This is a genomic window from Micromonospora sp. WMMD1155, assembly GCF_029581275.1.
GTDB lineage: Bacteria > Actinomycetota > Actinomycetes > Mycobacteriales > Micromonosporaceae > Micromonospora.
Genome location: NZ_CP120742.1, coordinates 1,363,810 through 1,421,480, shown reverse-complemented (window position 1 = coordinate 1,421,480; position 57,671 = coordinate 1,363,810). Strand labels below are relative to the sequence as shown.

Genomic DNA, 57,671 nt, shown 5'->3' with positions numbered 1-57,671 from the left:
CCGGTCATCGACCTGCGGCCCGTCGACGCCCGGCCGTTCGTCATGCCGACCACCTGCCCGGCGTGCGGCACTCCGCTCGCGCCGGCGAAGGAGGGCGACATCGACATCCGCTGCCCCAACACCCGCAGCTGCCCGGCCCAGCTGCGGGAGCGGGTGTTCCACCTCGCCGGTCGCGGCGCGTTCGACATCGAGGTTCTCGGCTACAAGGGCGCGGCGGCCCTGCTGGACGCCGAGGTCATCGCGGACGAGGGCGACCTCTTCCAGCTCGACGCCGAGCAGTTGTCCCGGTCCCCGTTCTTCGTCAACAAGGACGGCACGCTGGGCAGCAACGCGGTCAAGTTGTTGGATAATCTCGCCGTCGCCCGGGAGCGTGACCTGTGGCGGGTGTTGGTGGCGCTCTCCATCCGCCACGTCGGCCCCACCGCCGCCCAGGCGCTCGCCCGGCACTTCCGCTCGATGGAGGCCATCGACGCGGCCAGCGAGGAGGAGCTGTCCTCCGTCGACGGGGTCGGCCCGACCATCGCCGCCAGCATCCGCGAGTGGTTCGCGGTGGACTGGCACCGGGAGGTCGTCCGCAAGTGGGCCGAGTCGGGCGTACGGATGGCCGAGGAGGCGGTCGACGAGGGCCCGCGCCCGCTGGAAGGGCTGACCGTGGTGGTGACCGGCACCCTCGCCGGCTTCTCCCGCGACCAGGCGGCCGAAGCCGTGCAGAGCCGGGGCGGAAAGCTCAGCGGGTCGGTCTCCAAGAAGACGAGCTTCGTCGTCGTCGGAGACAACCCCGGCTCCAAGGCCGACAAGGCGGCCAGCCTCAAGGTGCCGGTGCTGGACGAGGACGGGTTCCGGCTGCTGCTGGACGCGGGTCCGGACGCCGCCCGCGAGGTCGCCCAGCTCGGCGGGTGACCCGACCGCGGTTGCGGCGACGGCCGGCGGCGTATACCAACTTAATTACGACTACGACCGATTCGTGACTGTCATACCGGGAAACCGGGGGCTGAGGGCGTTTCATTGGGTCACGGCGTACCGCACCGGCACGCCGACGGTCGTCGGGAGGTGTGGTGGAGGTCGCCGATCCACGCAACTCGCTCCCGCCGGGACGCGCGACGCCGTTCGCCACCTTCGTCGTCGGCATCCTGGTGGTGGCCGCGCTGACCGCCGCCGTCCCCCTGGCGAAGCTCCCCGCCGACGTGCCCGGCCTGCCGGTGGCGTTCTGGACGATGGCGGTGCTCGCGGTGGTCTGCGACGCCCGACCGTTCGTCCCACCGGGGCGTCGGCAGACCTCCGCGGTCTTCCCGTCCACCTGCTTCACGTTCGCGATCCTGCTCGGCTGGGGCCTCGCGCCCGCGGTGGCGGTGCAGGCGGTCGGGGTGATCGTCTCGGGCTGGCGGATGCGGCACGCGGCCTGGCGGACGGCGTTCAACGTCGGCCAGTACGCGTGCGCTCTCGCCGCCGCGTACGGGGTGATCCAGCTCGGCTCGGGCATCATCTTCTCCGGCGGGCGTCTGCACTGGACCGACGTGGCCGCTGTCGGCGGTGCCACGCTGGCGTGGTTCGTCGTCAACTACGGGCTGGTCAGCTGGGCGGTGCGACTGCGTTTCGGCGACCGGTGGTGGCCGACCCTCCGCCGGGGCCTCGGCTTCGAGCTGCTGTCCACCGGCTCGCTGTTGCTGCTCGCCCCGGTGCTGGTCGCCGCCGCGCGGGTCAGCGCGGCGTTGATCCCGCTGGTGCTGGTGCCGCTCTTCGCGGTCTACCGGATGGCCCGACTGACCGTGGAGCAGCAGCACCTCGCCGCCGCCGACCCGCTGACCGGGCTGCCCAACCGCAAGGCGTTGCTGGCCGAGGTGGCCGAGCAGGTGCACCTGCACGCCGAGCGGACGGCCCGTGGCGAACCCGACGGGCGACTGGCCCTGCTCCTGATCGACCTGGACCGTTTCAAGAACGTCAACGACGCTCTCGGTCACGCCGTGGGCGACCGGCTCCTGGTCGAGGTCAGTGCCCGGCTCACCGACGTGCAGCCCCGGCCACAGATGATCGCCCGGCTCGGCGGCGACGAGTTCGCCATCGTGATGACCGGCCTGACCGACGTCGCTCAGGCGCGCGAGTTGGCCGACCGGGTGGTCCAGGCGTTGGCCGAACCGGTGCCACTGGACGGGCTGCCGTTGGACGTCGGCGGTTCGATCGGGATCGCGCTCTTCCCCGAACACGGCGAGGACTTCGCCACCCTGATGCGCCACGCCGACGTGGCGATGTACGACGCCAAGCACCGCAACGACACGGTGGCCGTGTACGCCCCCGAGTCCGACCACAACTCGGCCGAGCGACTCGGCCTCCTCGCCGACCTACGCCGGGTCCTGGAATCCGGCCCGTCCACGGACGGGCTGTTCGACGCCGACCAGGCAGCGGACCCGGCCGACCAGACCATCGGGTCGTCGGAGGCCGATGCCGCCCGCACCAGTGGGTCGTTCGACCCCGGTCGAGCGGGGTCGGTTCACGACGAGGGCGCGGCCGGGCAGGCTGACGGGGACGGCCGGGAGGTCGTGCCGAGCGGCGTCGAGCGGGTCGACGTACCCCTGGCGGGGAAGGCCGAGGTGCGCGGCGGTGACGGGGCGGCGTTGCCCATCGGGTCCCCGGCCGAGCCCGCACCACACGCGGAGCCGGCGTCGGCGGTCGCCACGGCGTCGCCGGCCGGTCTCCGCTGGTGGGGGCGCCGTCGTCGCAACGACTCCGAACTGGCGCACGCCGACGAGCTGATCAAACGGATCGCCACCGGGGCCGACCCGATCCGGGGCCGCGGTTCCCGTGCCTCGGTCGCCGGCACCCGCTCGGGTCCGGCCCGGGAACGACGCGCCGCGGTGGCGAACGGCCGCCGGTCGTCGAACGGCGGCGCGCTGCCCGCGAGGGGCAACGGTGGCCCCTGGCCGAGGCGGGAGGCCGGGTCCGGCACATCGGGGCACCAGGTGGGAGCGACCGGGTGGGCGCACCCGGACGGTGACGCGGCGGACGACGCCGGGGAGATCACCATGTACTACCAGCCGCAGATCGCCATCGCGACCGGCGAGGTGGTCGGGGTCGAGGCCCTGCTGCGGTGGCGGCACCCCCGGCGGGGCATGGTCGACCCGGAGGAACTCATCCGGGTCGCGGAGCAGAGCGCGGTGATGCGGCTCCTCACCCGTCGGGTGGTCGACGACGTGGTGGAACAACTCGCCAAGTGGTCGGCGGCCGGCATCGATGTGCGCGCGGCGCTGAACGTGAGCGTGCGCGACCTGCACACCGGCGAGATCGCCGACCAGATCGCCGACCGGTTGGCCCGTCACCAGGTGCCGGCCGAGCGGCTCCAGGTGGAGATCACCGAAGGCGCCCTGATGGCCGACCCGCGCCGGGTGCTGGCCACCATCTCCCATCTGCACCGCATCGGCGTGGCCATCTCGTTGGACGACTTCGGCACCGGCTACTCCTCGCTGCAACACCTGCGCCGGTTGCCGCTGTCCGAGGTGAAGGTGGACCGGTCGTTCGTGCTCGGCATGGCCGACGACGCCGACGACGCGGCGATCGTCCGGTCGATGATCGAGCTGGCCGGCGCACTGGGGCTGCGGGTGGTCGCCGAGGGCGTCGAGGACGAGCGGACCTGGCGGATGTTGCACGCCGCGGGCTGCGACGCCGCGCAGGGCTGGTTCTACGCCCGGCCCATGCCCGCCGAGGAACTGGTCACGTGGTTGGCCCGGTACCGGCCGGTTCGCCCGAGCGGGCCCCCGCAGTCGAACACCGGTCGCCACCCCACCCGCTGACCCGGGTGCCGGGAGGGGGAGTCGGGAACGCGGCACCGGAGCGGAACAATAGACTCGCTCCGGTCACCGCGCGTCACGCTCCACCCGCCGCGCGGCAGGCACACCGCCCGACCAGCAGGACATCAGAAGGGGGCACGGATGGCCGCCATCTCCCGCGAGGAGGTCGCGCACCTGGCGCGCCTGTCGCGGCTCGCCGTCACCGAGGAGGAGCTGGACACGTTCGCCGGCCAGCTCGACGTGATCCTCCAGGCGGTCGCCCAGGTCGGCGAGGTCGCCGCCGCGGACATCCCGCCGACCTCGCACTCGGTGCCGCTGACCAACGTCTTCCGCGAGGACGTCGTCACGCCGTGCCTGACCCCGCAGGAGGCGCTCTCGGGCGCACCCGATGCCGAGGACCAGCGGTTCCGCGTACCGCGGATCCTGAGCGAGGACGTGGCCTCATGAGCGAGCGGCAGCGAGCGAATCGTCGGTGCAGCGCCGTGGTGCCTCATGGCGTCGCGGAGCGGAGCGGAGTGACGGCATGAGCGATTTGATCAAGATGACCGCGACGGAGATCGCGTCCCTGGTCGCCGGGGGCGAGACCTCCGCCGTCGAGGTGACCCAGGCCCACCTGGACCGGATCGCCGCCGTCGACGACCGGGTGCACGCGTTCCTGCACGTCGACACCGACGGCGCGCTCGCCGCGGCTCGCGCGGTGGACGAGCGCCGGGCCGCCGGTGAGGAGTTGGGCCCGCTCGCGGGAGTGCCGGTGGCCGTGAAGGACGTGCTCGCTACCCGAGGCATCCCGACCACGGTGGGTTCGAAGATCCTGGAGGGTTGGCGCCCGCCGTACGACGCGACGATCGTGCAGCGCCTGCGCGACGCCGGCACGGTGATGCTCGGCAAGACCAACATGGACGAGTTCGCCATGGGCTCCTCCACCGAATATTCGGCGTACGGCCCGACGCACAACCCGTGGGACCTGACCCGGATCCCGGGCGGCTCGGGTGGTGGCAGTTCCGCCGCCCTGGCCGCGTACGAGGCGCCGCTGGCGATCGGCTCGGACACCGGCGGCTCGATCCGCCAGCCCGGCGCGGTCACCGGCACGGTCGGTGCGAAACCCACCTACGGCGGCACCTCCCGCTACGGACTGGTCGCGTTCTCCTCGTCGCTGGACACTCCCGGACCGTGCGCCCGCAACGTGCTCGACGCGGCTCTGCTGCACCAGGTCATCGGCGGCCACGACCCGCGCGACTCCACCTCGATCCCGCAGCCGATCCCGGACGTGGTGGCGGCGGCGAAGCTCGGCGCGACCGGCGACCTGACCGGCGTACGCCTCGGCATCGTCAGCGAGTTCGTCGGCGAGGGCGCCGAGCCGGGCGTGATGACCGCGTTCCGCGAGTCCGTGGACGCGCTCGCGAAGATGGGCGCGGAGATCGTCGAGGTGTCCTGCCCGACGTTCGCGTACGCGCTGCCGGCGTACTACCTGATCGCCCCGAGCGAGTGCTCCTCCAACCTGGCCCGGTTCGACGGCGTCCGGTTCGGCCTGCGGGTCGGCGACGACGGCAACCGGTCGCTGGAGGAGGTCATGTCGCTGACCCGCGAGGCCGGCTTCGGTCCGGAGGTCAAGCGCCGCATCATGATCGGCACGTACGCGTTGTCGTCGGGTTACTACGACGCGTACTACGGCCAGGCGCAGAAGGTCCGGACGCTCATCACGCGGGACTTCAACGCCGCGTTCGAGCAGGTCGACGCGCTGATCTCGCCGACCACCCCGTCGGTGGCCTTCCCGATCGGTGCGCGGACCGCCGACCCGTACCAGATGTACCTGGCCGACCTGTACACGATCCCGACCAACCTCTACGGCGGGCCGGGCATCTCGGTGCCGTGCGGGCTCTCCGAGGGGTTGCCCGTCGGTCTGCAGGTGATGGCCCCGACGATGGCCGACGACCGGATGTACCGGGTCGCCGCCGCGTTGGAGTCCGCCATCGGCACGTTCACCCCTCCGACGCTGTAGAACGGATGTCACCGTATCGGCGCCGAGGGACATGTCCCTCGGCGCCGATCGCGCGTCTGGACGGGTCGGGCGTCGTTCAGGGCTGGCTCGGCGGCCCGGCGAGGTAGCGGCGGGCCTCCCGCAGACCACGCCAGCGCATCCACCCCTGGGTCGCCCAGAGGGCGCCGAGCGCCACCGCGATCACCCGGGTCGAGAGGTGGGATGCGCCGACGACCAGCAGTGCCTCGAGCAGCACGCCGGCGCCGAGAATCCAGAGCACCCAGCGCCCACCCCTGCGGCGTTCTGCCTCCCGGCGGGCGAGGGCGTCGACGCGCGGGTCGTCGGTGTGCCCGGCGCGCAGGGCCTGGCGAACCGCCGGATCGGGGGTCCCGGCGGCCGGAGGGCCGGGTAGCCGGTGCCCGGCCAGCAGCGCCACCGCCGCGCCGACCGCCGCGAAGAAGATTGAGAGCGTGAAGATCGTGAGTACGCCGCGCGGCGAGGTCTCTCGCCCGTCCAGGACGAACACCACCACCGTCAGCGTCGGGAGCCCCACCACCAGCCCCGCGGCGACCAGTGCCGCGCTCCGCCATGAGCGGCGGCCGACCGACTGCCGCAGTGAGGTCGGCCCACGTCCACGGGTGGGTGGGGTTGAGGCCGAAGCGGGGTGCTGAGCCGGCGGGCCGGATGTCGGACCGATGACCCGATCGGTCTGAACCGGCGGCTCAGCCGCCGACGGGGTCACGATCCCGTCCGGTCTCGCCGGCGTGACGCCGTCCACCGTCCCATCCCCCACGCGGTGGCCAGCCCGATCAGGCCCGGAATGATGAGCAGGACCACCAGTAGCCGGAGGTCCTCCGGCTGCCGCTCGCCACCGGCGGCAGACCAGCCGATGAGGGTGAGCACGGCCGCCATCACCCACGCGACCAGCACGACCAGCACGACCTGCTTCGTGTTGTACCGTCGTCCCGGCCTGTCCGGTCCAAAGGATCGATCATTCCCCGTATTCGTCATGGTCGACAGGTACCCGAGTGACGCTGCGAACACACCTGGCTCGCGGGGGTTGCCGGTGGGTCGGGAAACCCGGCCGAGGATTGATCGGGCAACCCCATTAGGCTGGACAGGTTCTGTCCGGATCGCGCCTGGAGCGTCTCATGACCACGACACTGCCCGCGTACGACGAGGTCGTCGCGCGCTACGAACCGGTGATCGGCCTGGAGACCCACGTCGAGCTGGGCACGAAGACCAAGATGTGGTGCGGCTGCCCGACCGATTTCGGTGGCGAGCCGAACACCCGGGTCTGCCCGGTGTGTCTGGGCCTGCCCGGGTCGTTGCCGGTGGCCAACAAGGCGGCGATCGAGGCGATCATCCGGATCGGTCTGGCGTTGAACTGCTCGATCGCCGAGTGGTGCCGGTTCGCCCGGAAGAACTACTTCTACCCGGACATGCCGAAGAACTTCCAGATCAGCCAGTACGACGAGCCGATCTGCGTCGACGGTTACCTGGACGTCGAGGTGGGCGGCGAGACGGTGCGGATCGAGATCGAGCGGGTGCACCTGGAGGAGGACACCGGCAAGACGCTGCACGTCGGTGGTGCCACCGGCCGCATCCACGGCGCGACCGAGTCGCTGGTCGACTACAACCGGGCCGGCATTCCGCTGGTCGAGATCGTCACCAAGCCGATCACCGGCACCGGCGCGCTCGCCCCCGAGGTGGCGCGGGCGTACGTCGCCGAGCTGCGGGACGTGATCCGCACCCTCGGCGTCTCGGACGTGCGGATGGAGGAGGGTTCGTTGCGCTGCGACGTGAACACCTCGCTCAACCTGCCGGGCGCGGAGTGGGGCACCCGCACCGAGACGAAGAACGTCAACTCGCTGCGCTCGGTGGAGCGGGCGGTCCGCTCGGAGATGCTGCGGCAGGCGTCGGTGCTCGACGCGGGTGGCCGGATCACCCAGGAGACCCGGCACTTCCACGAGGACACCGGCGACACCACCCCGGGTCGCTCGAAGGAGACGGCCACCGACTACCGGTACTTCCCGGAGCCGGATCTGGTGCCGATCGCTCCGGACCCGGCGTGGGTCGCCGAGCTGAAGGCGGCCCTGCCTGAGCTGCCCCGGGTTCACCGGCGTCGGCTTCAGGAGCAGTGGGGCCTCTCCGACCTGGACATGCAGTCGGTGTTGAACGCGGGCGCGGTCGAGCTGATCGAGGCCACGGTCGCGGCCGGCACCACCCCGGCGGCGGCCCGCAAGTGGTGGCTGGGTGAGCTGTCCCGCCGGGCCAACGAGAGCAGCGTGGAGCTGGCCGAGGTCGGTGCCACCCCCGCCCAGGTCGCCGAGCTGCAGGGGCTGGTCGACGCCGGCAAGCTCAACGACAAAATGGCCCGTACGGTGCTGGAGGGCGTGGTCGACGGTGAGGGCTCGCCCACCGAGATCATGACCAACCGGGGCCTGGAGGTCGTCTCGGACACCGGTGCGTTGACCGCCGCCGTGGACGAGGCGATCGCCGCGAACCCCGGCATCGCCGACAAGATCCGCAGTGGCAAGGTCGCCGCGGCCGGCGCGCTGGTCGGGGCCGTCATGAAGACCACCCGGGGCCAGGCCGACGCCGCCGCCGTCCGCACGCTGATCCTGGAGCGCCTCGGCGTCCAGGGCTGATAGACCGATCAGGAGCAGGCCGCCGCCGTGACCCGGCGGCGGCCTTCCGTCACCCCCCCGTCGACCACGCGGCCACCCCGCACCCCTCGTCGAGGGCGTCAACGCGGACGCCCGAATGGAGCCACCGTGACCCAGCACGACCTCGATGTCCTCGACGAGATCCAGCGGCGGGTGCTCTGGCTCGCCACCCGGATCGTGGACGCCGCCAACCACGACCGGGCCACCGGTGACGGTGTGAAGGTCGGCGGCCACCAGGCGTCCAGCGCCTCCCTGGTGACGGCGATGACCGCGCTCTGGTTCGCGCACCTCGACGCCGAGGACCGGGTCGCCGTGAAGCCGCACGCGTCCCCGGTGTTCCACGCCATCCAGTACCTGCTCGGCAACCTGGACCGGTCCTACCTGCCCCGGCTGCGGGCCTGGGGCGGCCTCCAGTCGTACCCGTCGCGCACCAAGGACCCGGACGAGGTGGACTTCTCGACCGGCTCGGTGGGGCTCGGGGCGGCGGCGCCGCTCTTCGCCGCCGCCACCCGGCGGTACGTCGACGCGCACTTCGGTGCCCGCCCGCACTCCCGGTTCGTGGCGCTCATCGGGGACGCCGAGCTGGACGAGGGCAACATCTGGGAGGCGGTCGCCGACCCGGCCACCACCGGGCTGGGCAACGTCATGTGGCTCGTCGACTTCAACCGTCAGTCGCTGGACCGGGTGGTCCCGGGCATCCGGATCAACCAGTGGCGCGGTCAGTTCGAGGCGGCCGGCTGGCACGTCGTGGAGGTCAAGTACGGCCGTAAGCTCGCCGAGGCGTACGCCCGGCCGGGTGGCGAGGCGCTGCGCGACTGGATCGACGCGATGCCCAACGAGCAGTACCAGTCGCTGTTCGGGTTGGCCGGTCCCGCCCTGCGCAAGCAGTTCCTGGACGGGGCGCCGGCCGGGGTCGCCGAGCTGATCGCCGACGTTTCCGACGAGGACCTCGGCCCGCTCGTCACCGACCTGGGCGGGCACGACCTGCAGGCGATGCTCGACGCGTACGCCCAGTGCGACGCGGTCACCGACCGGCCCAGCGTCGTCTTCGCGTACACCGTGAAGGGTTGGGGTCTGCCCATCGCCGGCAACCCCCGCAACCACTCCGCGTTGCTCAGCACCGAGCAGGTGGACACGCTGCGGGCCGCGCAGGGACTCACCGCCGACACCGAGTGGGACCGCCTCGACCCGGCGTCACCGGCCGGGATCCGGGCCGGCGCCCGCCGGGAGGCGCTGTCCCGCGCGCCGCGCGAGCGCGCGTTGGGGGTCATCGTCCCGGAGAGCACGGGAGTACGCGCCAACAAGCCGATCTCCACGCAGGAGGTCTTCGGTCGGGTGCTGGTGGACCTGGCCCGGGACCGGGAGGTGGGTCGTTACCTGGTCACCACCGCCCCGGACGTGGCCACCTCCACCAACCTCGCCGGGTTCATCAACAAGACCGGGGTGTTCGCCCCCACCGAGCAGCGTTCCTGGACCGAGGACCGGATGCTGCGTTGGACGGAGAGCCCCGCCGGGCAGCACATCGAGCTGGGTATCTCGGAGATGAACCTGTTCCTGCTGCTGGGTCAGCTCGGCCTGTCGTGGGACCTGTCCGGGCAGCCGCTGCTGCCGGTGGGAACGGTCTACGACCCGTTCGTGTTGCGTGGCCTCGACGCGTTCCTGTACGGCACGTACTCCGGCTCCCGGTTCGTGGTGGCGGGCACCCCGTCCGGCATCACGCTGGCCCCCGAGGGCGGCGCCCACCAGTCCACGATCACCGCGTCGGTCGGCCTGGAGTTGCCCGGGGTGACCTTCCTCGAACCGGCGTACGCGGGCAGCCTCGACTGGTTGCTCTGCGACGCGCTGGGCCAGATCGCCGGCGGTTCCAGCCCGGCCGCGACGGCGGCACCGACCGAGGACGGGGCGTACTACTTCCGGCTGAGCACCCGCCCGCTGGACCAGGCGCCGTTCGAGGCGGCCCGGGCCCGGCTCGGTGACGCGGTCCTGCGTCGGCAGGTGGTCGCCGGGGCGTACCGGTTGGTCGACGCGCACCAGGCGTACCCGCACCTGGTCGACGCGCCGGTGGTGCAACTGGCCGCCTCCGGCGCAGTGCTGCCCGAGGTGCTGGCCGCCGCGGCGGAGTTGGCCGAGGAGGGCGTCGCCGCGCACGTGGTGGACGTGACGTCGCTGGACCGGCTATACCGGGCGTGGCAGCGCACCCTCCGACAGGGTGTGCGGACGGCCACGGTGCCGAGTGTGCCGGGCGCGCTGCGGTCCGCGTTCGCCGACCGGGTGCCGGTGGTGACCGTGCACGATGCGGCGTCGCACGCGATGGCCTGGCTCGGGTCGGCCGTGGGTGCGCCGGCGGTGCCGCTGGGGGTGGACGAGTTCGGCCAGTCCGGCACCGTCGCGGAGCTGTACGAGGTGCACGACCTGCTGCCCGGCAGCATCGTCAACGCGGCGCTGGCCGCCATCGCCCTGCGCTGACCGGCACGCCCTCAGCTCGTCGGTGTCGGTGTCGGTGTCGGGGTGCCCGAGGGGGGCGCTCCGGCGGTCGGGTTCTCCACCAGGCGTCGTTCGAGGTTGACCTGGGCCTGGCCGGTGCCGCCGACGGTGATGGTGTCGTACGCCTGCAGCATCTTCTGCTGGTCGAAGTAGAGCACGCTCATCGACAGTGGGGTGGGCTTCTCGCCCTCCAGGCCCCGCAGCCCGGCACCGCCGGTCGAGCCCTCCACCATCAGCGTGGTGGGCTGCTGCCCCGGCGCCTGCGGCAGCTTGGAGACCTGCCGGGAGTGGGTGTGCCCGGCCAGCACCAGCGGGCAGGTGCCGGCCAGCGGCCCGGCCGATGCCGGGTCGTGCACGAGCGCGATGTCGACCGGTCGCGGTGAGGCGCGGACGGTCGCGGCGAGATCGACGCCGGCCCCCGCCACCTGGTCGGCCACCTGCGGGGTCAGCCCGCTGCCGGCCGGGGAGGTGTTCTTGTCCGGGGTGAAACGCGGGTCGCCGATGCCGGCGATGGTCAGACCGGCGACTGTCGTGGTGGAGTTGTCCAACACGATCGCGTTCGACTGTCGGGCCACCGCGGCGGCGGTCTTGTCCGAGTCGTGATTGCCCCGGATGAAGACGTACGGCTTCTTGAGCAGGCTGATCGAACCGACGAAGGACGCCTCCGGCTCGCTGCCCCAGTCGGTGATGTCGCCGGTGTCGATCACCACGTCGATGCCGAACTGCTCGACGACGGTGCGGATCAGCTGCCAGCCGGTCGGGTTGAGGTGCATGTCGGAGACGTGCAGGACCCGGGTGGTGCCCGGGGCCGGCTCGTACACCGGGAGTGCCGAGACGGTGGTGTAGAGCTGGCTGACGTTGCCGACCAGGCGTTGCAACTGCTCGGCGTACTTGGTGTAGTCGTTGGCGATCCGGCGGGCGTCACCGACGATGGCCGGCGCGTTGACCAGCAGCCCTTCGTAGCGTGGTTCCTCGATCGCCTGGGGGCGCAGGGTGGCCGCCGCCGTGCCGAGGCTGCCGGCGGTGAACAGCAGCGCCAAACCACCCGCCCAGGCCGTCCGCCGCGAGTTCCGGAAGATCAACCCGGCCAGGATCAGGGTGACCAGCACCGACGCGCCGAGGGTCCGCAGACCGAGTCGCATGACGCCGGAGCGGACGTCCTCCACCGCGCTCTGGCTCGCCCGGCTGATGCTGGCCGGGTCGTCGAGCAGTGCCTCGGTGCGGCCCTGGTCGAGTGCGCCGAGCCGGACGGTGAGGTGGGTCGGCCCGTCGTGGCTGTCGAGCAGCAGCGCACCGAGCGGTGGGATGTCGACGGTGGTGCCGCCGTCCCGGGCGGGGGAGATACTGAGGTTGGCCCGGAACGGGCCGATGTCGGTGTCCACCCGACCGCCGGCCAGCACCCCGAGCGCCGCCCCGACCAGTGCGATGGCGAGGACCGCGCCGATCAGCCCGATGCGGCGCAGCGGCCCGGCCAGCGCGACCCACCTGCCGTTCGGGCGCGGCGGGCCGCCGCCGGTCGCCGGGTCGTCCCGGTCGTCGGCGTCGTCGTGCTCGTCGCGTTGCCCGTCCATGCTGAGATTCTGACCTGCCCGTCGGAAGATCTTGGCGAACCTGAACGGATGGTGACGGACGTCAGCCGCGCCCGCCGTCGCCGCCCGCGAAGACCACCCGCAGGAGCCGGTCGTCGTCGCCGGCCGGGTCACCCCGCCCGTCGTGGTTCGACGTGCCCACCCAGAGCGACCCGTCCGGTGCGGCGGCCACCGCGCGCAGTCGGCCGTACCGGTTGGTGAGCAGATCGCTGGGCTGGCCGAGCAGCGTACCCGTGTCGGTCAACTCCATCACCCAGAGGCGCTTGCCGCGCAGGCAGCCGGTGACCAGCAGCCGGTCCGCGGCGGCCAGACCGGAGCAGGACGCGTCCGAGGTCGCCCACTGCGTGATCGGGTCGGTGAACCGCTTGTCGCCGGCTCGCCCCTCGACCTCCGGCCAACCGTAGTTGCCGCCCTTGGTGATCTGGTTGATCTCGTCCCACGTGTTCTGGCCGAACTCGACCGCGTACATCCGCTTGGCGGCGTCCCAGGTGAAGCCCTGCACGTTGCGGTGGCCCAGCGACCAGACCGGCGAGCCGGGGTAGGGGTTGCCGGCGGACGGCTTGCCGTCCGGTGTGATCCGCAGGATCTTGCCGCCGAGGCTCTTCACGTCCTGCGAGAGGGGGCGCTCGCCCGCGTCGCCCGTGCTGACGTAGAGCTGCCCGTCGGGGCCGAAACCCAACCCGCCGCCGTTGTGCACGTTGGCCTTGGGGATGCCGGTCAGGATCGGGGTGGGCTGACCGCCGAGTTCCAGCCGGGCGACCCGGTTGTCCTGCGCGGAGGTGTAATAGACGAAGACCGACCGGTCCTGCGCGTAGTGGGGGGAGACGGCGATGCCGAGAAGACCGCCCTCCCCGGCCGCCGCCACGTCGGGGATCGTCTGCGCCGGGCGGACCCGCAGCCCGTCCGGCCCGGACTCCGGGCCGACCTGGAGGATCCGGCCGTTGTCTCGTTCGGTGACCAGCGCGCCGCCGTCGGGCAGGAAGGCGATGCCCCACGGCACCCGCAGACCCTTCGCCAACACGGTCGTCACCGCCTGCTGGCCGGCGCCGCCAGGGCTCGCCGACGCGGACGGCGTCGGCAGGTTGGGCGGCTCGCCGGCCGCGTCGGGCTCCGGCTCGCCGAAACTGCAACCCGAGGCGAGCAGCAGCGCCGCGCAGGACGCCGCGAGGACCGCCCGGAGGCGACGGACGCGAGGGTACGGGGGACGGGCTCTCACCCGGCCCAGGGTAGCCCGCCGGACGGCCCGCCCGGACCCGTCACGAGCCGACGCGCGCCGGTGACCCGTCCAGGTGGTCCCCGGTGGACCGCTCAGCGGGCCCGTACGGCCAGCAGCGCGGCGTCGTCCTCACGGCCGTGAATCGAGGCGAGCAGCAGGTCGCACACCTCGTCGAGGGGCAGCGTGTCGGTGCCGGCCAGCCGGCTCACCAACTCGGCCAAACCCTCGTCGATGGACCGGTCCCGCCGTTCGATCAGCCCGTCGGTGTAGAGCAGCAGCGTGTCGCCGACCGCCAACCTGGTGGAGTTGCTGGTGCGCGGCGACGGCCGGGCCAGACCGAGCAACGGCTCCGGCGCCGCCTCCAGGACCTCGACCGACCCGCCGGAGCGGAGCACCAGGGCCGGCGGGTGCCCCGCGTTGGACCAGGTCACCTCGTGGACGTCGGCGACCCGCGGACAGATCCGAACCAGTGTCGCCGTGGCCGCGATCGGCAACCGCAGGCCGCGGATCGCGGCGTCCAGGTCACTCATCAGCGTCCCGACACCGTCGGGCCGGCCGAAGGCGTTGCCCCGCACCAGGTTGCGCAGCTGCCCCATCGCCGCCGCCGCCTCGATGTCGTGCCCCGCCACGTCACCGATGGTGACGATCACGTCGCCGTCGGGCTGGACGAAGGCGTCGTACCAGTCACCGCCCACCTCCACCCGGTCGGCGGCCGGCTGGTAGCGGGCCGCCAGCGCCAACTCCGTCACGTCCGGCAGGTGGGGCAGCATGCTGTGTTGCAGGACCTCGGCCACGTGCCGCTGTTCGCCGTACATCGAGCTGTTGCCGACCGCCTGGCCGGCCCGGCGGCCGATCTCGACGGCGGTGAGCAGGTCACGGTCGTCGAACTGTTGACGCTGCGCGCTGTTGACGAGGGTGATCGCCCCGAGCACGGTGCCGCCCGCCCCCCGCATCGGCACGCTCAGGTACGAGGCGATGCCCAGACGACCGGCGATGGCCACCATCTCCGGGTCGGTCGTCCCCCTCGCCACGTCGTCCACGGATGCCACGCCGCCGAGTCGGGGCTGGCCGGTGCGCAGGACCGACCGGACGATCGACTGCGGGCTCAGACCGGTGCGCAGCAGCTCACCGAAGCGTTCCATGTCGGCGGCGCGGGCCGGGTCGTGGTGCACCGAGACCACCTCGCGGGGCCGGCCGGTCGGCCCGATCAGGGTGAGCAGGCACCAGTCGGCGAGCGGCGGCACCATGGTGGAGCCGAGCCGACGCAGCGCGGTGCCCACGTCGAGGGTGTCGGCCAGCGTCTCGCTCACCCCGGCGACCAGCTCCAACCGTTCGTGCGCCTGCACGGCCCGCCGCCGCGCCTCCTGCGCGCCGTCGAGCGCGATCCGCAGCCGCAGCTCCGACGAGCACGCGGCGGCCAGGTCGGCCAGTGTCCGCAGCTGGGCTGTCGTCCACGCGCGGGGTTTGTTGTCGATCGCGCACAGTGAGCCGAGCACCCGGCCGGAGAGATCGGTCAGTGGCATCCCGGCGTACGCGACCACACCGAGGTCATCGATGGCCAGATTGTCCCGGACGCGGGGGTAGAGCCGGGCGTCCGGCAGCACCATCGGCACCTCGATGTCCACGACGTGCTGGCAGAACGAGTGGCTCAGCGGGGTCTGCCGGCGCTGCGACCAGGGTTCCGGCAACCCCACCGCACCCGGGAAGAACTGCCGGTCGGCGGAGACCAGGGAGACCAACGCCACCGGTACGTCCAGCAGGTCGCTGACCAACCGGGCGAACCTGTCGAACGCCTCGTCCGGGGTCGCGTCCAGCCCGGTTTCGGTGAGTGCGCGCAGCCGCGCCGCGTCGCCGAGCGCCGGAGGAGGCGCGCTCGGACGTCGGGCGTTGGCGGGGGAGCCGTCGGTCATCGCGCACCTGTCTGCCGGGGCGGAGGACGACCGGCCCTCCGACAGTTCGTTATACCTCGTCCGGGCCTGAATCGAACATGGGTGTGCCGAGCCTCGCCCCGCCCCGGCGGCGCGCGCCGGCCGCGGAGACGCCGGATCCCCGCCGCGCCCGCACGGACTGCCGCGCCGGGGACTATCGTCGGCGGACGTGAAGGTATGGATCCCGCACCAGGCCGGTCTGAGCCTCATGGGCGAGCTGCCCCCGGACGTGACGGTGGAGGTGTTCGAGCACGCCGACCGCATGCCGTCCGACGCCGCCGACGTCCGCGTCTGGGTGCCACCGTTCCTGGGTGGCTCCGACGGGACGGCGTTGCTGCGGGAGCTGCCCGACGTGGCGGTGGTGCAGTTGCTCTCCGCCGGAGCGGACGCATGGGCCGGTCGGACACCGCCGGGTGTCACGCTCTGCGACGCCCGAGGCGTGCACGACCCGTCGACCGCCGAGTGGGTCGTCACGGCGATCCTCGCCCAACTGCGGGCGTTCCCCGCGTTCGTCCGGGCGCAGGCCGAGCGGCGCTGGGCGTACGAGGGGAACACCCCCACCGACGAGCTGACCGGCAAGCGGGTGCTCATCGTCGGGGCCGGTTCGATCGGCACCGCCGTGCGGGACCGGCTCGCCCCGTTCGAGGTGAGCTTCACGCTCGTCGCGCGGACCGCCCGCCCGGAGCAGGGGGTGCACGGCGTCGAGGAGCTGCCCCGGCTGCTGCCCGAGGCCGACGTGGTGGTGGTGATCGTGCCGCTCACCGACCAGACCCGTGGCCTGATCGACAAGGACTTCCTCGCCGCGATGCCGGACGGGGCGTTGCTGGTCAACGCCGCGCGGGGGCCGGTGGCCCAGACCGAGGCGCTGGTCGCCGAGCTGGCCACCGGTCGGATCGCGGCCGCGCTGGACGTCACCGACCCGGAGCCACTACCCGCCGACTCGCCGCTCTGGGCGATGCCGAACGTGTTGCTCACCCCGCATGTGGCCGGGTCGGTGCGCGGGCTGCTGCCGCGGGCCTACCGACTCGTCGGTGACCAGGTGCGCCGTTTCGCCGCCGGGCAACCACTGATCAACACGGTGGTCGACGGTTACTGACCGGGCGTCTCGGCCGGGGTGTGGGGCAGGCTCTGGCCGGTGACCGCCACCAGCCGGGGCAGGTCCGTGCCGCGTACCGCCGGCAGGGTGACCTGCTGGCCGTCGTCGAGCCGGGCGACCGCCCGGCCACGCTCGTCGGTGACCAGCTCGATGACCTGGTCCCAGGCGATCCGGCGCTGCCCGGCCAACGCCCGTACGCGCAGCCCGGTGGCGTCGGCGTCGGTGCCGGCCCGCCAGGCCCAGGCTCCGACGGCGAGCGGCACGAGCAGCACCGGCAGAAGGTAGGACCGGGCGCTGGCCAGCGGCAGGGCGCCGATGAAGGCGATGATCGCGGCGGCCAGGATCGCTTGGTTGTGCCGGAAGCGGACCGTGTCGGACTTACTCACCCTCCGATGATCCCACCCCCGGCCGGTCCGGCTCGCGGCGGGCGGTGCCGGCCGGGCGCGGTACGCCGTACAGTGACACGGGTCATTGTCTCGTTCCGGTGACCGGCACGTAACCGATCCGATCGCCGCTCGTTGCCACTTGTTGAGCAGCGGACCAGCAACGTCCGATGCCCCGCACCGTCGTACCGCCCCCGTGCCCCCTCACGAAGGCGACCGCCGTGCTCCTCGCGTACCCGTTCCGCGTTCTCGTCCCCCGTCGGGCGGCGCCGGAGGCCGTCACGTCCACGGCGGTGACGCTGCTCCTTCTCGCCGGTGCCGTCGACCTGGTTCCGACCCCGGTGGTGATCGCGCTGGCCGTCGGTGCCGGCGCCACGGTCGCCGGGGTGCGGCTCACCCGACTGGCCGGCCGGCCCGCCACCGCACCGTCGTCGCGTGCGGCGAGCGTGCTGCTCGACGCGGCGGTGGTGACCGCCGGCCTCACCGCCGTCGTGCTGCCCCTGGCCGCCCTCGGGTCGAGCTTCGCCGTGCTGGTGGGGTCGCTGGTCGTGGCGGCCCTCGCGGTGAGCGGTCTTCGTCGCCTCCCCGGTCGGACGCGTCCGTCGCCCGGGGCCCGGCTGCGCCGGCTGGTCGAGTCGAGCGGCCCGGCCGTCGGTCTGGCCCTCACCGCCTGGCTGCTGCTTCCCCGCGACGGCCTGCCCGATCCGGCTCGTCTGGTCGTCGCGGTGGCGCTCGGCGGGCTGGGCATGGCCGCCCTGAACGCGTTCGCGGGGCCACGGCGACACTCCGGCGCGTCCGTCTGTCGGGGTGCTGTCCTGCTCACCCTGGGCGGGTTGGTGCTGCTGGCCGCGTTGCCGTCCGCGTCGGAGGGCCGGGCGGCCCTGCTGGCCGTACCCCCGATGGTGTTCGGGATGCTGCTCGTCGCGGTCGGTGCGGACGTCGCGGCGGACACGGTTGCCGCGGAGGCGGTCCCCGCGGCCTGGCCCCGGGCGGTGCTCCCGGCGGCGATGCTGCTGCTGGCGGCGGGTCTGCACCTGACTGCCGACCGCGCTCTGGACCGGACGAGCGTGGTGTTGGCCCTGGCGGCGGTGCCGCCCCTGATGGTGCGCGAGTTGCTGCGCTCGGGTGAGGCGGCCACCAGCGAGCGGCGGGCCGCGCACCGCCGCCGGTCCGGTGGCGCCGTCCGGCACCGCGCGGCGTCACCGCGCTGGCTGGGCGGGTCGGAGCCGCCCGAGCGCGTCGGCGACCCGGACATCACGACCACCACGAGCGGTGTCGGCGCGGCCTGGCGGCCCGGTGCGGCCTGGCCGGCGGTCGACCGGCGGCCCGGTCCGGCGGGAGGCGGTGGTCCGGGGGACCGGGCGGCCCTGCTGGACGCCCTGGCCGCGATCGGTGACGTGCCGGTGCCGACCGGCGCGCTGCTGCTGGTGGACCTGCACGGCACCGATGCGGTCGGCCCGACCGTTCGGGAGGACGTGCTGGCCGAGGCGGTGCGCCGCGCCCGCGCGGTGATCGCCCCCGACGACCTGGTCACCGGCTGCACGGGTACCGGCTTCGCCGTGGTCACCGCCGCCGGTCCGGTGCTCGCGTACGCGCTGGGCACCCGGCTGCTGACCGCGCTCAGCCCGCCCTATCCGCTGGCCGGCGCGGTGCTGCGCGTGCAGACGAGCATCGGGCTGGCCGAGGTGAGCGGGGCCGGGCCGGCGGACGTGCTCCGTCAGGCCGAGCTGGCTCGCCGCCGGGCGGTGCAGTTGGGCCGGGACCGGGTCGAGTGGTACGACGCGTTCCTGGAGGAACAGCTGGTCCGCCGTCTCGACCTGGAACGTGAGCTGCCCGGTGCGGTGGCGCGCGGCGAGTTGGACCTCGTCTACCAGCCGGTGCTCGACCTCGCCGACGGGCAGCCGGTGGGTGCGGAGGCTCTGCTGCGGTGGCGGAGCCCGGTGCTCGGCACGGTGCTCCCGGCCGAGCTGCTGCCGGTCGCCGAGGACCTGGACCTGGTCGGGGAGCTGGAGTGGTGGGTCCTGGACCGGGCCTGCCGGCAGTTGTCCAACTGGACGGTGGGCGTACGGGAGCTGTGGATGGCGGTCAACGTGACGACCCGGGAGCTGGCCACCCCCGACTTCGTGCAGCGGGCGGCGGCCGTGCTGGCCGCGTACGGGGTGCCGCCGGAACGGCTGGTGGTGGAGGTGAGCGAGCCACGGGTCGCCGCCGACCTGTCGACCGTGGTGGCCCGGCTGGCCGGGTTGCGGTCGTTGGGCGTCCGCACCGCGCTGGACGACTTCCGGGCCGAACACGCCTCGCTGGCGCAGCTCCGTCGGCTGCCGATCGACCTGTTGAAGGTGGGCCCGGAGTTGGTGGGCGCGCGGCCGGACGAGCAGCCGCCGCTGATCGACGTGGTGGTCAACGTCGGCGAGCGCCTGGGTGTGGAGATCGTGGCGGAGGAGTTGGAGTCGCCGACCCAGGTGGAGGGGGCGCGTCGGGGCGGCTGCCGGTACGGGCAGGGGTTCGCGCTGGCCCGACCGGCGACGGCCGAGCGGGTCGAGGCATACTTCGAGGAATTCCCCTCCGCATCCCGCTGAACCGGTTCATCTCTCCCGGGGTGGTGCGGTGCTGCCGCGTGGTGTCAGGTGCGGTGTCTCGTCCTGCACCCGACCGGCCGGCTGGCCGCCGACGACGGCGAGGAGCTGGCGGGCGGCGTGCGCCCCGTACGCCGCGATGTCCCGACCCACCGCCGTCAACGGCGGGTGCACCAGACGGCACAGCGGCGAGTCGTCCCAGGCCACGATGGACAGATCCGCGGGCACGGTCAACCCCATCTCCTGGGCCACGGAGAGCCCGGCGACGGCCATCACGTCGTTGTCGTAGACGACCGCGGTGGGCCGCCGGGCGGAGCTGAGCAGCCGGCGGGTGGCCCGGCCGCCCTCCTCGCCGGTGTAGTCGGACGAGACGGTGACGGCGTCGACCAGGCCGAGCCGCTCGCAGACCGCCGTGAACGCCTCGGTGCGGATCTCGGTGTGCCGCAGGTCCGGCAGGCCACCGACCCGGGCGATCCGCCGGTGCCCGAGCGCGACCAGGTACTCCACCGCCTCGGTCAGCGCGGCGGCGTCGTCGGACCAGAGACTGGCCAGCGCGCCGGTGCCGCCGGGCCCGCCGATCACCACCGCCGGCAGGTGGAGCTGCTCCAACGCGGGTATGCGGCGGTCGTGGCTGCGCAGGTCGCAGACCAGCACCCCGTCCACCCGGCGCTCACCCCACCACCGCCGGTAGACGGCGATCTCGGCGTCGTGGTCGGGCACCACCTGGAGGGTCAGCGCGTACGAGCGGGCGGAGAGTTCCGCCTCGACGCCGCTGATCAGCGCCATGAAGAACGGCTCGACCCCGAGTGTCCGGGCCGGCCGGCACAGGGCCAGACCGACAGCGCCGGCGGTGGCGGCGGAGAGGGCGCGGGCGGCGCTGCTCGGGCTGAACCCGATCTCCGTGGCAATGGTCAGGATGCGCTGCCGGGTGGCCTCGGAGACGCCGGGCTGGCCGTTGAGCGCGTACGACACGGCGCCCTTGGACACCCCGGCGCGTCGGGCGACGTCGGCGATTGTCGGCCGCTTCACCGGTGTGCTCCTTCGCTTTCCGGCCGTTGACAGCCCTGATTCCGGACCGTACGGTGGCTCAGCTTATCCGGTTCAGTCAACGTCTTTCGATGCAGAAGGTGCGGTGGAATCGTGAGCCGACAGGCACTCTACGACGGTTGGACGCTCCGGGCCGCTCCCGGAGCGCAGGTGCCGACCGCTGTCGCCGGTCGGTCCGTGCCGGCGACAGTGCCGGGTTGCGTGCACACCGACCTGCTCGACGCCGGGCTGATCCCCGACCCCTACCTCGACGACAACGAGATCGCGCTGGCCTGGATCGGGCGCGCCGACTGGACGTACCGGACGACCTTCCACGCGCCGCGCGGCGACCACGACCGGGTCGACCTGGTCTGCGCCGGCCTGGACACCGTCGCCACCATCACCGTCAACGGCGTCGAGGTCGGCCGCACCGAGAACATGCACCGCGGCTACCGGTTCGACGTGCGGTCGCTGCTGCGCGACGGCGACAACGACCTGGTGGTCACGTTCGACTCCGCGTACCGCTACGCCGAGGCGCAGCAGGAGCGACTCGGCGACCGGCCGAACGCCTACCCGGAGCCGTTCCACTTCATCCGCAAGATGGCCTGCAACTTCGGCTGGGACTGGGGGCCGACACTGGTCACCGCCGGCATCTGGCAGGAGATCAGCCTGCACGCCTGGTCCACAGCCCGGCTGGCCGGCGTCCGCCCGCTGGTCACCATGGACGGTCGCGACGGCCGGGTCGAGCTGCACGTCGAGGTCGAGCGGGCGTCGGACGTCCCGCTGACCGTCCGCGCCGACGCCGCCGGCGTCAGCGCCGACGTGGTGATCCCGGCCGGTCACCGCACGGCCGTGCTCAGCCTCACCGTCCGCGAGCCCGCGCTCTGGTGGCCCCGAGGGTACGGCGACCAGACGCGCCACCCGATCGAGGTGACGGTGCACGGGCCGGACGGCGACACAGTGGACACCTGGTCGCACCGCATCGGCTTCCGCTCGATCCGACTGGACACCACGCCCGACGCGCACGGCACCCCGTTCGCGGTGTCGGTCAACGACGTCCCGGTCTTCGTGCGAGGGGTCAACTGGATCCCCGACGACGTCTTCCCCACCCGGGTCACCCGCGACCGGTTGGCCGAGCGGTTCGACCAGGCGGTTGGGGCCAACGTCAACCTGCTGCGGGTCTGGGGTGGCGGCCGGTACGAGTCGGCGGACTTCTACGACCTCGCCGACGAGCGCGGACTGCTCGTCCAACAGGACTTCCTCTTCGCCTGCGCCGCCTACCCGGAGGAGGAACCCTTCGGCAGTGAGGTGGCCGCCGAGGCCGCCGAGCAGGTGACCCGCCTGTCGCCGCACCCGTCGCTGGTGCTCTGGACCGGCAACAACGAAAACATCTGGGGCTGGCACGACTGGGACTGGCAACGACCCCTCGACGGACGCACCTGGGGGCGCGGCTACTACCTCGACGTGCTGCCCCGGATCGTCGGCGACCTGGACCCCACCCGCCCGTACTGGCCGGGCAGCCCCTGGTCGGGCACCGAGGCCATCCACCCCAACGACCCGGCGCACGGCACCACCCACATCTGGGACGTGTGGAACACCGACGACTACCCGAAATACCGGGAGTACGTGCCGCGCTTCGTCGCCGAGTTCGGCTACCAGGCGCCACCGGCGTACGCCACACTGCGCCGGGCGCTGAGCGACGAACCCCTCGCCCACGACTCACCGAGCATGGCACACCACCAGAAGGCCGCCGACGGTGACGCCAAGCTCCGACGCGGCCTGGACGCGCACCTGCCCGCCCCGGCGGACTTCGACGACTGGCACTACCTGACGCAGCTCAACCAGGCCCGCGCCATCCAACTCGGGGTGGAGCACTTCCGCTCCCACCGGGACGTCTGCGCCGGCACCATCGTGTGGCAGCTCAACGACTGCTGGCCGGTGACCTCCTGGTCGGCCGTCGACGGCGACGGCCGCCGCAAACCCCTGTGGTACGCGCTGCGCCACGCGTACGCCGACCGGCTGCTCACCGTACAACCTCGCGACGGTGGCCTCGCACTGGTGGCGGTCAACGACAGCGGCACCCCCTGGCGGTCGTCGGCCTCGGTGACCCGGGTGACCCTCAGTGGTGAGCCCCGGGCGAAGAACTCACTCGATCTCGATGTCCCGGCGTACTCCGCCGTGGTGCTGGCGCTGCCGGCGGACCTGGTCCGGCCGGACGACGGCCGCCGCGAGTTGCTGGTCGCGGAGGCCGGTGACACCGCCGAACGCGCCCTGTGGTTCTTCGCCGACGACCGGGACGTGGACTGGCCGGCGGCGGTGTGGGAAGCGACGGTCGCCTCGGTCGACGGCGGGCAGCAGGTCAAGGTCACGGCCCGCACCGTGCTGCGCGACCTGACGCTCTTCCCGGACCGGCTGGACCCGTCGGCCACTGTGGACCGGGCCCTGGTCACCCTGCTGCCGGGTGAGTCGGCGCTGTTCACCGTGCGTGCCGGAGCCCCGCTGGACCCGGCTGCCCTGGCTGCCCGCCCGGTCCTGCGCTGCGTCAACGACATGACTGCACGCTGAGCGGACCCCCGTCCGGCACAACCCGCCGCGAGGTCGCGATCCGAACGAGCCAGCCACTTGATCAACACCATTTCGCCGATGTCGTGGTATCCACACGTGCGGGATACCGCGACATCGCCGAACCCGTGTTGATCTAGCGGGAGTTTCCGCATCAGGTAGCGATGTCGGAATGCGGACTCTCCCGACGTCACCGCACCTGCCACTCGCGGCCAAGAATGGTGCAGGTAAACGGCGATTGTCACCGTCAATGGGCCGGATAGCCCGGAAAGGCCGCCGTTCCTGCCGCCGCCCGATTACTGCGCACCGTCCGATATCGACGGTACCGTTCACGGGACCCGAAACCGGCATTCGTGGACTGGTCGTCACGGCTGCGCATAGGCAGGGGAGGTGCCGGGTTGACGGATGGTTCGAACCCAGCGGCCGACGGCGCGTCGGCCGGACGACCTACATCAGCGCGCGGTGGATCGGCTGCTGCGACGGTTGCCCAGTGGGTGGAGGTGCACCGGTTGGCGGCAGTGGGCCAGGAGCCGGCAATCGCCCGGCACGTCGGCGATCTGGTGGCGAGGGGGTGGCTGCAGCCGGTTAGAGGAAACCAAGGGGAGTTGAACGGTGGGCACTATCGGTGAGGGAGGGGACCAACGGTGAGTGACATGATCACCTATGAGCTGGAGATCTTCGAGCGGACCTCCGACTACTCCGAACTGCGCCTGTCCACCGGCGGTGGCCAACCCAAGACCCGTGGGGTGGACAAGGTCGCCATCGATGAGCTGATCAACCTGGTGAAACTGCACTACGGCCAGCACTCGGTCGCTCCGCAGCTCTTCGGCTCACCACAGCTCCGCAACCTCGGGATGAGGCTGGCCGCCTTCCTCGACGGCGACGAGCGGTGGCTGACCCCGATCCTGCACCAGCCTCCCGGCAGCACGCTGCGGATCACCGTCGCGGGCCGGCTACGACACCTGCCCTGGGAGTTGCTCGCCGTGGACGGGACGCATCTGACCGTCTCCAACCAGGCGCCGCTGTTACCGGTACGGGCCGTCGGCACGAACACGGCCTTCAAGGGCCCGGTCACGCCCGGGAACCGACCCCTGCGAGTGCTGTTCATGGCCGCCTCCCCCGAGGGTGTCGAGCCGGTGCTCAGCTACGAGGCAGAGGAGGCGGCCATCCTGGCCGCCACGTTCCGAACCGGTGCCGAGTTGGTGGTCGAGGAGAGCGGCACCCTGGAGGGGCTTCGCTTCCTCAGCCGGGACTACGGCGCGGGATACTTCGACGTTCTCCATCTGAGCGGCCACGCCACCGTCAACAGTGACGGTCAACCCGTCTTCCTGGTGGAGAACGAGTTCGGCGAGCGCGTCGACGCCACCGCCGACGAGATCGCGCACGCGATGGCCGGGCACTGGCCCCGCCTGATCTTCGTCTCCGGCTGCCTGACCGGGAACGCCCCGGGTGCCGGCGCCTTCCCCTCGATGAGCGAGAGCCTGGTGCACTCCGGAGCCCCGGCCGTGTTGGGGTGGGCGCTGCCGGTCGGCGACGTCTCCGCGACCGACTTCGCCGCCGAGCTCTACCGGTCACTGGCTGACGGCGTGTCCCTCGACCGGGCCATCATCGAGGCCCGCCAACACCTGTACGCGCGGAAGCGCGGCAACTGGCACCTACTGCGCGTCTACGCCGACCGGTCGCCACTCGCCCCGATGGTCACGCCGCTGATCACCAAGGGGCGCGCGCGGGTCCAGATCCGTCCGGCGGACCGGGAGTTCCTGGACCCGCAGACCCAGTTGTCCAGGGTCGCCGCCCGCACCGCCTTCGTCGGACGGCGACGAGTCATCCAGCGCTGCCTGCGTACCCTGAAAATGCCCTTGGGTCTGGACGGCGCAGCCGAGGCCCTGGTCCTGCACGGCATGGGTGGTCTCGGTAAGAGCAGCCTCGCCTCCCGGCTGCTGGAACGCATGCCCCTGCACCAGCGTGCCGTCTGGTATGGCCGCGTCGACCTGCAGAGCTTCCGGGAGCTCACCACCAGGGTCCAGTTCCCGACGGTGGAGCAGCAGGTCGAGGCGGACAAACTGCTCGCCAACGACCAGGCGCCCCTCCTCGTCCGCCTGCGCCACCTGCTTCATGTCGACGGACCGCTCGGGCAGACCCCCTGCCTGTTCGTGTTCGACGACTTCGAGGACGGCAATCTCGACCAGCGCGACGGCGGCTACGTGCTCTCCCCGGAGATGGCCGACATCCTTCCGGCCCTCCTCCGAGCCATCCACGAGACCGGCAGCCCCAGCCGGGTCGTGATCACCAGCCGCTACCTCTTCCCCGCCCCCGCCGGGACGGCTGTCGCCGTCGAATCCCTCGAAACCCTCACCGAGATCGAGCAGACCAAGAAACTCGCGAACCTGCGCAACCTGCGCCCCGGCTCGCCGATCGACCCGGGTGTTCGCGAGCGTGCCGTCCACGCCTCGGCCGGGAACCCCCGCCTGCTCGACTGGCTCGACCTGATCGTCGACGACAGCAGCCTCGACATCGACGGTCTCATCACCGCCATCGAGGAGGAAGCCGACCGATTCCGCCGGGAGACCATCCTCGCGGCGAACCTGCTCGACTCCCAAGCCCTCGAGCTGCAAAAGATGCTCGCCAAGGTCAACGTCATCGACCTGCCCGTTCCCGCCGCGACCGTCAGGGCCGTCCACGACCATCCCGACGCCAGTGACCACCTCAAACGTGCCGTCGAACTCGGGCTCATCGAAGAAGGCACCGACCCGGAGACCCGCCGGCCTCGCTACTTCGTCTCCAACGTCCTGCGCCCTCTCGTCCGTCCGCTGCTCACCGACGACGAATACGTCCAAGCCTGTGGCGCCGCCGCGCGAAGCCTCTACAAGCTCTGGGTCACCGACCTCGCGCCGTCCGGGTCTGCGGTATGACCATCGTCCGATGGGTAGAGGTGCACCGGTTGGCGGTGGCGGGCCAGGAGCCGACGATCGCCCGCGAGGTCGGCCACTCGGTGGCGAGGGTGTGGCTACGCACGTCGCGGTTCGCCGATGTCGCGGCCATCGCCAACGCCACCCTGAGTCTCGGGCCGGACGCCGGTGCCCTCTACGACCTGGGCTGGGCCCAGTCCTCCACCGGGCACCCGCAGCAAGCCCTGATCAGCTACGAGCAGGCCCTGCACCTGTATCGGGAGTCCGGTGACCACGGCAACGCCGCAGTCACCCTCACCAACATCGGTGGCGTCTACGACAACCTTGGCGATCTGAGGCGGGCGCTGGCCTACTACGAGCAGGCGCTGCCCATCCAGCGGCAGGTCGACAATCAGGCCGGTGAAGCGATCACTCTCAACAACATCGGACTCGCACACTGGAAGCTGGGGGACCGGGAGCGAGCGCTGACCCACTACGAGCAGGCGCTGCCCATCCAACGGGAGGTCGGCGACCGTGCCGGCGAGGCGAGCACCCTCAACAACCTCGGCTTCTTCTACCTCGGGATCGGGGACGGGGAGCGGGCGCTGGCCTACTACGAGCAGGCGCTGCCCATCCGGCGGGAGGTCGGCGACCGAGCCGGGGAGGCCGTTACCCTCAACAACATCGGCCTGCTCTACAAAGGGCTTGAGGATCGGGATCGGGCCCGCGCCTACTACGAGCAAGCCTTGATGATCACGCAGGAGGTCGGCGACCGCGCGGCCGAAGCGGTCACCCGGTTCAACATCGGGATGCTGCATCGGGAGGAGGGCAACCTCGACGCCGCCATCCGCGAACTCGAAATCGTCGTGGACCTCGACCGCCAGGTCGACCACCCGGACCTGGCATCCGACACCGCAGTGCTCGAACAGGTACGCGGAGAACGAGCACGGACTCCGGACGTGACCTGACTCGGTGTCCGTCGCCCGCTGACGTCATGCTCTCCGACTCGCGAGCGCCCTCCGCCGGGAGATCCGCGCAACATCCGGGGGGTAGTTCCATCCTGAGTTGGCTGGTCAGGGGGTCTTGACGGTTGGTGGTGGTGGGTGGGAGGTCCAGGTTGGTGGTGAGGTGATCTTTGGGTTGATCGTTTGCCGGTTAGCGGGTGGTGTGGGTTTGGGTGAGGACGGTGAGTGCGCGGATCAGGGTGGTGGCGTGGTGGTGGTTGCCGCGTAGTCGGTCGAGGATTCGCCAGTTCTTGAGGTCGCTGAAGGCGTGTTCGTTGGTTGCTCGTTCGCGGCTGATGAGGGTGTTGACGATTGTTTGGTGGCGGGTGAGGGGTTTGCCGCGGGCGGCGCGGTGGCCGGTGATGATGGTGGGTTGGTCGTGGGGGTGGCCGGGGTGAGCGCCGCGGGGGCGAGGTGTGTGGCTGATGCCGGGTTGGTCGTCGAGGCGGGTGAAGCCGAGGTCGCAGATGGCGGCGAGGTCGGCTGCGCGTAGGTGTGCGGGGATGCGGTTGCGGCGGGCGGCGGTGATTTCCGCGGTGCGTGCGGGTAGGGCTGCGGAGGTCCACAGCAGGTTGCCGTTGAGGTCGGTGATGGCGAGGACGAGCAGGCCGAAGGTTTTGTGTTTACCGCTGTAGTGGGTGCGGCGGCGGTGTCGGTCGTGGGGGCGTTGGACCGGGATGAGGGTGCCGTCGAGCAGGACTACCTCGCTGTGGTGGCGGGCGCGGCGCAGGACCCGTGACAGGCGGGGCATCTCAGCGGCCAGGACAGCGATGACTTGCGCGACCCATCGACGGACGGTGGAGGCGGATATGCCGTTGCCGGCGGCCAGGTCGTGAGGGCGTTGGTTATGGCGTAATACCGCCAGCACGATCATCGCCGCGCGGTGATCGGGCAGTTTGCGCCATCGGGAACGCACCCGTGAGCGGTGCTGACGGATCGCGTTGACGACCAGGGTCAGGGTCTTCGTGGACAGCGCAAGGCTGGACTGGTAGACAAGCGGCGAGCCCTCAGCCACCGGGTTTTTGTGTGTCACGACCGAACACCCTGGCCGAGGGCTCGTCTATCTTCTGCACGCCACACCGTCACCACCGGCAAACGATCACCGCGAAGATCACCAGCGGTTGACCTGCCCCATCCCCGCCACCCCCACGCCGTCAAGACCCCCTGACCAGCCAACTCAGGATGGAACTACCCCCGGATGTTGCTGCCTCCCGCGCGCCGCAGGCAGCAACATCCGGGAAGTTGCTCGAATCTTGGTGCCGGGGTGCCGGGGTGCCGGGGTCGCTGATCGAGCGGTGGGCGCGACGGAGCGCCACGCCCACCGCTCGTCGAAGTGATCCGTGGGTCAGGCGCGGGCGGCGGCGAGCACCTGACCGACCAGGGCGCCGGAGGTGCCGGAGCGCTCGTACTCGGGCCGGTTGAGGCTGCCGCCCATCAGCGGTGCCGGGTTGCGGTGCACGGCCGGGCTGTCGGAGCTGACCAGGGCCGCGAAGTGGTACTCGTCGGCACCCGTCGCCTCGACGATCCGGGTGATGTTGCGCGGGGTGATGCCACCACCGGGCATGACGACGATCCGCCCGGCGGCCCGGCGCACCAGGTCGGCGATGAGCGGGGCGCCCTCCAGCACGCTGACCTCCTGGCCCGAGGTGAGCACCCGGTGCACGCCCAGCTCGATGAGCTGCTCCAACGCCGCGTACGGGTCGCGGGTCATGTCGAACGCGCGGTGGAAGGTGATGCTGGTGTCACCGGCGGCGGCGATCAACCGGCGGGTGGTCGGCACGTCGACGTCGCCTTCGGCGGTCAGCGCACCGATCACGATGCCGTGCGCGCCGGCGGCGACGGCGGCCTGCACGTCCCGCTCCATCGCCTCGATCTCGAACGGCGAGTAGATGAAGTCACCGCCGCGTGGCCGGACGATCACGTGCACCCGGATCCGGGTGACGGCGCGCAATGTCGTCTCGATGGTGCCCAGGCTGGGGGTCAGTCCACCGTCGAAGAGCGCGGAGCACAGCTCCACCCGGTCGGCGCCGGCCTCCTCGGCGGCTACCGCCCCCTCGACGCTGTCGATGCAGATCTCGAATGTGCTCATGACTCTTCCTTCTCGGTGCGGAACGACACCGGTCTGATGGGAGACGACGTCGCTTCGGCGTGGAACGACACCGGTTTGATGGGGGCGCTTCGGCGTGGAGTGACACCGGCTCGATGGGAGACGACGTCGCTCAGGTGCGGGACGATGCCGCGGTCGGATCGATGACGGCCGTGACGGCGCCGACCGGTTCGCCGCCGCCGAGCACCGGCACCTGGCGCAGCGCGTCGGCTCCACCCACCGGTACGCCCACGGCGTCGAAGGCGGCGAGCGCGATGGCGGTGGTGGCTCGGGGCGAACCGTCGACCACCTTCACCGCGACGGCGTGACCGTCCGGGGCGGCCACCCCGAGAACGCCCTCGGCCCCGCCCTTGGCCAGGACACCGGGCAGCGCCCGCATCAGGTCGGTGTTCGGGTGCCCGTGCCAGCCGCCCACGTACTCCGGGAATCGGCGCATGGCCTGCGCGACCAGCGCCTCGTCGCTGCCGTCGGGTGCGGTGACCAACGCCTGGAACGTGCGGGCCAGGCCGGTCAGCGGCAGGCCGAACAGGGGTGCGCCGCAACCGTCGACGGCGTGGTGCGCGATCGGCGTTCCGGCCAGCCGGGTGACGGCGGCAGCGGTCTCCCGCTGGAGCGGGTGCTGCGGGTCGAGGTAGTCGTGGGTGCTCCAGGACCGCGCGACGGAGGCGACCAGCATCGCGGCGTGCTTGCCGGAGCAGTTCATCCGGATCCGCTCGCGCTGCCCGCCGTCGCGAATCAGTCGGTCCCGGGTCGGTTCGTCCTCCGGCCAGTCCACCGGGCAGCCGAGCGCGTCCTCGGTGAGGCCGGCACCGGCCAGCATCGCCCGGACCACCTCGACGTGCCGGTCGTCGCCGGTGTGGCTACCGGCGGCGAGCGCCAACGCCGGGCCGGTCAGCTGGTCGCCGGCCGCGACCCGGCAGGCCAGGGCCTGCACGGGTTTCAGGGTGGAGCGGGGGAGTACCGGCTCGTCGGGTACGCCGGCGGCGAGGACCACCTCACCGTCCGGTGCGAGCACCACGACACTGCCGTAGTGCCGGCTCTCGACGAAGCCGTTGCGGACGACCCGAGCCAGTTCGGCGTAACGGAAGATGGTCACCGGGGGGTGGTCCCTTCGATCAGCGGCGGGGGCAGGTCGGCGTCGCGTCCTACCCGCCGGCCGCCGAAGCGGCCGTTGCGAGCCTGGAGTACGCGGGCGAACTTCGACAGCGAGGCGTTGACCACGAGGTAGATCAGCGCCACCACCAGGAACGTCTGGATCAACAGATGGGTGTACGACGAGAGCACCTGCCCGCTGTAGAGCAGCTCGGTGTAGCTGACCACGAAGCCGAGCGAGGTGTCCTTGAGCAGCCCGACCAGTTGGCTGACCAGGGACGGGGTGAGTTGGAGCAGCGCCTGGGGCAAAACCACCAGCGCCATCACCTGTCCGCGGCGCAGCCCGACGGCGAGACCGGCCTCGGTCTGCCCCCGGTCCAGGGCCAGGATGCCGGAGCGGAAGATCTCGGCGAACGCCGCCGAGTTGGACACCACCAGCGGCACCACGAGCTTCCAGAAGAGCGGGAAGTTCATCCCGTACTGCGGCAGGGCGAACAGTGTCACGTAGATGAGCAGCAGGGTGGGGACGGTTCGGAAGATCTCCACGTACGCGCCGGCCAACCAGCGCAACGGTCGGTGCGCGGAGAGGCGTCCGAGTGCCAGCAGCAGCCCGAGTACGGCGCTGAGCACGGCGGTCGCGGCGGCGGCCCGCACGGTGGCCCAGAGCCCGTTGAGCAGGTACCGCCAGATCGGCCAGGTGGTGAACGGTTCCCATCGCGCGGCGGCCAACTCGCCGTGGCTGGCGAACTGGTAGACCGCCGCCACGGCGGCGGCGACCAGGAGGACGGCGCCCACCACTGTGGCTATCCGGATCCGCCGTTGGGCGCGCGGGCCGGGTTCGTCGAAGAGGATCTGTTGCGTCTTGTTCATCGGACGATCGCCAGCCTTCGTTCGAGCAGGCCGGTGACCTGACCGATGATCAGCGCCAGCAGCATGTAGGCCAGGCCCGCGCCGGTGAACACGGCGATCGGTCGGGCCTCGACCAGGTTCACGTTGTTGGCCGCCTGGGTCAGCTCGACCACGCCGACGGCGGCGGCCAGCGAGGTGTTCATCAGCAGCGCGATGCAGATGTTGCCGATCGGCTGGATGACCGCCCGCAGTCCCTGCGGCAGGATCACGTGCCGCAGGGACTGCCCGAAGGTCAACCCGATGGCGCGGGCCGCCTCGGCCTGGCCGACCCCGACCGTGTTGATACCGGCGCGGATCGCCTCGGCCAGGTACGCCCCCTCGTAGACCGCGATGACGATCGCGGCCGAGGTGAACAGCGGGAACGTGATGCCGATTGTCGGCAGGGCGAAGACGAAGAGCACCAGCAGAGCCAGCAGCGGCAGGTTCTGGAACACCTCGACGTACGCCGTGCCGATGGCGCGCAACAGCGGGACGGGTGCGATCCGCAGCGTGGCGACGACGATGCCCAGCAGCATCGCGCCGACGGTGGTCACGACCGTCAGTTCGACGGTCGTGACCAGGCCGTGGCCGAGCGCGCTCAGGTGGGCGGTGAGGGCGTCCATCGGTACGGGAGGATTCTCAGGAACCGTCGGCGGAGCCGAGAGCGGGCGGGGTGGGCGCGCCACCCTCCACCACCGAGCCGAGGGTGCCTTCCCAGACCTTCGCCCAGGTCCCGTCGGCCTGGATCTTCCTCAGCCAGTTGTTGACGAACTCCTTGAACTGCGCGTCCTCCCGGTTGAGGCCGATGCCGTACGCCTCGGTGGTGAACGGCTCGCCGACCACCTTCATCCCCGGGTTGGCCTTGGCGCCGGAGGCGAGCAGCGTGAAGTCCTGCACGTACGCGTCGCCGCGCTTCTGCAGCAGCGCCTGCAACGCCTGCGGGTCGGTGCCGAAGGCGATCTGCTTCGAGCCCGGAGCGGCCGAGGGCAGCGCGGTGACCGCCGGGGTGTTCGCGCCGACGATGACGGTCTTGCCGGCGAGGTCCTTGACGCTCTTGATCGAGGTGTCGTCCTTGCGGACCCCGACCGCGAGGCCGGAGGTGAGGTACGGTCCGGCGAACGCGACCTGGGTGGCCCGCTGCGGGGTGATCGTGTAGGTCTGGAAGACGGCGTCGACCGACTTGGCCTGGAGCATGGCCTCCCGGGTCTGGGTGCCGATCGTCGTCGTCTTCACCTCGGGCTTGCCGATGATGTACTTCGCCAGCAGCTTCGCCATGTCGGCGTCGAAGCCCTCGATGGTGCCGCTGACCGGGTTCTGCTGGGCGAGCAGAGGCGCGTCCAGGGAACCGCCGATGTTCAGGTAGCCGCGCTTGCGGATCGCGTCCATCGTCGAGCCGGCCGGGATGTCCGCGTCGCTGGCGACCGGGGCGGCGTCGTACACCGACTGGGCGACCACGCCGTCGCCACCCGGGCCGGGGTTGCCCGGCAGCGTCGGCGCGCTGCCGCCGCTGTCACCGCCGCAGCCGGTGGCGGCGAGGGCCACCGCCACGGCGGTGGCGGTGAGGGCGAGCGAGCGCCGCCCGGTGAAGCTCATCTTGAGGATTGACATGACATCCTCCCGTTGGGGGCTAGTGCTGGAGGATCTTGGCAAGGAAGTCGCGGGCCCGCTCGGTGCGCGGAGCTGCGAAGAATTCGTCGGGGGCGCCGGATTCGACGATGCGGCCGTCGTCCATGAAGACGACCCGGTCGGCGGCGCGGCGGGCGAAGCCCATCTCGTGGGTGACCACGATCATGGTCATCCCCTCGCTGGCGAGGGAGACCATCACGTCGAGCACCTCGTTGACCATCTCCGGGTCGAGCGCCGAGGTCGGCTCGTCGAAGAGCAGCACCTTCGGTTGCATGGCCAGTGCCCGGGCGATCGCGGCCCGTTGCTGCTGCCCACCGGAGAGTTGGGCCGGGTGGTGGTTCGCCTTGTCGGCGATCCCGACGCGTTCGAGCAGGGCCATCGCCTGCTGTCGCGCCTCGGGACGGGCGATCCTGCGGACCCGGGTGGGGCCGAGGGTGACGTTGTCCAGCACCGTCTTGTGCCCGAAGACGTTGAACGACTGGAACACCATGCCGACGTCGGCGCGCAGCCGGGCCAGTGCCCGCCCCTCGGCCGGCAGTGGCTCACCGTCGATTTCGATGCTGCCCCGCCCGGCCGTCTCCAGTCGGTTGAGGCAACGGCAGAGGGTCGACTTGCCGGAGCCGGAGGGACCCACCACGACGACCACCTCGCCGGCGGCCACCGTGAGGTCGATGTCCTTGAGCACGTGCAGTGGACCGAACCACTTGTTGAGGCCGCGTACCGACACCATCGGTCGGTCCGCACCCGTCGTCTCCGGTGCCACCAGACGGCCCTACTTTCTTCGACATTCAAACTAAGTAAGCTTCATATCGAACTAACAGCGCCATCTAAAGGTAGTCAACAAACTAAGTCAACCGGTTGCTTGAACAAACTGCGGATGCTAAGAACCTGACGTGACGATTGACGACGCGCCACGCGAAGCCCTCCGGGGCGGCCCTCGGGAGCTGCTGCGATGGGTGGCGACCGGAGCCGCCGTCAGTCGTGCCGACCTGTCCCGGCTCTCCGGGCTCTCGCCCTCGACGGTCTCCCAGCGGGTCGAGGCGTTGATCAACCAGGGCTTGCTGGAGGAGACCGGTGCCGGGCGGTCCCGGGGCGGGCGGCGGCCCCGTCAGCTCGCCGTACCAACCGGCGGAGCCGTCGTCGGTGCCATCGACCTCGGCGCGCACCATGCGCGCATCGGCACACTGGATCTCTCCGGGCGGGTGGTCCAGGCCCGCACCCTGCCGGTCCGCATCGAGGACGGCCCGGAAACCGTGCTGGGCGCACTGCTGGCCGAGGTCACCGCACTGGCCGGCGATGTCGCGTCAGCGGCTTCCGAAGGCAAGGCGGCTTCCGGCGGCGGCACGTCGGCCGCCTCCAGCGGCGTTTTCGGCGGCACGTCGGCCGCCTCCGGCGCGTCGGCGGCTTCCGGCACGTCGGCCGCCTCCGGCACGTCGCCGGCCTCCGGCGGGGCGACGGGCGCGTTGCGGGGTGTCGGCATCGGCATTCCCGGTCCGGTGCAGCACGCCACCGGCCGGATCGTCAGCCCGTCGCGGATGCCCGGCTGGAACGGCTTCGACGTGGCCGCGTTCTGCGCCGACCGGGTCGACGTGCCGGTGATCGTGGACAACGACGCCAACCTGATGGCGCTCGGCGCGCACCGCACCGCGCACCCCCAGTTGGATCACGCCGTCTACATCAAGGCGGGCACCGGGATCGGCTCCGGGGTGATCTCCAGTGGACGGTTGCACCGGGGCGCCCAGGGATCCGCCGGGGACATCAGCCACTGCCGGGTGGTGGCTGACCCCGCGCCGCTGTGCAGTTGTGGCAACGCCGGCTGCCTGGAGGCGGTGGCCAGCGGCGCGGCCCTGGTCACCGCACTACGCGACCAGGGCGTGCCGGTCGACGACCTGACCGGTGTGCTCCGCCTGATCGACGACGGTGACCGGCACGCCACGTCGCTGGCCCGGCAGGCCGGGCGGGCCATCGGCGAGATCCTGGCCGTCGTGGTCAACTTCTTCAACCCGCAGGTGGTCGCCATCGGCGGTCGCCTCGCCGACTGTGAACCCCTGCTGGCCAGCATGCGGGCCACCCTCTACGAGCGGTGCCTGCCGCTGGCCACCCAGACCCTGCTCATCGAACGGGTCGCCACCAGCCAGGACATCGGCATCACCGGCGCCGCCCACCTGGTCATCGACCACGTCGTGTCCGCGCATCCATGATCGACACCATTCCGGCGACGTGGCGGTATCAGCGCCGCCCGGACACCGCCGCATCGGCGAACTCGTGTTGACCAAGCAGACCCGCTAGCCGCAGAGCGCCAGCGCCAACCAGAACATTACGGTTGAGGGGTTCGCGGCAGGCGGTGGGGGCAGCTTCTGGCTCGTCCGATGGCGGCCTCGATGCTGTTGCGGAAGTCGTTTCCTGGCCTTGCGGCCGTTCCCTGCGACCTGCGAGTAAACCACGCGGAACGGCCTGAGACACTGGGGCTCGCCAGGGGACATCTCGTTCGTTCGCGGTCAACCGTAGGACCTGCCGGCCTGGCCAGAGGGCATCAAACTCCGACCTGCCCTGGTGGCCGATCGCACCCGCGAGGGAGACCGCCTGGTCCAGCAGTCCCTCCGTAAGAGGCTCTGGACCAGGTTCAAAATCCGAGACAATGACGTGTACGAGCGCGCCCTCGCTACATCCGCGAGTACTACTGACGCCTTCGCGCAGGGGGTTTGCGCTTCAGCCGAGGACGCTGATGTAGCGGCGTGCCGCCTCCGAACTGCCCTGCACGAGGGTCATGGCCTCGGCGAGGCGCTGCTTGGTCTGCTCGCCCCGGGCGATGGCTTCGGCGATCGTCGGGTGCCCGGTGCCGGCGGAGATTGCCCGTAGCCGCGTCAACATCTGCTCAGTGTTCTCGGCGGCGGCCCGGATCTGGCTGATGGTGGCGTTGCCCTGCTCAGCGGCCTGCATCAACGCCGCCTTGACTTCCTCAATGCTGGCCATGCCGCCCTCCGTCTGATGATCGCGCTAACGAGTTCACGTTTGCGTGGTCGGACGGACACTATCGGAGATGACGGTGGCATGCAGCCCTGCCGATTACATGTACTCGGCAGCCGTCTGCTCCACGTCGGCGATGAACTCCTCCAACTGCGCCTCGTCTGGATCGCGGTCCTGAAGCAGCTTGCCGAGGAACACGATCTGCATCTGAAGGGCGGTCTCCGGGCTGAGATTGTCGATCAGCCCGACCTCACCGAGGGCTGCGCGGACGAGCCCTTCCATCTCCAGGGTGGGCAGCGTCTCCGCGCCCGGAAACTGGGTGCGCGTGTCGGCGACGAAGCGAGCGACGTCGGTGGGGGAGTGGGCGGCGCCGAAGCGGTCGTTGACCGCGATGGCGAACGCTGCGGCGATCACCTGGTTCCCGCCGCGCCATCCGGAGGCCTCCAACCCGTCCAGGAGTTGGTCTACGGTGCCCCAGTCACGCCGTGCCATCGCGCGAATCAGGTCGCTGAACTCGGTCCGTACGCTCACGATCTCGTAACCTCGCTATTCCCTTGCGGATTGATTGAAGGGAGCGGTGGACGGCGATGCTCGCCACCAACCCCACCACGACGAGGTGTCCCGCCGCATCCGGTGCTTCGTTGAGGAGACGCTGCCCTACCGTTGGACCGACCGTCGGGGTTGTTGTGCCGGCTTGTTGAGCCCCTGGTGGGCCCTGCGGACCCCGAATGATCGTGAATGCTTCCCTGGCCGCCGCAACCGACTTTTGGGTGTTCTCCTGGACGTCCTCTACCTTCCTGGTCATCGTACTCAGGAAGGAGGCGACGTTCCTTCGTGCGGAGTCGCGCTCGACGGTCTCGGTGAGCAGATCCTCGCCGGGCGGTGTGGCTGAGTCGGATGGTTGCGTGTTCGGGGCGGAGCCGGGAGCGACCGCATTGGAGTAGGCGGCTACGCGGTCGGCCGCCTCGCTGATCAAGCGGGCGAGTTTGCCGGCCTTCTCGCCAGCAGTCTTGCTTTCGATTACAGCGCCGGTGAGTTCGGGATGCCTGCTGCCCTGCGCTGCATGGGTGAAGTGCGTATTGGCCTGTTCCGCGTCCGCCTGAGCGCGTCGCGCGACAACGGCGGCGCTGTACAGGGTGTCGATGGCGCTTCTCAGTTGGGCGACAACTTCGCCGATGCTTCCGCTCATCCGATGGTGGCGAGATAGGCGGCAGCATGGTCCTTGGCAGCTTTGATGCGGCGAAGCACCAACTCGACCTCGTCGGCAGCCTCTTCGAGGGCCTTCCGGGACTGTTGCGCCTCGCCGCGTTCGCTGTCGTGCAGGGCTGCGATTGCCAGAGCGGTCGCGTCGGCGAGCTTGGCGTTGGCCTTCTCGATGCTCGTCCGAGCGTCGCCGAGCGCTTGATCGCCCTTCCGGATTGTCACCTTGACATCGCCGATGGTCACTGCCGCACGTTAACCGAACTCAGTCGTCGGACGCAGCCCCTGCGGCGGGTGGGTGTCCCAGGAGACCCCGAGGCACCCACCGAAGCCTCAGCGGGAAATGCGGGTCGAGCGCACGAAGCAGGCCCAGACGGTGGGGGAGAAGGTGAGGGCCGGGCCGTGCGGGTCCTTGCTGTCGCGAACAGCGACGATGCCAGGCAAATTGTCGGCAACCTCGACACAGTCGCCACCGTTGCTGCCGCTACGGGTGCTCTTCCGCCATCGGGCGTTGGTCAGATCAGCCATGGTGTACCTCCCCGATGATTTTGTTGATCAGGTGCCTCGATTGTCCTTCATCGAGGGCAAGCTGATCCAGGCTGGCCCAGACCGTCTCGTAGGCAGCGAACTCCTCCGGACGGTCGAGGTAGAGCGCTCCCGTCCACGACTCGCTGTAGATGATCGGGGGTTCTGGTGTTGCCCGGTTTCCCAGCGGAAACTCCAACATGACGAAGGTGCCGGCCTCGACTCCGCGATGAAGGCCGACCGCCAGCGGCAGAACTCGGATGGTCACGGATTCCCGCGCGCCGACTTGAAGCAGGTGATGTAGTTGCTCAGCCATCGTGCTCCGGTCGCCCACGATACGGAGCAGTGCACCCTCGGAGATCACGACGTCAAGCTTGGGTGCTGCCGGTAGGCGACGTGCCAGCAGTGACTGTCGCTGAAGCCGCACCTGAACCAGTCGTTCGCGTTCGTCGTCGTCAACCTCCGATCGGTGTTGGTAGACGGCGAGCGCATAGCCTCGGGTCTGCAACAAGCCGGGAATTAATGATTCGTCGTAGCGTCGGATCCGGCTCGCTGCGGATTCGAGGCCCACGTACAGCTCGAACCATTCGGGGACGGCATCGCCGTACGCGTGCCACCACCCCTTCGCTTTCGTCTCGCCGGCCAGTGCGGTCAGCGCGCGGGTCAGCTCGCCCGTCGCCCCGTACAGCTCGCACATCGCTCGGACGTCGACACCGCGCACCGAGCCGAGCCCGCTCTCGATCCGCCACACCTTCTGGCGGCTGCACTCCAGCGCCTCGGCGACCGCGTCGAGGGTCGCCCCGGCCTCGGTGCGCAGGTCACGTAACGCCCTGCCGAGCTGGCGTCGGGGCACCGTCGAGCCCATGTCATCGGCCACCCGGCTCTCCTTCCTGTTGAGTTTTGCAACATCCCGACAGCCGCTGTGCAACAGGAAAATGTTGCGCGCAAATACCGGAACAGTGTGATTGGACATTCATTGCAATGGTGTCTCTGACCTTACAAGATGGTCCCGACAACGGCGGTGGAGGTGCAATTCCCACGCCAATGGACGTCGAACAATTGCGAGGAAGGGTGGTGCTGCTTCGTGCGCGCGTTTCTCCGTCACCTCCGGGCCGAGCCACCCCGGCCGGCGTTCTACCGGGCGGCCAACTACGTACCCCTGAAGCCCTGGCAGGTCCGCGACCGCAGCTTCACCCGACGTGGCCGCCGTGGGGTGGACGCCGTGGAGGTGGCCGAGTTCCTCGACCGCGTCGCTCATGACCTGGCCGAGGTGTACGCGGCGCTGGGCAGCAGCCGGAGGGAAACCGAGCGGATGAAGGACGCGTTGAGGTGCTGGCAGTCCCGGCGGGCCCGCGAGGATCTGGCGGCCCGCCGGTGAGCGCCCGCTGGGTGGCGCACCTGCCGTTCACCGCCGCCGACCTCCCGGCTGCCCGGCACTTCGCCGGTACCTTGGCCCGCTCGTTGAGCTTCCTGTCCGAGGTGGACGCTGGCGAAACCACGGTGTCCGCCGAGGACGCCCAGGGCGTACGCCATCGGGTCTTCTGCGACCTGCCGCTCGACGGCGGCCGGCGGTGCGTGCGGAGGGTGGAGCACGACGGTGACTGCGCCTCCCGGCGGTGTCGGTGACCGCCGCACCCGTCGTGACCTGCCCCGACTGCGACGGGATGACCTTCACCCTGGACCCGTGCCGGTGCACCGCCTACGGCGACCGGTTTCTCGCCGATGCCGACACCGACGTGCTCGGGCCGCCTCGGGAGGCGTACGGAGCTGCGAGCAGTGTCGCGGCACGGGCCGCGTCGCGTACCCCTGTTATCGCTGCGGCCGGCGCGGCCGGCGGCGGGCGCAGCTCGTGGTCTCCGTCGCCAACCTGGACACCGGCGCTGTCGCGTCCCAGCAGGTGGTGCCCGGCGGCCTTCACCCCCACCGCGACCCGGCGGGCCGTTGGGTGGTCGACCTTGTTCCCCGGGTACGCGACCTGGCCGCCACTGTCGGCGCGGTCGTGGCCGAAGCCGACGCGCCGTCGCTGTGGCTGAGCAATGAGTGGCGACCCGACCTGCCCGCGATGCGACGACACGAGTTGGAGGCCCAGGCCATCCTGCGCGCCGACCATGTCGCCTGGCGGCTGGTGCTGGGCCGATCCACGGCCGCGCCGACCGTCGACCCGGCCGCCCGGCTGGCCCGGCTCTGCGCGTTGGCCGACCTGCTCCTGCTCGACCTGGTCGTCGAGGCCCGCCGGCACGGCGCAGGGTTCGGGTGGGCCGTCCGGTACGAGGTGCCCGGCTCCCCGGTGCCGTCCGGCTTGCCCGGCTGGTACCGGGACCTGCCGGAGGTGCTGGCTTCCACCTCCGCGACCGCCGCGCTCACCGGCCTCGCCGAGCGCGGCCTGGCGGCCGCCGCCCGACTGCTGCGCCCCGACTCGCCGCGTCCACCCGCCGACCCGGAGGTGGACGTCGACCAGCTTGAACGCCGCGTCCTGGCCGACTGCGTCGACGCGACCAACGGCGACGAACTGCCCGGGGCGCAGGCCCTCTGGCGCGACGGCCGGTGGTGGCACACGACGCTGCGCGCCGGCGCACCGGTGGAGACCTTCACGGAGCAGCCCACCGGCCAGGTGCTTCGCCGCGTGGATGTGCCGGTGACCCGCGGTTACGCACCACCCGATCCGCCCTGGCTGGGTGAGCCCGTCGACTGGCGGCCCTGCCCGGACTGCCGGCCACCCGGCCGGCTGTGTGCCTGCGACTGTCGGCTCGGCGGGCGCCCCGCCGACCCTGACTGCCCGCACTGCTGTGGCGCCGGCCTGCGCCCGTCCGCGCTGCCCTGCTTCACCTGCGGCGGCAACCACCGTCTGCATCAGACCGTGTCGGTCACCGTCACCGACCTGCGGCACCGGGTGGTGCACCTGGCCTGGGACGCCGGCACACCGGAGGTCGCCCCGCTGGTCGCCACCCAACCCGGCGGCAAACCCGTCGTGCAGCTTCCGGACCGTTACCGGCTCGGATCCTGGGCAACCCTTCTCGGCGCGCGACCCGAAGACCTCGCCGACGCCGACGGCGGGCACGAGATCGATCGGGACCTACGCGACGGGTACGTCACCCTGCCCTGGGCCGGGGCCGACCCGGTGCGGGAATACGTACGCCAGGCCGGCCGGGGTACGGCTGCCGGCCGCCTGATCGTGGTTGCCGCCCGTCCGGACGCGCCGCCGCTGCCCGAGCTGCTGCGACTCACCCTCGGCCTCGACCTGGCGCTCGTGGTGGCCGTGTGCGACCTGCGGCGGCACGCGGGTGACCCGTTACGCACCGACGGAGTGCGCTGGTCGGTGCAGGTGCAGCCGCTCGCCGCACCCGTCCGTCCCGACGACTTTCCCCACCGGCCGAGCCTGGCCGCCGCGCTCGCCTGGTGCGTCGAGTGCCTGACCGACGCCGTCGCCGCGGCCACCCCGACCGACCCGGCAGTGTCGATCCCGGTGCCCCGTTCGGGACCGCGCGACGTCGCCGACCCCGAGCCGGAACTGTTGCGCCTGGCCGCCCGGCACGCCGGGCAGGTGGTCACCGTGCGCTTCACCCGTACCGGCTGCACTGTGCACCGTCACGACGAGGACGGCGTCTGCCTCCTCGCCGAAGCCCTCGACCTGCGCGAACTCGGCTGACCCGGGATCGGCTGCCAGTGGGCGCGACGAGCGGGTGGAACGACACTGCCCGGCCGAGCGCGTCTCCGCGCCGGCCGGGCAGTGATCCGGTCCTGATCAGTTGCCGGCGGTCAGGCCCTGCAGACCCTTGAGCATCTCGGCGAAGTCGAGGGTCTCCGCCGTCGGCGGCGTCTCGACGGTCACCGGCTTGCCGTAGTCGGTGTAGTCCATCAGCAGATCGCCCAGCGGGCCCATCTTCAGAGCCGCCCGGCGGGGCCGGTACTCCTCGTCGACCCACACGTCGGTGGTGATCTCCTTGACGCCCATCTTGGTCATCTGCTGCTCGACGCCCGCCCGCAGCTTGGCGTCCATCTGCTGCAGGTGGGTCGCCACCGGGACGGTGACGGTGTAGTGGACGGTGGCCGCCCCGTTCACCGTCTCCTGCCCGACGACCTTCGTGCCCTCGGTGGCGAGCAGCGTCTTGACCTGCTTGGTCGGGTCTACGTCCTCGAACTGCTTGCCGAAGTTCATCCCCGCCTGCTCACCGGCGGCGCTCAGGTCCATCTTCATCCAGCGCTTGCCGTCCATCTCCGCGCGGTCCTCAGCCGGAATCTCGACGTAGACGACCCCGTCGATCATCCGGACGACGGTCGGGTCGCCCTTCGGGTCCTTCACCGTCATCTCGGCCTTGACCGGGTCGCCGAGGTCGATGACGCCGCGCATCTCGACCTTCTCGCCGCCGGCCGTGCCCGTCATGCTCACGGTCACCGAGTCGCTCTTGGTGGTGGCCTCGGCGGTCTTCTGCAGCGACCCCTTCAGGTCACTGGCCAACAGCTCCAGAACGCTCGGCTGCTTGGGGGCGTCGGACCCGCCGGACCCGCCGGACGTCGTGCCGCACGCGGAGACAGCGAGCGCGGTGAGCGCCGAGACCGCCACCGCCACGGACTTCTTGCCAAATGACACGTACACGCCTCTTCCCCGCGGGAATCCGGGCTCACCCCGAATTGATCGACGACAACCTAGCCCACGCGACCGACATTCGCGGACCGCGTTCAGCCGTGCCTGTCGCGAGCGGCGGTTACTCCGGGACGCGGCGGTAGGCGCCGTCGCTGGCCGAGGTGGCCATCGAGGCGTACGCGCGCAGCGCCGCCGACACCGGGCGTTGCCGGGCGGTCGGAGTGTACGGCTTGTCGCGCTTCTCCTCGGCCACGCGTCGTGCCTCCAGCTCGTCCTCCGGCACGTTGAGGGAGATCGACCGGCTGGGGATGTCGATGACGATCTCGTCGCCGTCGTGGACCAGCGCGATCAGCCCACCCGAGGCGGCCTCGGGGGAGACGTGCCCGATGGAGAGGCCGGAGGTGCCACCGGAGAAACGGCCGTCGGTGAGCAGCGCACAGGAGCGGCCCAGCCCGCGTCCCTTGAGGAAGGAGGTGGGGTAGAGCATCTCCTGCATGCCGGGGCCGCCCTTCGGGCCCTCGTACCGGATCACCACGACGTCACCGGCGACGACCTGCTTGGCGAGGATCGCGGTCACCGCGTCGTCCTGCGACTCGTACACCTTGGCGGGGCCGCGGAAGGTCAGGCAGTCGTCCGGCACGCCGGCGGTCTTCACCACGCTGCCGGCCGGTGCCAGGTTGCCGTGCAGGATGGCCAGCCCGCCGTCGGCGGAGTAGGCGTGCTCGCGGTCCCGGATGCAGCCACCAGCCGCGTCGGTGTCCAGCGACGACCACCGGTTGGTGGTGGAGAACGGCTCGACGGTACGCACGCCACCCGGCGCCGCGTGGAACAGCTCGACCGCCTCCGGCTTCGGGGAGCCGCCGCGGACGTCCCAGTCGATCAGCCACTGCGCCAGCGAGGGGGAGTGCACGGCGTGCACGTTCCGGTTGAGCTGCCCGGCCCGGTCCAGTTCGCCGAGGATAGCCGGGATGCCACCGGCCCGGTGCACGTCCTCCATGTGGTAATTCGGGGAGTTGGGCGCGACCTTCGCCAGGCACGGCACGCGCCGGGAGATCGCGTCGATGTCGGCGACGCCGAAGTCCAGCTCCGCCTCGCGGGCGGCGGCGAGCAGGTGCAGCACGGTGTTGGTGGAGCCACCCATCGCCACGTCCAGGGCGACCGCGTTCTCGAAGGCGGCCTTGGAGGCGACCACGCGCGGCAGCACCGAGTCGTCGTCGCCCTCGTACCACCGCTTGGCGATGTCCACGACGGTCCGGCCGGCCTCGACGAAGAGCGACCGTCGTGCGGCGTGGGTGGCCAGGGTCGAGCCGTTGCCGGGCAGCGCCAGGCCGATCGCCTCGGTGAGGCAGTTCATCGAGTTGGCGGTGAACATGCCGGAGCACGAGCCGCAGGTCGGGCAGGCGGACCGCTCGATCTCGCCGAGCTGCTCGTCGGTGACCGTCTCGTTGGACGAGGCGATCATCGCGTCGATCAGGTCGATCTTGCTGTGCACCACGCCCTCGATCGCCATCGTCTTGCCGGCCTCCATCGGGCCGCCGGAGACGAAGACGGTCGGGATGTTGAGCCGTAGCGCGGCCAGCAGCATCCCTGGGGTGATCTTGTCGCAGTTGGAGATGCAGACCAGGGCGTCCGCGCAGTGCGCGTTGACCATGTACTCCACCGCGTCGGCGATCAGCTCCCGGCTGGGCAGCGAGTAGAGCATGCCGCCGTGGCCCATCGCGATGCCGTCGTCGACAGCGATGGTGTTGAACTCCCGGCCCACCCCGCCGGCCTCCGCGACCGCGTCGGCGACCAGGCCACCCATGTCCTTGAGATGGACGTGACCAGGCACGAACTGGGTGAAACTGTTGGCGATGGCGACGATCGGCTTGCCGAAATCGTCGTCGGTCATCCCGGTGGCCCGCCAGAGGGCCCGGGCGCCGGCCATCGTCCGACCGTGTGTGGAAGTCCTCGACCGCAGCTCAGGCATGCATACCAGCATGACACCGCCGCCGCGAAGGCACTCCCCGGTGGGCGCCGTGTCCCAACAGATGCACACCCAGCCCCCCATGGCGCCCGCGCATCCGGCACTCTTGGAGGCGTGCATTTCCCCCCGGGCATGGTCGCTGTCGCGGTGCTCAGCGGGCTCGTCGCCGCCGTGGCCGTCGCGCTGCTGACCGTGATCGCCTGGCGGCGCACGGGGCCGCGTCGGCCGGCCCACGTGCTGCTCGCGGCCGCTGCCGGGGGAGCGTTTCTGAGTCTGCTGGTCGGGGTCATCGCCGCGCTCACCGCCAACGACCACTGGGCCCACCAACAGGGGCAGCGCACGGGCTGGGCGACGGTGGTGGCGATCGGCACGGCGGTGAGCGGGCTCGGCTTCGCCGCCGGGCTGCTCCGATTGCCCGGTGTGGCGGCGACCGCTACGGGAACGGCCCGGCTCGCCCTGGACGGGTTGGTCATGGCCGCCGCGCTGTGGTTCGTCGGCTGGGTGCTCTTCTCCGAGCCCACCCGGTTGCTCGGCGCCGCCACCCCGATGGCCTGCCCGGCGATCCTGGTCACCACGGTGAGCGCGGCGCTCGCCGCCGGGCTCGCCGTGATCGTGGTCTTCCGGGCCGCGAGCCCGCGTCGGCGGCTCGCCGCGCTCAGTGCCGGCATCACCGCCGTGACCTGCGGCGGGCTGGGCCTCAGCGCCGGGCTCTGCCAGGCCGGGCCGACGATGGCGTTGACCGGTGCGACGGTGCTCGCCGCCGGCCTGCTGACCGTCGCGTTCGCGATGCACCGGGCCGACCGGCCGGGCGAGGTCGAGTTGGACCTGATCGGTCGCGACGGCGAGTACGCGGTCGCCCCGATGCTGGCGATGGCCGCCTCGGCGATGTATCACCTCGGCCGCGACGGCCGGTTCACCGCGGCGGGCATCGTGGCCGGCAGCGTGGAGGGCTTCGCCCTGGTGGCGCGGCAATACCTCACGCTGCGCGACGTCCGGGGGTACGCGGACCGTCTGGCCGAGCGGGAGGCGCACTTCCGTGAGCTGGCGCACACCGACCCGTTGACGTCGTTGGCCAACCGGCGTGGTCTGCTCCGCGCACTGCACGAGAGTGCCGCGACGGGCACCCCCCGCGCGCTGCTCGGGCTCGACCTGGACGGCTTCAAGAACGTCAACGACATGCGCGGCCACGACGTGGGCGACGCGGTGCTGGCCGAGGTGGGCCGGCGGCTGCGCGGCAACCTGCGTCCCGGCGACGTGGCCGCCCGGCTCGGCGGCGACGAGTTCGCCGTCCTCATGCAGGGCCGTCCGGCCGAGGCGGACCGGGTCGCCGAACGGTTGCTCGGGGTGCTCAACCGGCCGTACGACGAGCCGGAGGGGCCGGTCTTCCTGTCGGTCAGCATCGGGGTGGCCGGCTGGGCCGGCGAACCGGACGTGGAGTTGCTGCTGCGCCACGCCGACCTGGCGCTGCGCTACGCGAAGCAGCGGGGCAAGAACCGCATCGAGCGCTACGACGCCACCTACGACCAGCTGCTGCGCCGACGTACGACGGTGGAGCACGAGCTGCGCGGTGCCGTCGACCGCGACGAGCTGAGTCTGGTCTTCCAGCCGGTGGCCTCCCTGCCGTCGGTGCGGCCGGTCGGCGCGGAGGCGCTCCTCCGTTGGCACCATCCCGAGTTGGGCAACGTCCGCCCGGACGAGTTCATCCCGCTCGCCGAGGAGTGCGGGATGATCGCCCCGCTCGGCGCCTGGGTGTTGCACCAGGCCTGCTACCAGCTCTCCCGCTGGCTGGCGGACGGGCACGACGTCTGGGTGTCGGTCAACGTGTCCCCGCGTGAGTTGCACGCCCCGGAGTACGTGGTCCAGGTCGCCGAGGCGCTGCGCGCTCACCACGTGCCGCCGCAGCGGCTGGTGCTGGAGGTCACCGAACACGCGGTCGCCACCGACCTGGACGAGTTGATCCGGCGGCTGACCGCGCTTCGGTTGACCGGCGTGCGGATCGCGCTGGACGACTTCGGGGCCGGCTACTCGTCGCTGGGGCAGTTGCGTCGGCTCCCGATCGACATCCTGAAGATCGACCACAGCCTGGTCGCCGAGCACGAGCCGGTCCGCCCGGTCGACCAGGACGGTCCGGCGTTCGCGCCGATGGTCGACATCGTCATGCGACTGGGGCACCAGTTGGGGCTGGAGGTGATCGCCGAGGGGGTGACCACGCCGACCGAGTTGGCCGCCGTGGTGGCCGCCGGGTGCCGGTTCGGCCAGGGCGCGCTGTTCGGCTGGGGGGTGCCGGCCGAGCACCTGGAGGCGATGCTGGAGGCGGCCACCTCACCGGGTGCGCGGCCCGCCCCGCCGCCCGCGCAACGCCGGAATCCGGGCGGGTCGGCGCAGCTCAACCCGCTTGTCGATGGCGCGTCGCAGGCCGACGCGCCGAACTCCGTCAACCAACATGTGGGATCAGTTGACTCATCGCGTGAGATGCGTCAGGCTTAGCCGCATGTCGTCGTACCGGTCGCTGCGAGTACTTACCTGAGCGCACTCTCCCTGATGAGAGTGCGCTGGCCCCGTGCATCTGCACGAGGGCCGTTTTTATTGCCATCGGAACCTGGCGAGGCGGGCCCCGCCCGTGTCGCAACGCTTGACTAGCCACCAGCCACTCCAGCCGAAGGCCAGAACCGTCATGACGAGACCCACGCCCGAGACCCTCGCCCACACCGCCCGCCGGGCCCGCGCGGCCGCCGAGCCGACCGTCGACGTCGACCCGGCCTCCGCACGCAGCGCGGTCACCCCGGCCGTTCCGGCGGTACGGCCCCCCGCTCCCGCCCAGGTCTCCGGGGCCGGCTCGCTCGTGCGGTCCCTCGAAGCGCTCGGCGTCGACGTCGTCTTCGGCATCCCGGGCGGCGCGATCCTGCCGGCGTACGACCCGCTCTACGACTCCACCGTCCGGCACATCCTGGTGCGCCACGAGCAGGGCGCCGGGCACGCGGCGACGGGGTACGCGCAGGCCACCGGCAAGGTCGGTGTCTGCATCGCGACCTCCGGTCCGGGCGCGACGAACCTGGTCACCCCGATCGCCGACGCGTACATGGACTCGGTCGCGATGGTCGCGATCACCGGGCAGGTGGCCCGTCCGTCGATCGGCACCGACGCCTTCCAGGAGGCGGACATCCAGGGCATCACCCTGCCGATCACCAAGCACAACTTCCTCGTCCAGAACGCCGAGGAGATCCCGCGGGTGCTGGCCGAGGCGTTCCACCTGGCCAGCAGCGGGCGGCCCGGTCCGGTGCTGGTGGACATCCCCAAGGACGTCCTCCAGGCGCCGACCACCTTCTCCTGGCCGCCCACGCTGGACCTGCCCGGTTACCGGCCCACCCTGCACCCGCACGGCAAGCAGATCCGGGAGGCGGCGCGGCTGATGGCCGGGGCCCGCCGGCCGGTGCTCTACGTCGGCGGCGGCGTGCTCAAGGCCGGTGCCACCGACGGGCTGCGCCGGCTGGCCGAGCTGACCGGCATCCCGGTCGTCACGACGTTGATGGCGCTCGGTGCCTTCCCCGACTCGCACCGGCAGCACCTGGGGATGCCCGGCATGCACGGCACTGTCGCGGCGGTCTACGGCCTGCAGAAGTCGGATCTGATCGTCGCGCTGGGCGCGCGGTTCGACGACCGGGTCACCGGCAAGCTGGACTCGTTCGCCCCGGACGCGACCGTGGTGCACGCGGACATCGACCCGGCGGAGATCGGCAAGAACCGGCACGTGGACGTGCCGATCGTCGGCGACGCCAAGCACGTCATCGACGAGCTGATCGCCGCCGTCACGGTCGAGCGGTCGGCGGGGCGCACCACCGATCTGGGCGACTGGTGGACGCAACTGGACGACCTGCGCGACCGTTACCCGCTGGGCTACGACGAGCCGTCCGACGGCACGCTCTCCCCGCAGTACGTGATCAAGCGCCTGGGCGAGATCGCCGGCCCCGACACGATCTTCGTGGCCGGGGTGGGCCAGCACCAGATGTGGGCCTCCCAGTTCATCTCCTACGAGAAGCCGCACACCTGGTTGAACTCCGGCGGCCTCGGCACGATGGGCTACGCGGTCCCGGCGGCGATGGGCGCGAAGGTCGGCAAGCCGGACACGGTGGTCTGGGCGGTCGACGGTGACGGCTGCTTCCAGATGACCAACCAGGAGTTGGCCACCTGCGCGCTGGAGGGCATCCCGGTCAAGATCGCCGTGATCAACAACGGCAATCTCGGCATGGTCCGGCAGTGGCAGACGCTGTTCTACAACGAGCGCTACTCCAACACCGAGCTGGGCACCCACAAGCACCGCATCCCCGACTTCGTGAAGCTCGCCGAGGCGTTGGGCTGCGTCGGCCTGCGGTGCGAGAACGCGGCCGACGTCGACAAGACCATCGCCGCCGCGATGGAGATCAACGACGCCCCGGTGGTGATCGACTTCGTGGTCGGCAAGGACGCGATGGTCTGGCCGATGGTCGCCGCCGGCACCAGCAACGACGAGATCATGTTCGCCCGCGGCGTCCGCCCGGTCTTCGACGAGGACGACATCTAGTCATGAACGAACGCACCGAGCGCAGCGAGGGCCGTGAGGGCATGAAGAAGGAGACGCAGTGACCATGCACACCCTGTCCGTGCTGGTGGAGAACAAGCCCGGCGTGCTCGCCCGCGTCTCCGGCCTGTTCTCCCGCCGCGGGTTCAACATCGACAGCCTCGCCGTCGGCGAGACCGAGAACCCGGACGTCTCCCGGATCACCATCGTGGTCAACGCCGAGTCGTCCCCGTTGGAGCAGGTCACCAAGCAGCTCAACAAGCTGGTCAACGTGCTGAAGATCGTGGAGCTGGATCCTCAGGTGTCGGTCGCCCGGGAGTTGCTGCTGGTGAAGGTGCGCGCCGACCGGGCCGCGAGATCCCAGGTGCTGGAGACGGTCAACCTGTTCCGCGCCCGGGTGGTCGACGTCGCACCGGACACGCTGACCATCGAGGCCACCGGTACTCCGGACAAGCTCGACGCGCTGCTGCGCGACCTCGAGGCCTTCGGCATCAAGGAGATGGTCCAGTCCGGGCTGGTGGCGATCGGGCGCGGCTCGCGCTCGATCACCGCCGGTCCCGCGCTACGGGCCGCCTGACCGCCACCGGTCGGCCCCGGCGGGCCTCCCGGACCCCAACCACACAGACCACGACGGGCCGCCCCGGCCGTCGTACGAAAGGGAAGTTTCTCATGAGCGTTGAGGTGTACTACGACGACAACGCCGACCTCGGCCTGATCCAGGCCCGGAAGGTCGCGGTGATCGGCTACGGCAGCCAGGGTCACGCCCACGCGCTGTCGCTGCGTGATTCGGGCGTCGACGTGGTGATCGGTCTGCCGGAGGGCTCGAAGAGCCGGCCCAAGGCCGAGGAGCAGGGCCTGCGGGTGCTCACGCCGGCGCAGGCCGCCGCCGAGGCCGACGTGATCATGGTGCTCGCGCCGGACACCGCCCAGCGCAGGCTCTACACCGAGTCGATCGAGCCGAACCTCACCGCGGGCAAGGCGCTCTTCTTCGGCCACGGCTTCAACATCCGGTACGGCCTGATCAAGCCGCCGGCCGAGGTGGACGTGGCGATGGTCGCCCCGAAGGGCCCCGGTCACCTGGTCCGCCGCCAGTACGCCGACGGCAAGGGCGTGCCCTGCCTCGTCGCCGTCGAGCAGGACGCCAGCGGCAACGCGTTCGCGCTCGCCCTCGCGTACGCCAAGGGCATCGGCGGCACCCGGGCCGGCGCGATCAAGACCACCTTCACCGAGGAGACCGAGACCGACCTCTTCGGCGAGCAGGCGGTGCTCTGCGGCGGTGCCTCGGCGCTGGTGCAGACCGGTTTCGAGGTGCTCACCGAGGCGGGCTACGCCCCGGAGGTCGCGTACTTCGAGTGCCTGCACGAGCTGAAGCTGATCGTCGACCTCATGTACGAGGGCGGCATCGCGAAGATGCGCTACAGCATCTCCGACACCGCCGAGTACGGCGACCTCTCCCGTGGCTCGCGCATCATCGACTCCCGGGTCAAGGACGAGATGCGCAAGATCCTCGGCGAGATCCAGTCCGGCGAGTTCGCCCGCGAGTGGGTCGCCGAGGACGAGGCCGGTCGGCCCAACTTCAAGAAGTGGCAGGCCGAGGGTGCGGCGCACCCGATCGAGGAGACCGGCAAGAAGCTGCGCGGCATGATGAGCTGGGTCGACCGCCCGATCACCGAGACCGCCTGACGGGCTCGACCCGCAACGGCCACCGGCGGCCGGCGATCGTGCGCTCTCCCCAGCGCGGGTCGCCGGCCGCCGGCCCTGTTTCAGCGGCTCTCGATCGTCTCGGCCTCACCGGCTGCCCGGGCGGCCTCCTCGTGCCGGCCGACGGCCTGGAGAACAACGGCCTGCGCGCGCAGCGCGACGGCCAGCCGACCGCGGTGGCGAACGGGGTCGTGCTCGACGAGCCAGCGGTAGTGCTCGATCGCCTTGGCGGCGGTCGTCACTGCCGCCTCCGGCTCGTCGAGCTCGGCGTGGCACCTGGCGATCACCAACAACAGGGCGCCGAGCGTGGGAAGGGCCCGCATCGGTTCCCACCGGGACCAGAAGACGAGCTCCTCGCGAGGGTCCGCGGCCAGCGTCAGCGCCTCGGTCCACCGGCGGTACGTGGCGACGGAGTGGGCCAGCCCGGTCACCGCTTCAAGTCGGGCGGGCATGTACCGCATCCGCGTCCAGAAGGGCAGCCCCTGAAACAGTTCGACCGCTTCCTCCCGGGCGGCAAGGGCCTCGGCCGGTTCGCCCAGCGTCGCCCGGCAGTAGCCGACCACGGTGCGGGACCGGGCCAGGTTTACCCGCTCCCGGGTGGTCAACGGCGTGCACTGTGAGAGCGTCCGGTGAGCCTGCTCGGCGAGCGTCTGGGCGTCTTCGGGAGCCTCGGCCTGGAGGTGGGTCGCCATCATCAGCTGCGCTCCGGCCAGGACGACCAGCCCGTGCCGGTCGGTCGCGTTCTCGACGTACCCGATCGCCTCCCGGCCCTGCGCGAGCGCGGAACCCACGGTGCGGTCGTCGGGGACCGAACCCTGCGCCACGAGCGCCCGGGCGAGCCCCACCTCGTACCGGCCCGGTCGGTCGCGGACCAGCCGCCGGTAGAGCGCGACCGCCTCGTCGGCGGCGGCCGTCCGCCGGCGTACGAAGTCGCGCCGGATCCTCACCTGCTGGGACCGGGTGACCAACGCCTCAGCCAACCTCGGACCGAACCGTGCGGGATCGACGCGGCTGAGCTGCCGCAGCAGGACGACACGCGCGGCGAGCAGCACGGACGCCTCCTTCAGTCGGTTCCTGGCTCCGTTTGTAGTGGGCCGACGCAACCGTTTCGGTCAGGTGAACCGCTGATGTCCGTCGCTCGACCGGGCGTGTGAGGGCCCTCACCCCACGGACCGGAACATGCCGGGCAGCGGGGCCCCTACGATCGCCTGTAGGTGCAGCAGCCGGCACCTGACGGCCACCGGCACGGATCAGCGCAGGGCGCAGTGCGGCGTCTCGCAGCCCGGGCCGATCGCATACACGACCTCTACGAGGACCGATGAATCCTGTCGTACTGATCGCCGAAGAACTCGCCCCCGCCGCCATCGAGGTGCTCGCCCACGACTTCGACGTCCGTCATGTCGACGGCACCGACCGTCCGGCCCTGCTCTCGGCGCTCTCCGAGGCCGACGCCGTCATCGTGCGAAGCGCGACCCAGATCGACGCCGAGGCGGTGGCCGCCGCGCCGCGACTCAAGGTGGTCGCCCGGGCCGGCGTCGGGCTGGACAACGTCGAGGTGCCGGCCGCCACCGCCCGGGGCGTCATGGTCGTCAACGCCCCCACCTCCAACATCGTCTCCGCCGCCGAGCAGGCCGTCGCACTGCTGCTCGCCGTCGCCCGCAACACCGCGAGCGCCAGCTCCGCGCTCAAGGCGGGAGAGTGGAAGCGGTCGAAGTACACGGGCGTCGAGGTGCAGGGCAAGACCGTCGGCGTGGTCGGGCTCGGTCGGATCGGGGTGCTCTTCGCACAGCGCATCGCCGCCTTCGGCACCCGGCTGATCGCGTACGACCCGTACATCCAGCCGGCCCGTGCGGCGCAGCTCGGCGTGCGCCTGGTCGGGCTGGAGGAGCTGCTGCGGGAGAGCGACTTCATCTCCATCCACCTGCCGAAGACCCCGGAGACGGTGGGCCTGATCGGTGAGAAGGAGCTGGCGATCGTCAAGCCCGGCGTCCGCATCGTCAACGCCGCCCGTGGTGGGCTGATCGACGAGCAGGCGCTCGCCGACGCGATCGCCGAGGGCCGGGTCGCCGGTGCCGGCGTGGACGTCTACAGCAAGGAGCCGTGCACCTCCTCGCCGCTGTTCGCCTTCGACAACGTGGTGGCGACCCCGCACCTGGGCGCCTCCACCCACGAGGCGCAGGACAAGGCGGGCCTCGCCGTGGCCAAGAGCGTCAAGCTGGCGTTGCAGGGCGAGTTCGTCCCGGACGCGGTGAACGTGCAGGCCGGCGGCGTGGTCGCCGAGGACGTGCGGCCGCTGCTGCCGCTGGCCGAGAAGCTGGGTCGGGCGTTCACCGCGGTCGCCGGTGGGGTCGCCGCCAGTGTCACCGTCGAGGTGCGCGGCGAGATCGTCGGCCACGACGTGTCGGTTCTCAAGCTCGCCGCCACGAAGGGCCTGTTCAGCTCGGTCGTCGAGGAGCAGGTCACCTACGTCAACGCCCCGCACCTGGCGGCGGAGCGCGGTGTCGAGGTCACCCTGGCCGCCCTGGCCGAGACGGCCGACCAGTCCACACTGGTCACGGTGCGTGGGGCGCTGCCCGATGGTCGTACGGTGAGCGTCTCCGGCACGGTCACCCACTCCGGGGCCCGGGACGTCCTCAAGCTGACCGAGGTGGACGGCTTCGACGTGGAGATCGGCGCGGAGGGCATCCTGCTCTTCCTGCGCTACGCGGACCGGCCCGGCGTCGTCGGCACCGTGGGCACGCTGCTCGGCGAGTCCGGCATCAACATCGCGGCCATGCAGGTGGCTCGTCGTGAGGCGGGCGGCGAGACGCTGATGACGCTCACCGTCGACCAGGCGCTCGGCGCCGACCTGCTCACCTCGGCGGCCGACTCGATCGGCGCCACGGCGGCCAGCGCCGCCGACCTGCGCGACGAGTGACCGACGGCACAGCACCATGGGGGCCCGGCGATCCGCTGGGCCCCTTGTCGTACCCGGGGGAGGTGACCCGGGTCAGCCGTGCATCCGGGCCGGCGGCGGGTAGACCGACCCGTCCTGCGGGTCGAACAGCATGAGACCGTGCTCACCGGCCAGCCGCTCGATGTCGAGCAGCACCTGGTCCGCACAGGTCGGGTGCAGGTTCAGCTCGACGTGGTCGTGGGCGGCGTGCAGTGGCGCCACGGCCCACGGGCTGTTCGGGCCGGGGTGACGGTCCGGATAGGAGGCGGTGATGGCCCGGTAGAAGCTGACCACCCTCGGGTCCGGGTATCGGTCGATGTGCCGGCCCTGTCGGCAACCGTCGACCGCTGTCCGTACGTCCTCGGGCGTCGCCCCGTCCTCCAGGGCCCACACGCTCAGATCGAAACTCACGGCGGACAGCGTGCCATCCGCCGTTCACCATGTCGAAACTGCCTCGCCGCCGGCCCAACCGTCGAATTCCGCGGACTCCGGTCACGACGGTCCGCTGTGGAGACTCTTGCGTCGAGTTGCGTCGATTCGCTAGCGTACGTACTGCGGTCACTGGCCGAGTCGAGGCACCGGCCCGTCTTCGGGTGGCGCGGTCGACGTCCGGCCCGACCGGTCCGCACCCCTCGATTGTGCGAGCCACGCGCACTCGTCGCTGACCGGCCCCCACGGTCGTTGCCGAGACCGTGGGGGCCGATCGCAAGGCCCGACCGGCCGACCATCACCGCTGACGGGGTTCACCGGTTGTGGGCGGCCGAGGTGCGAATCGGGCCGGAGCACCGCGGGGAGACGGGCTCGCTGCGACGACCTGCTGTTCAGCGTCGGTGTGCGAAGAGCGCGCGATAGTCGGAGTCGCCACGGAACCACGACAGGCCGGTGGGCCCGGCCGCGTAGAGCGCGGTGGCGTAGGCGTCGGCGATCGTCAGGTCGGGGCCCACGACGGTGGCGGAGACCAACTGGTCGGCGGGCTCGCCGGTGTGTGGGTCCACCACGTGTCCCTGCCGCCCGCTCACCCCGGAGGTGCCGATCGCACCGGCGGTCATCTCCAGCACCAGCGGCGCGCGCTCGGGGGCCGTCGGGTGGTGCACCGCGACCCGCCAGGGCCCACCGTGCGGCGCGTGCCCCCGGACGACGAGGTCCGCGCCGCTGAGTACGGCGTAGTCGTGGACGCCCGCGGCGCGCAGCCTCTCGGCGGCGCGCTCGACAGCCCAGCCGCCGAGCAGGCCGCCCGGGTCGAAGCCGCCGGGCACCGCCCAGGCGTCGAACCACCCGTCGGTGGCGGCGCGCATGGCCGTGCAGCGGTCCACCAGGTCGGCGAGGGGCGGGTACGAGTCGGGGCTGATCTCGTCTCGGCGCAGGCGGGACACCAGGCTCTCCGGCCGGTTGGGGCCGTAGGTGAGGTCGATGGCGCGAAGCTCCGCCACGCTGTCCCGCAGTGCCTCGCCGACGCCCCGGCGACCGAGCCACGCGGGTGCGTTGAGGAGGAGGGTGTACTCGGCGGTCGCGGTGCGGACGGTGTGCTGCACGGCGATCCGGCCGTCGATGGCGGCGGTCGGGTCGATCCGCTGCCGTCGGCTGCCGAGTCGGAGGTCCGGCCGACGGTTGCGGAACGCGGACAGGTCCGGCCAGCGGGTCCTCGGCTGCTCGTCGATGCGCATGGCATCTGCTCCCTCGCACGTGGCGTCGCGGCGTCGCGACCCCGATGGTCAGCAGGCCCCCGGTGACCCGCTTGGTACCACCGTAGGCAGCGGAGATGACCGCCTCATGAGTCCCAGCTGAGAGGGTGCTGTGCATCCGTGTTCCCGGATAGTGGAAGCCGCGTACCGGGAGGCGGGACAGCGACGTACCGTTGCCCGAACGGAACCGTTGAGCAGAGGAGTGCGGTCGTGGCGCGGATCGCGGTGGTGGCCGGGGATGGCATCGGGCCCGAGGTGGTCGCGCAGGCCCGCAAGGTCCTCGACGCGGTGTTGCCCGGCGTCGAAGCCACCGAGTACGACCTCGGCGCGGCCCGCTGGCACCGTACCGGAGAGGTGTTGCCCGACTCCGTGCTGGCCGAGCTGGCCGGGCACGACGCGATCCTGCTCGGCGCGGTCGGCGACCCCACGGTTCCGCCGGGTGTGCTGGAGCGGGGTCTGCTGCTCAAGCTCCGGTTCGCCTTCGACCAGTACGTCAACCTCCGCCCGTCCCGGCTCTGGCCCGGGGTCGCCGGCCCGCTCGGCAACGTGAAGCCGGGAGAGGTCGACCTGGTGGTGGTGCGGGAGGGCACCGAGGGTCTCTACGCCGGCGCCGGTGGCTCGCTGCACCGGGACACCCCCGCCGAGGTCGCCACCGAGGAGAGCCTGAACACCCGGCACGGCGTGGAGCGGGTGATCCGCGACGCGTTCGCCCGCGCCGGCCGCCGGGAGCGGCGCAAGGTCACTCTGGTGCACAAGACCAACGTGCTCACCCACGCCGGGTCGCTGTGGGCGCGCGCCTTCGAGGCGGTCGCCGCCGAGCACCCGGACGTCGCCACCGAATACCAGCACGTCGACGCCGCCGCGATGTTCCTGGTCACCCAGCCGCAGCGCTACGACGTGGTGGTCACCGACAACCTCTTCGGCGACATCCTCACCGACATCGCCGCCGCCGTCACCGGCGGGATCGGGCTGGCCGCCAGCGGCTGCATCAACCCCGAGGGGGCGTACCCCTCGATGTTCGAGCCGGTGCACGGCTCGGCGCCGGACATCGCCGGCCAGGGCGTCGCCGACCCCGTCGCCGCCGTGCTCTCCGCGGCGTTGCTGCTGGAGCAGTTGGGGCACGCCGAGGCCGCCTCCCGGGTCAACGCGGCGGTCGCCGTCGAGCTGGCCGGTCGTACCCCGGGCGTGTCGCTGCGGACCGAAGAGGTCGGCGACCGGCTCGCCGCCCACGCCGTAGCCTGACCATCCCGGCGTCGGCCTGCGCGGCACGCGGTCCTGCCCGGACGGCGCTACCCGCTGAACGGACGTTCGGGGTAGGTTTTCTGGCACAGCCATGTCGGTGTGCGATCCCGCATGCCGTTGTCCCGCAGGGAGGTCAGCGCGATGAGCGGTGGTGACAAGCTCGACTTCGAGATCCGTCCGAATCCCGCGCCGGTATCCGCCGCCGACCGGGCCGCCCTGCTGGCCAACCCCGGGTTCGGCCGCGTGCACACCGACCACATGGTCACCATCCGGTACGCCGAGGGCAAGGGCTGGTACGACGCCCGGGTGGAGGCGCGTGGGCCGATCCCGATGGACCCGGCGAGCGCCGTGCTGCACTACGCGCAGGAGATCTTCGAGGGGTTGAAGGCGTACCGGACGGCCGACGGTGGCGTGACGATGTTCCGGCCGGACGCCAACGCCTCCCGTTTCGTCGCGTCGGCGCAGCGGATGGCGATGCCGGTGCTGCCGCCCGAGGTGTTCGTCGACTCGCTGCACAAGCTCATCGAGATCGACCAGGACTGGATCCCCACCGACGAGGACGGCAGCCTCTACCTGCGGCCGTTCATGTTCGCCAGCGAGGTCTTCCTCGGCGTCCGACCGGCCAACGAATACCTCTACCTGGTGATCGCCTCACCGGCCGGGTCGTACTTCAGCGGCGGGGTCAAGCCGGTCACCGTCTGGGTCTCCCCGGACTACACCCGGGCCGCTCCCGGCGGCACCGGCGCGGCCAAGTGCGGCGGCAACTACGCGGCATCGCTGGCGGCCCAGGCGGAGGCCATCGAGGCCGGCTGTGACCAGGTCGTCTTCCTGGACGCGGTGGAGCGCCGGTTCGTCGACGAGTTGGGCGGCATGAACGTCTTCTTCGTCTACGACGACAACACGGTCGTCACCCCGCCGTTGACCGGCACGATCCTGCCCGGCATCACCCGCGACGCGATCATGACGCTGGCCGCCGCGGCCGGGCACCAGGTCGAGGAGCGGCCGGTCAGCTTCGCCGACTGGCAGGCCGACGCGGCGAGCGGCCACCTGCGGGAGGTGTTCGCCTGCGGCACCGCCGCCGTGGTCACCCCGATCGGTGGGGTCCGCTTCCCCGACGGCGAGTTCCTGATCGGCGGCGGCGAGCCCGGCCGGGTCACCATGTCGCTGCGCCAGCAGTTGGTCGACATCCAGCGCGGCAAGGCCACCGACGGGCACGGTTGGGTGCATCGGGTCCTCTGACCCTCGTCACGGGGTCGGCCCGTCGGACGGACCGGCCGACCCCGCTTCGCCTACGCCTCGTTCAGCAGGTGGTCGCGGAGGGCGGCGAGTTGCTCGTCGGTCACCCCGGCGTGCCGCAGGTACGCCTCGATCGACCCGTGCCCGGCCCGCAGCTCGTCCAGGAAGATCTGCATCGCCTCGGCGGGG

At 71.4% G+C, this 57,671-nt stretch carries 48 protein-coding genes (2 of these 48 only partly in view); 22 read left to right on the top strand and 26 right to left on the bottom strand.

The window, feature by feature from the left end; translation table 11 throughout:
- The 4 genes from ligA to gatA form a co-directional block, all read left to right on the top strand.
- Positions 1-900, top strand: the 3' end of a protein-coding gene (gene ligA, locus O7617_RS06220; protein ID WP_282262110.1) for an NAD-dependent DNA ligase LigA. The gene continues 1,236 nt to the left of window position 1, outside the view; only the last 900 of its 2,136 coding nucleotides appear in the window; its start codon lies off the left edge, out of view; the stop codon is at positions 898-900.
- A 155-nt stretch (positions 901-1,055) separates the two neighbouring features.
- The gene (locus O7617_RS06215; protein WP_282262109.1) at positions 1,056-3,782 is read left to right on the top strand and encodes a bifunctional diguanylate cyclase/phosphodiesterase; all 2,727 of its coding nucleotides are present in this window, start codon (positions 1,056-1,058) and stop codon (positions 3,780-3,782) included.
- 138 nt (positions 3,783-3,920) lie between these two features.
- A complete protein-coding gene (gene gatC / locus O7617_RS06210) occupies positions 3,921-4,226 on the top strand; it encodes an Asp-tRNA(Asn)/Glu-tRNA(Gln) amidotransferase subunit GatC (protein ID WP_088991147.1) in 306 nt (101 codons plus the stop codon).
- A 76-nt stretch (positions 4,227-4,302) separates the two neighbouring features.
- Positions 4,303-5,778 carry an Asp-tRNA(Asn)/Glu-tRNA(Gln) amidotransferase subunit GatA gene (gene gatA / locus O7617_RS06205; protein WP_282262108.1) on the top strand — a complete coding sequence of 492 codons (1,476 nt, stop codon included), beginning with the start codon at positions 4,303-4,305 and terminating at the stop codon, positions 5,776-5,778.
- A gap of 76 nt (positions 5,779-5,854) precedes the next feature.
- Here the strand turns inward: gatA and O7617_RS06200 are convergent, their stop codons facing one another.
- Both O7617_RS06200 and O7617_RS06195 read right to left on the bottom strand, forming a co-directional pair.
- Positions 5,855-6,310, bottom strand: coding sequence for a hypothetical protein (locus O7617_RS06200; protein WP_282262107.1), 456 nt, complete (start codon positions 6,308-6,310; stop codon positions 5,855-5,857).
- A gap of 185 nt (positions 6,311-6,495) precedes the next feature.
- Positions 6,496-6,696, bottom strand: coding sequence for a hypothetical protein (locus tag O7617_RS06195; protein WP_282262106.1), 201 nt, complete (start codon positions 6,694-6,696; stop codon positions 6,496-6,498).
- A 212-nt stretch (positions 6,697-6,908) separates the two neighbouring features.
- Between O7617_RS06195 and gatB the strand changes: the two genes are divergently transcribed.
- Positions 6,909-8,408 carry an Asp-tRNA(Asn)/Glu-tRNA(Gln) amidotransferase subunit GatB gene (gene gatB, locus O7617_RS06190; RefSeq protein ID WP_282262104.1) on the top strand — a complete coding sequence of 500 codons (1,500 nt, stop codon included), beginning with the start codon at positions 6,909-6,911 and terminating at the stop codon, positions 8,406-8,408.
- Between the two features lie 126 nt (positions 8,409-8,534).
- The gene (locus O7617_RS06185; RefSeq protein ID WP_282262103.1) at positions 8,535-10,892 is read left to right on the top strand and encodes a pyruvate dehydrogenase; all 2,358 of its coding nucleotides are present in this window, start codon (positions 8,535-8,537) and stop codon (positions 10,890-10,892) included.
- An 11-nt stretch (positions 10,893-10,903) separates the two neighbouring features.
- Here the strand turns inward: O7617_RS06185 and O7617_RS06180 are convergent, their stop codons facing one another.
- The 3 genes from O7617_RS06180 to O7617_RS06170 form a co-directional block, all read right to left on the bottom strand.
- Positions 10,904-12,481: a metallophosphoesterase gene (locus O7617_RS06180; protein ID WP_282262101.1), complete on the bottom strand. Its 1,578-nt coding sequence runs from the start codon at positions 12,479-12,481 to the stop codon at positions 10,904-10,906.
- 61 nt (positions 12,482-12,542) lie between these two features.
- Positions 12,543-13,715, bottom strand: a complete 1,173-nt coding sequence (locus tag O7617_RS06175; protein WP_282262098.1) for a PQQ-dependent sugar dehydrogenase — start codon at positions 13,713-13,715, stop codon at positions 12,543-12,545.
- Between the two features lie 92 nt (positions 13,716-13,807).
- Positions 13,808-15,625, bottom strand: a complete 1,818-nt coding sequence (locus O7617_RS06170) for a SpoIIE family protein phosphatase (RefSeq protein ID WP_282262097.1) — start codon at positions 15,623-15,625, stop codon at positions 13,808-13,810.
- A gap of 187 nt (positions 15,626-15,812) precedes the next feature.
- Here O7617_RS06170 and O7617_RS06165 point away from each other — a divergent pair, with 187 nt between their 5' ends.
- Positions 15,813-16,739, top strand: a complete 927-nt coding sequence (locus O7617_RS06165) for a 2-hydroxyacid dehydrogenase (RefSeq protein ID WP_282262096.1) — start codon at positions 15,813-15,815, stop codon at positions 16,737-16,739.
- Here the strand turns inward: O7617_RS06165 and O7617_RS06160 are convergent.
- The gene (locus O7617_RS06160; RefSeq protein WP_282262095.1) at positions 16,733-17,125 is read right to left on the bottom strand and encodes a PH domain-containing protein; all 393 of its coding nucleotides are present in this window, start codon (positions 17,123-17,125) and stop codon (positions 16,733-16,735) included. The two genes, O7617_RS06165 and O7617_RS06160, sit on opposite strands and share 7 nt — an antisense overlap.
- A 167-nt stretch (positions 17,126-17,292) precedes the next feature.
- On the opposite strand from O7617_RS06160, the gene O7617_RS06155 reads away from it, so the two are divergent.
- Positions 17,293-19,701 carry an EAL domain-containing protein gene (locus O7617_RS06155; protein WP_282262094.1) on the top strand — a complete coding sequence of 803 codons (2,409 nt, stop codon included), beginning with the start codon at positions 17,293-17,295 and terminating at the stop codon, positions 19,699-19,701.
- A 6-nt stretch (positions 19,702-19,707) separates the two neighbouring features.
- Here the strand turns inward: O7617_RS06155 and O7617_RS06150 are convergent, their stop codons facing one another.
- Positions 19,708-20,727: a LacI family DNA-binding transcriptional regulator gene (locus O7617_RS06150; protein WP_282262093.1), complete on the bottom strand. Its 1,020-nt coding sequence runs from the start codon at positions 20,725-20,727 to the stop codon at positions 19,708-19,710.
- A gap of 111 nt (positions 20,728-20,838) precedes the next feature.
- Here O7617_RS06150 and O7617_RS06145 point away from each other — a divergent pair, with 111 nt between their 5' ends.
- From O7617_RS06145 to O7617_RS06135, 3 genes are all read left to right on the top strand, one after another.
- Positions 20,839-23,289: a glycoside hydrolase family 2 protein gene (locus O7617_RS06145; protein ID WP_282262092.1), complete on the top strand. Its 2,451-nt coding sequence runs from the start codon at positions 20,839-20,841 to the stop codon at positions 23,287-23,289.
- Between the two features lie 650 nt (positions 23,290-23,939).
- The gene (locus O7617_RS06140; protein WP_282264652.1) at positions 23,940-26,198 is read left to right on the top strand and encodes a CHAT domain-containing protein; all 2,259 of its coding nucleotides are present in this window, start codon (positions 23,940-23,942) and stop codon (positions 26,196-26,198) included.
- The gene (locus O7617_RS06135) at positions 26,195-27,142 is read left to right on the top strand and encodes a tetratricopeptide repeat protein (RefSeq protein ID WP_282262090.1); all 948 of its coding nucleotides are present in this window, start codon (positions 26,195-26,197) and stop codon (positions 27,140-27,142) included. Before O7617_RS06140 ends, O7617_RS06135 begins: the two co-directional genes overlap by 4 nt.
- 187 nt (positions 27,143-27,329) lie before the next feature.
- Here O7617_RS06135 and O7617_RS06130 read toward each other — a convergent pair whose 3' ends face one another.
- The 7 genes from O7617_RS06130 to O7617_RS06100 all read right to left on the bottom strand — a co-directional run bounded on the left by O7617_RS06130 (position 27,330) and on the right by O7617_RS06100 (position 33,621).
- Positions 27,330-28,211 carry a transposase family protein gene (locus O7617_RS06130; RefSeq protein ID WP_282262089.1) on the bottom strand — a complete coding sequence of 294 codons (882 nt, stop codon included), beginning with the start codon at positions 28,209-28,211 and terminating at the stop codon, positions 27,330-27,332.
- A 312-nt stretch (positions 28,212-28,523) separates the two neighbouring features.
- Positions 28,524-29,267 carry a copper homeostasis protein CutC gene (locus O7617_RS06125; RefSeq protein WP_282262088.1) on the bottom strand — a complete coding sequence of 248 codons (744 nt, stop codon included), beginning with the start codon at positions 29,265-29,267 and terminating at the stop codon, positions 28,524-28,526.
- 130 nt (positions 29,268-29,397) lie between these two features.
- Positions 29,398-30,381: an asparaginase gene (locus O7617_RS06120; protein ID WP_282262086.1), complete on the bottom strand. Its 984-nt coding sequence runs from the start codon at positions 30,379-30,381 to the stop codon at positions 29,398-29,400.
- Positions 30,378-31,247, bottom strand: a complete 870-nt coding sequence (locus O7617_RS06115; RefSeq protein ID WP_282262085.1) for an amino acid ABC transporter permease — start codon at positions 31,245-31,247, stop codon at positions 30,378-30,380. The genes O7617_RS06120 and O7617_RS06115 overlap by 4 nt, the downstream gene beginning before the upstream one ends.
- A complete protein-coding gene (locus O7617_RS06110; protein WP_282262084.1) occupies positions 31,244-31,888 on the bottom strand; it encodes an amino acid ABC transporter permease in 645 nt (214 codons plus the stop codon). The genes O7617_RS06115 and O7617_RS06110 overlap by 4 nt, the downstream gene beginning before the upstream one ends.
- Positions 31,889-31,904: 16 nt before the next feature.
- Complete coding sequence (locus O7617_RS06105) at positions 31,905-32,873, bottom strand: glutamate ABC transporter substrate-binding protein (RefSeq protein WP_282262082.1); 969 nt, start codon at positions 32,871-32,873, stop codon at positions 31,905-31,907.
- 19 nt (positions 32,874-32,892) lie between these two features.
- Entirely contained in the window at positions 32,893-33,621 is a 729-nt protein-coding gene (locus O7617_RS06100; protein WP_282264651.1) for an amino acid ABC transporter ATP-binding protein, read from the bottom strand.
- Between the two features lie 163 nt (positions 33,622-33,784).
- On the opposite strand from O7617_RS06100, the gene O7617_RS06095 reads away from it, so the two are divergent.
- Positions 33,785-35,092: an ROK family transcriptional regulator gene (locus O7617_RS06095; RefSeq protein WP_282262081.1), complete on the top strand. Its 1,308-nt coding sequence runs from the start codon at positions 33,785-33,787 to the stop codon at positions 35,090-35,092.
- A gap of 508 nt (positions 35,093-35,600) precedes the next feature.
- Here the strand turns inward: O7617_RS06095 and O7617_RS06090 are convergent.
- The 6 genes from O7617_RS06090 to O7617_RS06065 form a co-directional block, all read right to left on the bottom strand.
- Positions 35,601-35,864 (bottom strand): hypothetical protein, encoded by a 264-nt coding sequence (locus tag O7617_RS06090; RefSeq protein ID WP_282262080.1) that lies wholly within the window; start codon positions 35,862-35,864, stop codon positions 35,601-35,603.
- Positions 35,865-35,957: 93 nt separating this feature from the next.
- The gene (locus tag O7617_RS06085) at positions 35,958-36,389 is read right to left on the bottom strand and encodes a hypothetical protein (protein WP_282262079.1); all 432 of its coding nucleotides are present in this window, start codon (positions 36,387-36,389) and stop codon (positions 35,958-35,960) included.
- Positions 36,337-37,047: a hypothetical protein gene (locus O7617_RS06080; RefSeq protein WP_282262078.1), complete on the bottom strand. Its 711-nt coding sequence runs from the start codon at positions 37,045-37,047 to the stop codon at positions 36,337-36,339. The genes O7617_RS06085 and O7617_RS06080 overlap by 53 nt, the downstream gene beginning before the upstream one ends.
- Complete coding sequence (locus O7617_RS06075) at positions 37,044-37,304, bottom strand: hypothetical protein (RefSeq protein ID WP_282262077.1); 261 nt, start codon at positions 37,302-37,304, stop codon at positions 37,044-37,046. Before O7617_RS06075 ends, O7617_RS06080 begins: the two co-directional genes overlap by 4 nt.
- 87 nt (positions 37,305-37,391) lie before the next feature.
- Positions 37,392-37,586: a DUF397 domain-containing protein gene (locus O7617_RS06070; RefSeq protein WP_282262076.1), complete on the bottom strand. Its 195-nt coding sequence runs from the start codon at positions 37,584-37,586 to the stop codon at positions 37,392-37,394.
- Positions 37,579-38,460 carry a helix-turn-helix transcriptional regulator gene (locus O7617_RS06065; protein ID WP_282264650.1) on the bottom strand — a complete coding sequence of 294 codons (882 nt, stop codon included), beginning with the start codon at positions 38,458-38,460 and terminating at the stop codon, positions 37,579-37,581. The genes O7617_RS06070 and O7617_RS06065 overlap by 8 nt, the downstream gene beginning before the upstream one ends.
- 207 nt (positions 38,461-38,667) lie before the next feature.
- Between O7617_RS06065 and O7617_RS06060 the strand changes: the two genes are divergently transcribed.
- The 3 genes from O7617_RS06060 to O7617_RS06050 all read left to right on the top strand — a co-directional run bounded on the left by O7617_RS06060 (position 38,668) and on the right by O7617_RS06050 (position 41,229).
- Positions 38,668-38,961 carry a DivIVA domain-containing protein gene (locus O7617_RS06060; protein ID WP_282262075.1) on the top strand — a complete coding sequence of 98 codons (294 nt, stop codon included), beginning with the start codon at positions 38,668-38,670 and terminating at the stop codon, positions 38,959-38,961.
- Positions 38,958-39,209: a hypothetical protein gene (locus tag O7617_RS06055; protein ID WP_278144260.1), complete on the top strand. Its 252-nt coding sequence runs from the start codon at positions 38,958-38,960 to the stop codon at positions 39,207-39,209. The genes O7617_RS06060 and O7617_RS06055 overlap by 4 nt, the downstream gene beginning before the upstream one ends.
- A gap of 223 nt (positions 39,210-39,432) precedes the next feature.
- Positions 39,433-41,229, top strand: coding sequence for a hypothetical protein (locus tag O7617_RS06050; protein ID WP_282262073.1), 1,797 nt, complete (start codon positions 39,433-39,435; stop codon positions 41,227-41,229).
- A gap of 96 nt (positions 41,230-41,325) precedes the next feature.
- Here O7617_RS06050 and O7617_RS06045 read toward each other — a convergent pair whose 3' ends face one another.
- Positions 41,326-42,177, bottom strand: a complete 852-nt coding sequence (locus tag O7617_RS06045) for a hypothetical protein (protein WP_282262072.1) — start codon at positions 42,175-42,177, stop codon at positions 41,326-41,328.
- Positions 42,178-42,286: 109 nt separating this feature from the next.
- Positions 42,287-44,134 carry a dihydroxy-acid dehydratase gene (gene ilvD / locus O7617_RS06040; protein WP_282262071.1) on the bottom strand — a complete coding sequence of 616 codons (1,848 nt, stop codon included), beginning with the start codon at positions 44,132-44,134 and terminating at the stop codon, positions 42,287-42,289.
- Between the two features lie 111 nt (positions 44,135-44,245).
- Between ilvD and O7617_RS06035 the strand changes: the two genes are divergently transcribed.
- The 4 genes from O7617_RS06035 (at position 44,246) to ilvC (ending at position 50,369) form a co-directional block, all read left to right on the top strand.
- Positions 44,246-46,618, top strand: a complete 2,373-nt coding sequence (locus tag O7617_RS06035; RefSeq protein WP_282262070.1) for a GGDEF domain-containing phosphodiesterase — start codon at positions 44,246-44,248, stop codon at positions 46,616-46,618.
- 187 nt (positions 46,619-46,805) lie between these two features.
- On the top strand, positions 46,806-48,689 hold the full coding sequence (locus tag O7617_RS06030) for an acetolactate synthase large subunit (RefSeq protein ID WP_282262069.1): 1,884 nt from the start codon (positions 46,806-46,808) through the stop codon (positions 48,687-48,689).
- 58 nt (positions 48,690-48,747) lie between these two features.
- On the top strand, positions 48,748-49,263 hold the full coding sequence (gene ilvN / locus O7617_RS06025; RefSeq protein ID WP_088991111.1) for an acetolactate synthase small subunit: 516 nt from the start codon (positions 48,748-48,750) through the stop codon (positions 49,261-49,263).
- Positions 49,264-49,355: 92 nt separating this feature from the next.
- Entirely contained in the window at positions 49,356-50,369 is a 1,014-nt protein-coding gene (gene ilvC, locus O7617_RS06020) for a ketol-acid reductoisomerase (RefSeq protein WP_282262068.1), read from the top strand.
- 80 nt (positions 50,370-50,449) lie between these two features.
- Here ilvC and O7617_RS06015 read toward each other — a convergent pair whose 3' ends face one another.
- The gene (locus O7617_RS06015; protein ID WP_282262067.1) at positions 50,450-51,439 is read right to left on the bottom strand and encodes a hypothetical protein; all 990 of its coding nucleotides are present in this window, start codon (positions 51,437-51,439) and stop codon (positions 50,450-50,452) included.
- Positions 51,440-51,705: 266 nt separating this feature from the next.
- Between O7617_RS06015 and serA the strand changes: the two genes are divergently transcribed.
- Positions 51,706-53,304, top strand: a complete 1,599-nt coding sequence (gene serA / locus O7617_RS06010; protein WP_282262066.1) for a phosphoglycerate dehydrogenase — start codon at positions 51,706-51,708, stop codon at positions 53,302-53,304.
- 72 nt (positions 53,305-53,376) lie between these two features.
- Here serA and O7617_RS06005 read toward each other — a convergent pair whose 3' ends face one another.
- Together O7617_RS06005 and O7617_RS06000 are read right to left on the bottom strand one after the other, a co-directional pair.
- Positions 53,377-53,733, bottom strand: a complete 357-nt coding sequence (locus O7617_RS06005) for a hypothetical protein (protein ID WP_282262065.1) — start codon at positions 53,731-53,733, stop codon at positions 53,377-53,379.
- A gap of 410 nt (positions 53,734-54,143) precedes the next feature.
- Entirely contained in the window at positions 54,144-54,986 is an 843-nt protein-coding gene (locus O7617_RS06000; protein WP_282262064.1) for an FAD:protein FMN transferase, read from the bottom strand.
- A gap of 228 nt (positions 54,987-55,214) precedes the next feature.
- On the opposite strand from O7617_RS06000, the gene O7617_RS05995 reads away from it, so the two are divergent.
- Together O7617_RS05995 and O7617_RS05990 are read left to right on the top strand one after the other, a co-directional pair.
- The gene (locus O7617_RS05995; protein ID WP_282262063.1) at positions 55,215-56,246 is read left to right on the top strand and encodes a 3-isopropylmalate dehydrogenase; all 1,032 of its coding nucleotides are present in this window, start codon (positions 55,215-55,217) and stop codon (positions 56,244-56,246) included.
- A gap of 141 nt (positions 56,247-56,387) precedes the next feature.
- Positions 56,388-57,485, top strand: a complete 1,098-nt coding sequence (locus O7617_RS05990; RefSeq protein ID WP_282262062.1) for a branched-chain amino acid aminotransferase — start codon at positions 56,388-56,390, stop codon at positions 57,483-57,485.
- Between the two features lie 50 nt (positions 57,486-57,535).
- Here O7617_RS05990 and O7617_RS05985 read toward each other — a convergent pair whose 3' ends face one another.
- Positions 57,536-57,671 carry the 3' end of a tyrosine-protein phosphatase gene (locus O7617_RS05985; RefSeq protein ID WP_282262060.1) on the bottom strand. Its footprint extends 608 nt past the window's final position, so 136 of the gene's 744 nt are visible here — the last part of the coding sequence; its start codon lies beyond the right edge, outside the window; the stop codon is at positions 57,536-57,538.

Bases quoted from the DNA above. Each gene is read 5' to 3' on its own strand.
- O7617_RS06180 (WP_282262101.1), bottom strand. From the start codon at position 12,481: ATGGACGGGCAACGCGACGAGCACGACGACGCCGACGACCGGGACGAC.
- O7617_RS06110 (WP_282262084.1), bottom strand. From the start codon at position 31,888: ATGGACGCCCTCACCGCCCACCTGAGCGCGCTCGGCCACGGCCTGGTC.
- gatA (WP_282262108.1), top strand. From the start codon at position 4,303: ATGAGCGATTTGATCAAGATGACCGCGACGGAGATCGCGTCCCTGGTC.
- gatB (WP_282262104.1), top strand. From the start codon at position 6,909: ATGACCACGACACTGCCCGCGTACGACGAGGTCGTCGCGCGCTACGAA.
- O7617_RS05990 (WP_282262062.1), top strand. From the start codon at position 56,388: ATGAGCGGTGGTGACAAGCTCGACTTCGAGATCCGTCCGAATCCCGCG.
- O7617_RS06090 (WP_282262080.1), bottom strand. From the start codon at position 35,864: ATGGCCAGCATTGAGGAAGTCAAGGCGGCGTTGATGCAGGCCGCTGAG.
- O7617_RS06100 (WP_282264651.1), bottom strand. From the start codon at position 33,621: ATGGTGTCGGTACGCGGCCTCAACAAGTGGTTCGGTCCACTGCACGTG.
- O7617_RS06140 (WP_282264652.1), top strand. From the start codon at position 23,940: ATGATCACCTATGAGCTGGAGATCTTCGAGCGGACCTCCGACTACTCC.
- O7617_RS06080 (WP_282262078.1), bottom strand. From the start codon at position 37,047: ATGAGCGGAAGCATCGGCGAAGTTGTCGCCCAACTGAGAAGCGCCATC.
- O7617_RS06115 (WP_282262085.1), bottom strand. From the start codon at position 31,247: ATGAACAAGACGCAACAGATCCTCTTCGACGAACCCGGCCCGCGCGCC.
- O7617_RS06125 (WP_282262088.1), bottom strand. From the start codon at position 29,267: ATGAGCACATTCGAGATCTGCATCGACAGCGTCGAGGGGGCGGTAGCC.
- O7617_RS06135 (WP_282262090.1), top strand. From the start codon at position 26,195: ATGACCATCGTCCGATGGGTAGAGGTGCACCGGTTGGCGGTGGCGGGC.
- O7617_RS06030 (WP_282262069.1), top strand. From the start codon at position 46,806: ATGACGAGACCCACGCCCGAGACCCTCGCCCACACCGCCCGCCGGGCC.
- gatC (WP_088991147.1), top strand. From the start codon at position 3,921: ATGGCCGCCATCTCCCGCGAGGAGGTCGCGCACCTGGCGCGCCTGTCG.
- O7617_RS06105 (WP_282262082.1), bottom strand. From the start codon at position 32,873: ATGTCAATCCTCAAGATGAGCTTCACCGGGCGGCGCTCGCTCGCCCTC.
- O7617_RS06070 (WP_282262076.1), bottom strand. From the start codon at position 37,586: ATGGCTGATCTGACCAACGCCCGATGGCGGAAGAGCACCCGTAGCGGC.
- O7617_RS06000 (WP_282262064.1), bottom strand. From the start codon at position 54,986: ATGCGCATCGACGAGCAGCCGAGGACCCGCTGGCCGGACCTGTCCGCG.
- O7617_RS06170 (WP_282262097.1), bottom strand. From the start codon at position 15,625: ATGACCGACGGCTCCCCCGCCAACGCCCGACGTCCGAGCGCGCCTCCT.
- serA (WP_282262066.1), top strand. From the start codon at position 51,706: ATGAATCCTGTCGTACTGATCGCCGAAGAACTCGCCCCCGCCGCCATC.
- ilvD (WP_282262071.1), bottom strand. From the start codon at position 44,134: ATGCCTGAGCTGCGGTCGAGGACTTCCACACACGGTCGGACGATGGCC.
- ilvC (WP_282262068.1), top strand. From the start codon at position 49,356: ATGAGCGTTGAGGTGTACTACGACGACAACGCCGACCTCGGCCTGATC.
- O7617_RS06155 (WP_282262094.1), top strand. From the start codon at position 17,293: ATGCCCCGCACCGTCGTACCGCCCCCGTGCCCCCTCACGAAGGCGACC.